This is a genomic window from Pseudomonas sp. NPDC087346, assembly GCF_044744235.1.
Lineage (GTDB): Bacteria > Pseudomonadota > Gammaproteobacteria > Pseudomonadales > Pseudomonadaceae > Aquipseudomonas.
Window position 1 is genome coordinate 60465 of sequence record NZ_JBIUXX010000001.1, and the last position, 57671, is coordinate 118135.

The following is a 57671-nucleotide window of genomic DNA, read 5'->3' on the forward strand; positions in this document are numbered from 1 at the left end:
AAAGATAACGACAACAACAAAATCAACGCATAAAGATACAATCATAACAAAAACCACCATCATCATAACTCTATAATGCAGGAATTTGTTGGTCGGTGCGATCTTGCCGCGGGCGATGCCGGTCAGGTCGCTGACCACACATTCGACTTCGGTAATCTTGTGATCTTTCAGCCAAGTGAACAGCTGATCGAAAGGGGCATTCATAAAGACCTCATTATTGGTTTTATAGACGCCGGGGAGGGCGGGTTTCATCTTCCGCCCCTTCCCCTGTGGCGCGTTGACGACTATCTTGGGCGAGCCTTGCAGTTCCATCTATCCACTTTAAGCAGCACCAAAGCGCACCAAAAGAGTGCGCAAGGTCACCCCATGACAACGTGCAATCCGCTACATGTTCAAGCGTTCAACACCGCCGATGTCGGCGAGCAAGTCCGCGCCACACCGGGCTGGGTCCAGCATTACCAGCAGATGTCGCCGGGGCATTTCGCCGGGCAGATCCGCTATCTGGACCTGCAGGGTGTCGAGGTCTATGAAGAGCAGATGAACACCCGCGTCGAGCAGAATTTCAGCGCGCCATCGGGTGCCTTGGCGTTCTGTTTTGATCGCAGCGACAACGCGCTGTATCTGCTCAACGAGGACAGCCGCAACATCTGGATCACCCCGGAGAACTACCAGGAAATCGCCGTGGTGTTCGGTCCGGAATTCGTCCGCCAACATGGTCTAGACGTGGCGAAACTCGAAGGGCTGTTCATGGCGCCGCTCAATTGCGGGCAGAACGCATTGTTCAGCCGCTGGCTGAGTACGACGCTGACGCAGTTGGCGCAAACCTTCGATCCGCCCAGTCGCGAAGCACTGACTCAGCAGTTGCTTGAAGATTGTCTGTTTCTTCTCGACAACGCGCGTGCAGGTCTTGACCGTGGCGGTTTGCAGCGTCGCACCGAAGAACGCACGATCATGAAACGCGTGGGCGAATGGGCGGCGGATTCTCCGGAAGACACCATCAATCTGCTCGAGCTTTCGCACGTTGCCGGCGTTTCGCTGCGCCAGTTGCAAGAGGCGTTCAAGGATTACACCGGTATGACGCCCAGCCATTGGTTGCGTTTGCGCCGGTTGAACAGCGCCCATCGTGAACTGCTCAAACGCGGGCCGATGGAAACCACGGTCGCCGAAGTGGCGATGCATTGGTCGTTCTGGCATTTGGGGCGGTTTTCCAGCAGCTATCGAGCGCTGTTCAATGAATTGCCGAGTGAAACGCTCAAGCGTGCGAGTAAATAAAACGCACTATGCAACCTGCGTTTTATTGCGATAAGCGTTGTTTGTTGATTGTTTATTTTCTTGTTTGTAGGCCCTGTGTGTAGGACGTGTCTTGCATATGTGGCGCGATGTTTCCTGATGACTGTCATTTTATAAAATATGATTTTGAATCAACTGGTTATGTCGGCTGCTTAGTATTTGTCCATTCTTTGAATTGCGTAAAAACGTCATCTAGCTTTCTGCGGGCCGGTACAGCGGGTGTATCGGCCTTCATGAAAAGAGGCAATCAAGATGGCTGTTCCATTGAAAGAAACAGAAAGCAGTAACAACCTTCCACAAGCAGTCGTTCATCTTATCTCCGGGCAATACCCAGGCGCTGCACGCGATGCCGGGTTATTGACCAAAGAAGATGTGATCAAGATAAAGCAGTACGTGAAAAAGGGCTTGTCACTGCCGGGTGAACTGCCTGAAGTCGAGTCCTATCTCAAGTACAAAACCATCGACGTGGCCGGTCTGGAACCAGCGGATATTCAGGTCCTGTTCAAAAAAATCCGGATTCATGCCGCCAGTTGGGATGCGGTCGAGAGCAAGATCCTCCAGCAAAGTATCGATCTGGCATCTGCCGCCAAGAACATTGTCAGCAGCGGCGGCGAGATTATTTCGGTAATCAAGGAAATGCCGATCATGGATCGGGTCAGAACCACCCTCGGGCAAATGAGCGGTAATGATCTGGCCGGCATCACCTATACATCCGATGACGGTGAAGTTGCCTCGGCGGTGGCTGAAATCATCAAGTTGATGAAAGTCGATATTCAGCGGCAACAAGGCGCGACCAAAGAGCTCAAGGATCGCATTTCCAACTTCAAGATCGAACTGGCTGGCGGTGATCTATCGAACGGCAAACGGGTATTCGGTTTGCAGTCTGAAGTGAAGGGCAAGTACGACTTGATGGAACGCAATAATCTGATCGAGTCGATTGCCACCAGCAAACAGGCGATCAAGGACAAGAAAGCCCAGATCATCCAACTGGACAAGGACTACGACTATTACGTCGGTATGTCTTTCTCTGGCGGGCTGCCGATTTTCTGGATCATTTCAGGCTCGATTTTCGGCCCCAAAGCCGAGAATGCGCGCAAGGAGCGCAATGCTCTGAAGGAAGAGGTCGACGCGTTGGAAATCGCCGTCAGCGGCAAGGAAGGTTTGCAGAGCGCCATCGAAAGTTCGATGTCGAACTTCGGCGATATCGGTATCCGCATGGCTGGCGCCGAGGCTGCGCTGAACATTCTCAATACGATGTGGCAAACGATGCTCAGCAAGATCGACTCTTCCTCGCAGCAGTTCGAACGGATCAACGACGCTTTGCGCTTGACCACTTTTGTCGCCGAGTTTGCCTTGGTGATCGACCCTTGGCGCGACGTGAAAAACACCGCAGGCGAGTTGGTCGCGACGTTCAACGATGCATTGGAAGAATACAAAAAGACCTTCAACTGATTGCCCATTTGATTCGAGGATTATTGCCATGAACGGCGTAACACCTATCGTCACCGTGCACATTCAAGCCATTGATGCGAAGAAAATCGTGCAGACCATCCGCGATATTTCAAAACTCGCGCGCTTCAGAAACGATCGCTCTGATGTTTTGCAAGAGCGGGCGCAACGCATCGCTGCTTACTTGAATAACACCGATCAAGCCCTGCGTGAATCTTTCCCGGTACTGCTGACCGCATTGAGCAATGCGAAAGGAGAAAGCTACTTCGCCGCGCTCGACGAACTGCACGAAGCATTGGGCAGGGGAGACCTGAGCCAGGAAGATCGCACGTTGATCGGCGGCGAAATTCGCAACATCAAAGGCAACATCGAAGCGATGCTCGAACGGGTCGAAACCCGGTTTCGCGAGTGCGCGCAGCGTCTGGAATATGACGTGACCAGCGTCTACAAAGTTGAAATCGAAGAACGAGCCGACGAACCGTTGCGGGTCGCCAAAGAGCGCAAGGCGCGGATACTCGCGCAGCTCAATGAACACAGTTCCAACAAGGCAACGTGCGTTGAGCAACGAGACATTCTGGTCAAGGCACAGGATGTGATTCGCGAGTTCAACCTGGCGGACATGTACAAAAATTACATTCCATCGGGTGATGCGCTGGACAAGATCGATATGGAAAACCCGAAAAAGGAAGCGGTGAAGCAGGGCATCGAACTGGTTCGCAAGGTGCTGGGGGTGATCTCGGATGGCATCAAGTACAGCGAGCTGGCGACATCCCGCAACAATCTGGACAAGGAAATTCAGACCATCAGCCAGTTGATGGATGGACTCAACAGCAATCTGGATGTGGCTGAAGATGTGTTGTCGGATGCCAATGCGGTCGCCGACATCAGCCGTCAACGGCGGGTGGCCGGCGAGGAAGTCATGGCGGTGGCCAATGTCTGGAAGGGCTTTGCTGTCGCGGTGGCACGGCTGAAGGACACTGAATATGCGCCGAGCGATTTGTCTTCACTGCTCGGTCGATATCGGGTTCACCTTGAAACCCTGAGTGCCGACTACAACACGTTGATGATTAATTGAGGGGAGGGCGCGGTTGATCAAGCGATTGACCGCGCCTGTGTCAGATTGAGCAGAAAGACCTTTGTATCGCGATTCAAGTTAATTAGAATCAGTCTCATTTGAATTCTTACTTCGCGCAGGGTCTCTTGACATGATTGAAGCAGCGACGCCATCGCAGCACAGCCTGGACGAGCTGTATCGTGATCATCGGGGCTGGCTGGAAAGTTGGCTGCGGCGGCGACTGGGCAATGCCTGGGATGCGGCCGATCTGAGTCAGGACACTTTCCTGCGTGTGCTGTGCAGCTCGCAGTCGATTATCGAAATGCGCGAGCCGCGCGCGTATTTACTGACCGTGGGTAAACGCCTGCTGAGCAATTTCTACACCCGACGCAGTCTGGAACAAGCCTATCTGAGCGCCTTGGCGAACTTGCCTGAAGAGAGTGTGCCATCGCCGGAGCTGCGCTGGGCGTTGCTGGAAACCCTGCAAGCGCTGGATGAGTTGCTCGACGGTTTACCGCGCCCGGTACGTCGAGCGTTTTTGTTGAGTCAGCTTGATGGGCTTGGTTATCGCGAGATAGCCGAGCGGTTGAATGTGTCCGAGCGCACGATCAAGCGTTACATGGCACAAGCCTACGAGCACTGCCTGCTGGTGGACTTGTAATGCGTGCTGCACCAACCAGCGAAGCACGCGAAGTCGCCCGTGCGGCGGCCGAGTGGTTGGCCTTGCTGGAGGCGGGCGAAGCCGATGCGGAAGATCACGCCCGTCTGCTGAGCTGGCGCAACAGTGACAGCCGTCACGAGAAAGCCTGGCAAAAGGCGCAATTCTTGCGCCAGCGTTTTTCCCAGCTGCCATCGGCATTGGCCATGGCTACGCTGGATCGTCCAGACCCGGCTCGTCGGGCTGCACTCAAACGTGCACTCGGTGTGGCAGCGCTGGTGCCAGCGGCGTGGTTGATCAGTCGGCAACTGCCGCTGGATGTCTGGCGTGCGGATTTGCATACCGGCACCGGCGAGCACAAACGAATGCCGCTGGCGGATGGCAGCACGTTACAACTCAACACCGCCAGCGCGGTGAATGTCGATCTCGCGACGCGTCAGTTAACGCTGGTGCGCGGTGAAATGGCGCTGAATGTCCCCGGCAGCAAGGCCCTGACTATTAATGCACCTTACGGACGGATCATCGTCAGCCGCAGCGAAGTTTGTGTGCGCCTTAACGAACGGGACTGCAATGTCTCGGTGGTCAGCGGTTCAGTAGAGTTGCAACCGCTGCACGGGCCGGTTCTGGTTCTGCGCGAAGGTCAACAGGTCAGTCTGCAAGCTTCTGGAGCTGGCTCGGTATCTGGCTTCGACGCGAATATGCCCGGTTGGCGCGACGGTGTGCTGACCGCACAAAACCAGCCGCTGGGGATTTTCCTTGCTGAGCTGAGCCGTTACCGCCCGGGGCTGTTGCGTTGGGAACCGGCACTCGATTCATTGCGTGTCACTGGCAGTTTTCGTCTCGACGACACCGACAAAGTGCTCGCGCTGCTGGCCGCCAGTCTGCCGCTGGAGGTGCATTCGCGCACTCGATTCTGGGTCACGCTGACTGCTCGAAAAAATATTGCGTGAAGCCTGTCCCTTTTTTTCGCGTCGCTGGTCATTCCAGATAAGTGAACAAAATCGAGAGCTTCTTCCAATGCCCGCAGTATTCCCAAGTCGTTTGCGTCCGTTGTTGCAGTTGAGTCTCCTGTTGAGCTTGAGCACCAGCCCGTTATTGATTGCGTCCAGTTGGGCAGATGACGCACCGCGTCGCAGTTATCAAGTGCCGGCCGGTAGTCTGAGCGCCGCGCTGACGCGTTTCGCCGGCCTGTCCGGGGTCAATTTGTCGGTAGACCCGGCGCTGGTCAGTGGCCGCAACAGCAATGGTTTGTCCGGTGAGTTTGGTGTGGAGGAGGGCTTTACCCGGTTGTTGATGGGCTCCGGTCTGCAACTGCAAGCGGTGGGCGATCAGGCTTATATCCTGACGCCTGCTCCCGAGGGCAGCAGCCTGCAACTGGCACCGACCTCGATCCTCGGTGCCAACGACTCGCAAAGCGCCGAGACCTACGCCGGCGGCCAGGTGGCACGGCGTGGTTCGCAAGGCCTGCTGGGATCGAAAGATTTCATGGACACACCGTTCAGCATGACCACCTACACCAGTGAGGCAATCGAAAACCTGCAGGCGCGAACCCTGGGAGATCTGGTCGCCAGCGATCCTTCTGTTCGAGCAACAAATCCGGCAGGCGGGCGTTATGAGCAATTCACCATCCGCGGTTTGAGTCTGTTCAATAGCGATGTTTCCTATAACGGTCTCTACGGCGTGCTGCCGACTTACACCATCGACATGGAAATGGCAGACCGCGTGGATATCCTCAAGGGCCCGAGCCAGTTGATCAATGGAATATCGCCGCGAGGCAGCGTTGGTGGCGGGATCAACGTGGTGCCCAAACGTGCCACTGACAAGCCGATCACTTCATTGACCGCCGATTATGCCTCCAACAATCAACTGGGCGGAGCGGTGGATGTCGGACGGCGTTTTGGAGAGGACAACAAGTTCGGTATTCGTTTCAACGGGGTCAAACAGTCCGGCGATACGGAATGGGATCATCAGAGTGTTGATCGTGACATGGCCGTGCTGGGACTGGATTTTCGTGGTGAGCGTCTGCGCCTTTCCACCGATGTCGGCCACACCGAACGTGATACTGACGCGCCGCAGGAGAGGGTGCAGGTCGGCGCCAATGCGCGGGTTCCGAGCGCCAACGATGTGCGTCACAACTATGCGCAAGCGTGGAGCCAGGCACGCACTAAAGACACTTTCGGCACGTTCAATGGTGAGTTCGATGTCAGCGATTCGGTGATGTTGTACGGCGGCGTGGGTGCCCGCAAAAGCAACCACGACTTCCTTCGCCATGCAGTTTCGGTGACCAACGATGCCGGTGACTTCAGTGTGCAACCGCGTGATTTTACCCGTGATGAAAACGTTCGCACCGCCACAGCGGGTGTACGTAACTGGTTTCATACCGGGCCGGTGAGCCATGAGGTCAATCTGGCCGCCAGCTACTTTTATATGGACTTCGAAAACGGCGGCGCACGTTACGCATCGGCGCCCAGCAACCTCTACAACCCGGTAGACACACCGACGCCGAATCGGCCGACGCGTCAGGACGCCAAGGTCTACACCGAGAATCGCTTCAGCGGCGTGGCACTCTCGGACACGTTGGGTTTCTTCGATGATCGATTGCTGTTGACCCTCGGCGCGCGCTGGCAGCGGGTGAAGATTGATGACTGGAGCGATGACGTCAAAGGCGACACGGCTTACGACGAGGAAAAGCTTTCGCCGTCCGGTGGCATTCTGTTCAAGGCCACCGACAAACTGTCGCTGTACGCCAACTATATGGAAGGCTTGAGTCAGGGCAAGATCGCGCCGTCGACGTCGGTGAACGAGGATGAAATCTTTCCGCCCTTCATCAGCCGTCAGGTTGAGGTTGGTGCCAAGTATGACGCCGGGGCCTACGCAGTGACTGCCGCCGTGTTCCGAATCAAACAGCCGGCTTACGAAACCAACGCCACGACACGGGTGTTCGGGCCGAATGGCAAGCGACAGAACGACGGGATTGAGTTGAGCGTGTTCGGCGAACCGCTCAAGGGTGTCCGGCTGCTGGGCGGTGTGATGTACATCGACAGCGAACTGACCAACACCACCAACGGCACGTTCGACGGCAACCGTGCACCGGCAACGCCCAAGTACAACGTCAACCTTGGCGCCGAATGGGACGTGCCGAGCGTGCAGGGCCTGACTCTGACCGGGCGCGGAATCTACTCCAGTTCGCAGTATCTGGATCAGTCCAACCAGAAGGAGATCGACTCGTGGGAACGCTTCGACGTCGGCAGCCGCTATGCCTTCAAGGTCGATGACAAGAACATCACCTTGCGTGCCAACATCGAGAACGTGTTCGACAAGCGTTACTGGAGTTCGGCCGGCGCCTCGGATGACAGCGAGCCGGGCCTGACCCTGGCGACCCCGAGAACCTATCTGCTTTCTGCCACTGTCGATTTCTGAAGTGTTGTCACCATCGTCAGGCGCAGTTTTTTTCGCGGCTGACGATGGGATCGACAGGCACATTCCCGTGTATTAACCGCGAGATTTGCAACAGTGCAGCAATGACAGATACCGCACCCGCGCTGACAGCTAATACCCAGCCAGGCATTTGCAGGAGCAGTATGAATCCTCCCGCAGCCGCACCCAGAGCGCTGCCCAGATAAAGTGCTGACTCATTCAGAGCTACAGCAAGGTTGCCATCACCCTTGTGACCGCGCGCAGCGATCAACTCGTTATTCTGCGGCACTTGCAGCGCCCAACCGACGGCCCCCCAAACGGCAATCGGGACCTTGGCAAGCCAAGGCGTGATTGCCGCGGCCGCCGGTAATGCAAACAACGAAACGCTGAGCGTCACCAGAATCAGGAACGTCAGCATAGGTCCCTTGATACGATCGACCAGCGGGCCGACGAGGAAACTGCCTGCAACACCACCCAGTCCCCAGACCCAAAGATAGGGCGTGATATTGGTGACTCCGCCATATTCCGCAGCTGCCATCAACGGCACCATAAAGGTGTACATGCCTAGACTGGCGACGGCCGCCAGCAATGAAACCATCAAAATGGTCAGCACCTTGTGATCGCCGAGCAAGGCGAGCTTGCGACTGAAGGGAATCGCTGGCCCCGCGGGAATTGCCGGTAACTTGACGACCAGACCCACCCAGGAGATGAAGCCAAGAAAGGCTACCAGCCACAGCGCCATCTGCCAGCCGAATCGTTCGGCAAGCAGCAGGCTGACTGGCACTCCAAGCACTGTTCCGCTGGCCATGCCGCCCATGATCAAGGCAATTGCCTTGCCTCTCAGTTCGGGTGCCGAAACAGCTGCCGACGCCGCGATCCCGGTCGCCAGATAGACGCCCGCACCGACGCCGGCAATGGCACGCCAGATCATCAGAGAAACAAAGTCATCGACCAAGGCACTCGCCACGTTGGCTATAACGAACAAGGCCAGCGCGACCAGCAACCCAAAGCGCTGCCGCTGTGCCGGCAGCATGGCGACGAAGACCGGGGAGCCGATGCCATACGCGAGCGTGAATGCAGTCACCAGTTGTGCCGCGACGGCCACTTGCACATCGAAGGCCTGCTGGATCATCGGGATCAGGCCAGCCGTTACGTAGGACGCCATTCCCAAAGCGAAGGCGCCGGTAGCGATCAAGTAAACCGCCGCAGTAGCCGAACGGCTTCCTTGTTGGCGATCGAGGTCTGCGTCAAGTTGGGGGTTCATACTGTGTACTCCTTGGTAGTATCGAATCTCGCGATAATCCTTCGCGGATGAACATCGACTCTGTGTTTGCGGGCCGAGCGGATTCTTTAGCAGCCTGACCGTTAGTACAATGGCCACTGTTTATGGTGTTACTGGGAGTAACTGGATAATGGAAAGGAATCTGCAGCGAACTCGACAGGACCTGGCTGAGTTTCTACGCAGTCGTCGGGAGCGAATAACGTTGGCAGAGGTTGGTCTGCCGAATACCGGCAGGCGCAGAACACCCGGGTTACGACGCGAAGAGGTCGCTGCGCTGGCGGGTGTCGGGCTGTCTTGGTACACCTGGTTTGAGCAGGGACGCGACATCAGCGTATCGCCCGCGTTTCTGGACAGTCTCTGCCAAGTCCTCAAGCTTGACGCCATGGAGCGCAAGCATCTTTATCTACTCTCTCTTCAGCGCCCACCGGTGGAGCAGGGCAGAACATGGTGCGCCGTCCCCCAGATAATTCATCGCCTGATGACGGATCTACAACTGCGACCGGCGTACGTTCTGAATCTTCGCTGGGATGTTCTGGCCTGGAATTGCGCGGCTGACAAGATCTTCAAGTTCTCTGATAAAGCACCAGAGCAGCGCAATATTTTGTGGATGCTGTTTAACGATGCACGCATGAAATCGCTGTTCAATCCTTGGGGCGATCAGGCGATTCAGATGCTTTCCAGTTTCCGCAGAGATTATGTTCACGCTTCTAAAGAAAGTGATGTGTCGTCGTTGGTGCGTGAACTGGAGGATTCGAGTCCGGAATTCAAAAACTGGTGGTCAAGGCACGACATTCATGGACCTTGCCAGGGTATTCGGCATTTATCGATTGAATCGTTCGGCGATGTCACGCTAGAACATACGACGTTGACAGTTGATGTCGAAAAGCATCTACGTCTTGTCTACTACGCGCCGGTGGAACAGGGAATTTTGCTGTTCGAATTTGAAAGATGGTTGGCAGATGAGAATGTAGAAGCGAAATTGGAAAGGAGCTGATTATCTGTGCGGAGCAGGGTAATCGGCTTCAGGTATATGCTTTATTGGTATAACTACACTAAATGATCGTTTAGTTTAGTTATATTAAATTCCTTGGAAATTAATCAGAAGGTTACGGATTCATGCATAAGCCCAACGCCCAGGCAGTGATCTCGGCGCTCGAGTTGGAGCCTCACGTTGAAGGCGGATATTTCCGCAGAACCTTTCAGGCCGATCAACGCCCGATGCTGGAAACAGAACGCGGCGAACGTTTCCTGATGACGTCGATTTATTACTTGTTGACCGAGCAATCGTCAATTGGGCGGTTTCATTTCAACGAGTCCGACATCCTGCATTTTTTCCACGCCGGCGACGCACTTGAGTACACGCTGATTTTTGCCGACGGATCATTGCAAACCTTGGTGATGGGCAGCGACATTCTGGCGGGACAGCTTTTACAAATGCATGTACCTGGCGGCATTTGGAAAGCTTCACGGTTACTGGATGGATCGAATGGGTTTGGTCTGATCAGCGAAGTGGTTTCGCCAGGGTTTGATTTCGCTGATATGCAAATGGGGGATCGTCAGAAACTGACAGCGCAATTTCCACAGCATCGAGCACTGATTGAAAAGCTGACGTTGGATGAAGATTGAGGACTGTGCAGGAGATTGAATTGCTGCGTACAACCGGGGCTATCTGGTAATACTTTGTTACGTGTAATGTATATTATGTTAAATCATGTATCTGGAAGGAGCTCCCAATGCTTAAGGTCCAACTCCCCACTTGCCGATTTTGCAGATAGACAGGAGATCTCTATAAAGGATAAAAGCTCGTCGCTATAGGTTACGCACTTCACCCTGATTCTCTCATGTCGCCATCGACCGCTAACTGGTAACAGGTCTTCCCCCAGCCTTGCCAAAAACCAACACAGAAGCCAACGCTGGCATCAGCACCAACGTCCCTATCATGTTCCAGATAAACAGCAGCATCAGCAGCATGCCCATGTCCGCCTGAAACTTGAGCGCCGAGAACATCCACGTCGCGACGCCCGCCGCCAGGGTCAACGCCGTAAATACAATCGAAGTCCCCGTGGTTTTCAGCGATTCAAGGAAAGCCTCCTGCGGCGCCAACCCCTGACGCAGAAAGCCTTCGAGCTTGCTGTACAGATAAATCCCGTAATCCACGCCAATCCCCACGCCCAGCGCGATCACCGGCAGCGTCGCAATCTTTACCCCCAACCCCATTTTCGCCATCACGGCTTCGCACAGCACCGTCGACAGATACAGCGGCGCCATCAGCGCAAACGCTACTTTCAGCGAGCGGAACTCCCACCACACGACCGCCGTAATGATGATGAAGACCAGAATCAGCATCAGCGTTTCCGCACGTTCGATGACGATATTGGTGGCTGCCTCGATGCCTGCGCTGCCGGCGGCTTGCAACAGTTGCAGTTCACCCGTGTTGTTCTCGGCGGCGAAGGCGTTGACGGCGTTGACCACGCCGGTCAGGGTTTTTGCCTTGTGATCGGCGAGGTACAGGCTGATCGGTGCGGCGCTGCAATCACTGTTGATGAACTCGCTGGCGGCACCGGAGCGCGCGGTGTTCATCACGTAGGGATCGCGCGACAATTCGGCCCATTTCGGGTTGCCTTCGTTGGTCGCCATGATCTTGAAACGCATGGCGTCGTATAGCGATTGCACCGATTCCACACCCGGCACCTGACGCATGTTGCGCGCAAAGCGGTTGGCCAGATCGGCGGCAGCGAATCGTGCGCATTGCTCTTGCGGGGTTCTGAAAATCACCACGTAAACGTCGGTGCTGGTGGTGTAGTGATCGAGCAGATACGCGTTGTCGAGGTTGTAGCGCGCTTGCGGGCGAAACTCCGGTGCGCCCTTGTCGAGGTCGCCGATTTGCAAGGTCTGGCGCGCATGGTAGCCGTAGCCGAGCAACACCAGGCAAGCGAGAATCAATGGCCAGGCAAAGCGTGGCTCACAGACGCGCGACAGCCGGGTGAACAGCGGCCAAGTGTGGTTCATCCGCCGTTGTTGTTTGCGCAACCCGGCCGGGCTGACACCGACATACGACATCAACACCGGCAGCAGGAACATCTTGGTAAACAGCGCGACAAACACGCCGATGCTCGCGGTGATCGCCAATTGCTGGATCACGCCGATGTCGACCACCATCAAGGTGATGAAGCCAACAACGTCCGCCAACAATGCCGTCGAACCCGGCAGAAATAAAGCTCTGAATGTGCGGCGCGACGCCTGCAACGACGTCGCGCCATTGCCCACTTCCACCATCATCAGATTGATATTCTGCACGGCGTGGCTGATGCCGATGGCAAACACCAGAAACGGAACCAGAATCGAATACGGGTCGAGGCCGAGCCCAAACAGGCTGAGCAGGCCGAGTTGGCAAAGCACCGTCAGCAAACAGGTCAGTACGGTGACGGCGGTGCTTCGCCAGCAGCGGCAATAGGCGTACAGCAACAGCGTGATGAGCCCGACGGTGATGGCAAAGAACAGCGCAATATCGCCGAAAGCGGCCAACAGATCGCCAATGATCTGCGCGAAACCGATGACCCGGATATGCACGCCTTGGGCGTCGAAGCGCTCGCGCACCTGCTGTTCTAGATTCTGTGCGAGTACGCCGTAGTCCAGTGGCTTGCCGGTTTGCGGGTCGTTCTCCAACAACGGCACGCGGATTACCACTGACTTGAAGTCGTTGCCGACAAAACTGCCGAGCATGTTGGCTCTTACAATATTTTGCCTGACTTGCGCGAGTGCCTGCGGCCCGCCATCGTAATCATCCGGAATCACACGCCCGGCGCGGATGCCCTCGTTGGTGACTTCGGCCCACAACGCATTGGGCGTCCACAGTGACTTGAGGTTACCGCGATCGACGCCGGGCACGTAGAAGATCGCATCATTGATTTCGCGCAGGGTTTCAAGGAACGCCTTGTTGACGATATCGCCCTGCGGATTTTCCACTACGACGCGCAACACGTTACTTTGCGGGCGCAGTACATCTTCGAATTTCAGGTAGTTGGCTACAAAAGGATGATGCATCGGAATCATCCGGCTGAAACTGGCATCCGGGCGCAACGACAGCGCGGCGAATCCGAGCAACAACGACACCAGAGCAAACACAACGAGTACCGTTTTGCGGTAGCCGAACAATGCATGTTCAAGATGCCCGACCAAACGCGCAGCGAGGCCTGCGTGATGCACATCGACATTCAGATTGGCGTTCATTGCAGGTGCTCCTTGAGCTCTGCCAAGGATTGGACTTTGAGACCTGCGCTGCCGATCAGCGCGACTTGCGAGGCGGACATCTGCCCCACGCCAAGTAACGGCAAGCGGCTGGACGAACGCCAGACTTTGAAGTGTTCGCCGTCGTCGCTGTACAACACCATGCCACCCTGCCCGGCCAGCAAAACACTGCCGTCCACAAGTTGCTGCCCGCCATACAGCGCGGCTTTGACTGGGTTGACCAGTGCTTGCCAAGTGGCGCCGGTGTCGTGGCTGGTAAACAGCACGCCGCCAAACCCCATGGCCAATACGTTGCCGTTTTTCAACGCCAACAGTTTGTAGATAGATGCAGGCCCAAGCGTGATCGGTGTTTGCCAGTGCGCACCGTTGTCCGCCGAGCGATACACGCGCCCGCCCTCACCCGCGATCAACAAGGTGCCATCGGCCAGACCGAGAATCGCATTCAGGTGCAAGCGATCCGGGTTGTCCACGCGAGACTGATATTGCCAACGACGGCCAGCATCGACCGTCGACAACAACACTCCGTAAGAACCCACCGCCCAACCTTGATTGGCATCGCGAAACCACACGTCGAGCAAGGGCCGCGACGCGCCGCCGGCAGTCGCCGCCTTGGCGTCGTCGACCGCGAATTGCGCATTTTCCAGCGCGAGGCCTAGCGCGCTGTCATCCGGATGCGCGGCTTTTTCTTCAAGCAGTCGCTTCACTTCACCTTCGGCAGACTCATTGAGCAGAGCGTTGATCTCGTTGCCGTCGAGCTGCTTTTGCCAGGTCTCGCCGCCGTCAGCGCTGTGCAGAATCACCCCGTCATGCCCCACCGCCCAGCCGTTTTGGCCGTCGGCGAAATGCACGGCCGTCAGCAACAAATCCACGGGCACTTGGGCTTGTTCGACCCGACCATCCGCGCCAAGCAACAGAATATGGCCGCTGTCACCGACCATCACCTGGCGGTCGGGCAATGTCTGAATCGACGTCAGCGCCGAGCGACTGGCCGCATCCGACATCGGCGACGGGCGTTGCAGACGATCCGGGGCCGCAACGGCCAGACTGGCGCTCAACAAGAACGCCAAGCCCAGTGCCGGCGGCGAAATCAAACTTTTCATCGCGAAGTTGTCTCTGGAATAAAGGGCGCAACACTCGACGTGGCCGTTTGCACGACCACGCTTATTCACTCGTCAGCTATCAGTTACCGGCACGGCGCAGGGCCGCCGGGCTGAAGTCCTGCAAGGTCGTGTGTACGCCGAAACGCTCGGCACGTTCCTGGTTGGCCAGGCCGTTGACCACGTAGCTGCGCGATTGCAGGTCGTAAGCCACGTCGCTGATGGCGATGCTCGACAGAACATCGAAACGCTGCAACGAATGCGCTTCCTGCATGCGCCACAATTCACCGCGACCATCGAACAAGTCAGTGGCCAGAATCGCCCAGCTGTCTTCGTCGATGTACAGCGTGCGCTTGCCATAGATGTGGCGCGCACCTGGCTTCAACGTCCCTTCCACCACCCACACGCGGTGGGTTTCATAGCGGATCAGATCCTGATTGAGATGCTCTGGCTTGACGATGTCGCTGTACTGCAACGCGCGGTCGGCGAGCTTGTAGGTGTTGTAGGCAACGAGCATTTCTTTCTTGCCTGCCAGCTTCCAGTCGTAGCGATCGGAAGCGCCGCTGTACATGTCGTACATGTCATAGGTGCGCAGCCCGTCGGACAAACCGTCAAAACTGTCGTAACCCAACTCGGGCGCGCGCATGACGCGGCGTTGCCCCGGGTTGTACTGCCAGGCCAGACGCGGTTCCTTGACCTGATCCATCGGCTCGTGCAGCAGCGTTTGTTGGCCGGCAACGCTGTCCGGCCCGGTCACTTTTAGCAGGTAGTAATACAGCCGATTCGGTTCCGGATTGCCCAGCGCCGAGGCCATGGCGAGTGTTGCGTCGCGATGGATCACGGTGTAGTTACCGCCCGGTTTGACCACCATTTCCGTCGGAAAATATTGGTAGCCTCCTTGGCGATAGCGCGCCAAGTGGTTGTACAGCAACTCCTGCGGCTTGGTCGGAATCGGGAAAGGCACGCTGGTTTTCTCGTAGTTGGCCATGCCCGAGCCGCTGTCATTGAGGACGACCTTGCCGGCCTCCTGCTTGATTTGCGCATACTCACTGGCCGGCAACGCGACTGATCGATGGGTCGGGTAAACGTTCATCTTGTAGTCGGGAAACTTCTGCAGCATGGCCTTATAGCCAGCGCTCAACTGATCGGCGTATTGGCCCATGTTGGCGGCAGTGATCGTGTACAGCGGCTTGTCATTGGCGTACGGGTCACCATAACTTTTACCGGCGACATAACCTGGTGGCGCCTGGGTCAGACCACCGGTCCAGGCCGGAATTGTTCCGCTGGCATTACCGGACATCTGCGCACCGAACGGTGTCAGATCCTGGCCCAGGCGTGCCACATCGGCGGCACTTGCTTGAGCCAGCGCCATGGCGCTGAGGACGGAGAGCATGCTGCCCATAGCCGTCAGGCAAATCATTTTTGTTGTTGTCATTGGATGCCTCGTTGTCCGAATGCTGGTTAGAAACCCATGCTCACGCTGAGCGCGACGAAGTCTTTGTCGGTTGACGCCCACGGCGAGCTTCCACTGCCCGACCACGAAAGGTCAGCGGAGTATTTCTGCAGGTAATCAGCCTTGACGCCCACCGATCCGGCGATGCGCCCTTCAATGAAGTTGCTGTCGTACGAATAACCCTGCAAATCCTGACCAAAGGCCACATAAGGCGAGACGTTGACGCCGGCCAGCAGCGAGTTGTAGGTCAGCTGTGCACGCAGGCGATACCCCGAAGAAAACTTTGTGGTGTAGCCGTCTTTCGAGCAGCCGAGCTTGGCGTATTGAGGATTGGATCGTGTTCCCAGTGCGCAACCCAGAGCGCTGCCGTTGGACAGGTCGGAGCCATACTGGTCGGTGCGGTTGAAACGCGCGTCGTCCAGGCTCGGCAGGTTGTTCATGTACTTCATGCCGAACTCGCCGACCAGGTTCAATGCGTTGGCGCCCAACACGTTCTGGAACGACTTGACCGCACCAATCGACATCTGGGTGACTTTCAGGCGTTCATAACCGTTGACCACCGTGCCCGGCGCGTAGTTTTGATAGGCCTGGTCCGCGAGGGTGATACCCAGTGCCCGGCCCAGATCCGGCGGCAATGCGGCGAACCCGGCGATCAGGTCAGCACTAGCCAACTGCACCGGTTGGTTGGGGCGATAGCTCACTTCGCCGAACACCGACGTACTCAACAACGTGGTGGAAAAGCTCAGGCCGAAAATACGCACATCTTCTGGATAGCTGACGTCGTAAGCACCGTTGCCTGCCGCCAGCTCAGGGCTGCTGGTCGGGCTGACCCAACCCGGATAAGGCCCGGTGGCAATCGAACGCGTGCCGATCACCGAGTTGGAATACGGCGTGCGCGAGTGAATGTTCATCGCGTACACACCGAATTCAGTATCAAGCGTGTCTGAGAAATAGCGTAAGGCCGCACCGAACTGGCCCATGTCTCGCGGCTCTTTATCTGGACCGCGCTGGATGATCTGGCCATTGGCGAAGGATTCGCGATCGTTGGCGCCGGCGCGTGGCACGCCGTAGCAACCGTCAGGAATGTAGTCATTGGTCGAAAAGAATGTGCCGCAGCCTTCGAGCACGGTTTTGCGCCACTCCAACTGATAGAAGGACTCCACGCTCAGGCTGTCGGTCAAACCGAAGTTGCCGTACAGCATCGGCACCGGAAGCAAGCCTTCCTTCAGTTGCGAACCCGGACGGCGCAGGGCCGCGACGTCGATCGGGTTGACGGCATTGATACCGTTCTGGAAGAACAGGCCTTCACCCCAGTTCACCACTTGATTACCGAGACGGACATTGAGCGGACGGCCGTCAATGTCGTAGTTGCCGTACACATAGGCATCCAGCAACTCGACGCCCTGGAACTTGGCAAGCTTATCGTAGTGATCGTCGTTGAGCGTGTGATTGGGCTGGTAACCGTTGGCGGAGCTGCCGTAGTCGACTTCCTTGTGATTAAGGGTGTAGTCGTACCAAGCCTTGCCGCGCAGGAATAATCCGTAGTTCTGCCATTTGAGCTCGGTTTCCGCCAGCAAGGTCACCGGCGAAGAAACCACTTCGCCAGGTTTGTGGAAGTTCAGGCGACTGTCGTCCGACGTGCGCCCGCCGCCGTTGCTGAACTGACCGGCATGGCCATAACCGATGCTGTTGGCGCTGCCCTGGTTGATCGCTGAGGTCGTCGGGCTTTGTGTACTCCAGATCGCGCCGGCGGTGATGTTGCCGTTGTAGCGACCGGTGATGTCACCGAATTCGAAATCGTCGGCGTGGACGCTGAACGAAATGGCGCAGGCTAACGGGGTCAAGGCCAGCAACGTGGTGCCGAACCAAGGGGAGTCAGTAAATGACAGACGCGTGCGTGGTGACATGCAGCAGCTCCTATTATTTTTGTTTTGAGTTGTGGTGCGGCATTTCGTGATCGTCACTCAGGCTTAAACATTGACGAATACAAAATACATTGATTTCAACTTGACGACGGCGAGCCTAATCAATCAAGTAATCAGTGTAAATCTGTACGAATTTTGTCAATGCTCAGGGCTGTGCGAAGCGGCGATGGCGACCGTGACTCAATAGGAGTGCAAAGCCCGCACGTGGCGGGCTGGGTAGGATCAGTCCGGCAGGATGCCGGTGTATTTAGCGCGGGGGCGGATCAGCGTTTGGTGGTGATATTGCTCGCTGGCATGGGCCAGCCAGCCGATTACCCGACCGATTCCCGGCAACGCCAACTCGCGCCCTTCGAGCTTGAGTTTGCGCCCGACGAAGCTGAGTAGCAGGATGAAATCCGGTGGTTGCTGAAGCAATTCCTGGGCGATCTGCGCGGCTTTCAGCAAGCGTTGAAACTCAATATCGCCGGCGAACAAATCTTGCAGCGTCCGCCACAGGCTTTGCGCCCTGGGGTCGGCGACACCGTGCATGTTCGAGCCAAAACCGGGGATCGCCTCCCCTTCGCGGTAGCGCTGCAACACCGGATACTGAGGATTGTGCGCTGTACAGATTTCTTCCAGCAGACGACCAACGGTTTCACCGCGACTGTAGGCAAGTCGCCGCCCACGCGAAGCGGCCAGCCCGATGATCGCCGCGTAGTACGGTGTAACGCCAGTATTGGCGGCTGCGCGCACGGTGTAGGTCGACGGGTCGAGTTCGTGATCCATCGACAGAATGACCACCTGGCGTACCAGGTCTTCGAACGCGCTATCTACCCCCAAGGCGTTCACGATAAACGTCGGCAACGGTTGCGTACTGGGCCCGTCGGCGCCGACCATCAGCGCCGCCAGCCAACGCACAACGTCGACACCGGTGCGGGCATAGCCTTCGGGCGACAGGTCGTAAGCCTTGGGGTTTTCCCGCTCGATCAATGGGAACAAGGCAATGGCTTTTTCGACCGGGTGCATCTCCGCGTACGCCTTCAGCAACGGGGTTGCAGCCTTCGGGCGCTTGGGCAACGTGTCACCGAACGCTCCGGGCGATTGCCACATCAGTTCGGCCACTTCTTCAACGCTGGCGGTCGCCGCCAATTGCGCGACATCTTGGCCCCGGTAGTACAAACCTTTGTCGGTCAACAGCGTGATCGCACTTGAAGCAGCGACGCGCGGAGGCTCGGTCACCGTGGTGATCACATCGTTTTTCGGCTTGGCCAAACGCTGAATATCCGCTGCCCAATATCGGCGACTGCGTGAACCATCAACCTTCAATGAACGAATGTTTTTGCGACTGACGTAGGCGTACAGCGTCGCCAGGCTGATGCCAAGAATCGCCGCAGCCTCGTCGGCGGACAGGTATAAACCGTCTTCAGGAGTTTCCATTTCAGGCTCTCGGGTTGATGAATTTTGTACAGATTTACAGCGTGCAGACTGCACTATATCTTCGCCCCAACAAAAATAAAGTACATATATTGATCTATATATGTAGGCGTAAAGGGGAGCATTGTGGAAATACGCGTTCTGGCACCTACCGGCGTAATCGGCGCCGGCTTCAAGGCAACTTCTCTGGAACGGGGCCTCGCCCTCGCCCCTCATGTCATCGCCTGCGATGCCGGCTCCACGGATTCCGGCCCTTCAGCCCTGGGCAGTGGCCGCGCCAAACTCTCACGCGATGCCTGTAAACGTGATTTGCGTCTGCTGTTACTGGGCCGAGACAAACTGCAAGTCCCTTTGATCATCGGTTCCTGCGGCACCAGCGGACGCGACAGCGGCGTCGACTGGATGGCTGACATCGCCCTGGAAATTGCTGACGAAGAAGGCCTGCATTTCAAACTCGGCCTGATCTACGCCGACCAGCCCGCTGCCTATTTGCACCAGCGCCTTGAACAAGGCCGGATCAAACCGCTCAACCCTGCGCCAATACTGGACGCCGCCGTTATCGATAGCAGCCACATCGTCGGCATGATGGGCACCGAACCGTTGAGCGCAGCACTCGATCAAGGCGCGCAAGTCATTCTCGCCGGTCGCGCCAGTGATTCGGCGTTGTACGCCGTGGTGCCCGAGCGCATGGGCGCCGACCGTGGGCTGACCTGGCACGCCGCCAAGACCATCGAGTGCGGCGCGGCGTGCTGCGTCAACCCGGCAGCCGATGGCTTGATCGCCTATATCCGCGACGATCATTTCGAAATCGAGCCGCTGGATCTTGAAGCTAAAGTCACTCCACTATCGGTCGCGGCGCACACCCTTTATGAGAACGCCAACCCATACCTGCTGACTGAGCCGTCCGGCGTCGTCGACACCGAAGCCGCCGTCTATACGGCGCTCAGCGATCGCACGGTGAAAGTCAGTGGTTCGGCATTTCACCCGGCGGATGTCTATACGATCAAACTGGAAGGCGCGCAGCCCAACGGTTTTCAGACCGTGGTGGTCGGCGGGATTCGCGATCCCAACGTGTTTATGGCGCTGGATAAACTGCTGCCCAAAGCCCAGCAATACTTCAACGCGCGCATCGCCGATCTGTTCGGCGGCCGCTTGCAGCCGGGCGACTACGACATCAATTTCCGCCTGTATGGCATGGGCGTGGTGATGGGCCCGCTGGAAGTCGAGAAGGCGCCCTCGCCCAACGAAATCGGTGTACTGATCACCGTGACTGCGCCGACCCAGGAATACGCCAGCAAGATCGCCAGTTTCGTCGCCCACGTCAGCGCACACCTGCCGGTGCCGGGCTACGAAGGCTTGATCAGCACCATCGCTTACCCGTTCTCGCCACCGGAAATGGAGCGCGGCCAAGTCTATCGCTTCAGCGTCAACCACGTGCTGCTCCCCGACAATCCGCTGGAAATGTTCCGCACCAAGCTCTTGGAGGTTTGACCCATGACCACTGTTTCGCAACTCTGCAGCCTGGTGCGTTCGAAGAACGCCGGTCCGTTTGTATTGACCTTCGACCTGATGTTCACCAACGAAGACAACTACGCCCGGGTACGGCGCACGCAGCCCATCACTCGCGCCCTGCTGGCGGAGCTTTATCAGCAGAAAGAAGAAGACATCGTGCTGGTCTATCACGATGCTGCGCGCGCGATCAAAGCGTCGTTCCCGCGCCCGGTGTATCAAGGCGAACTCGCCGACAGCGACTGCTACGGCGGCCAACAGTACGTGCCGCTGTTGTCCATCGCCGTTCCGGAGTAAGTCGGTTTAGCCAGACTCACACGATAATAAGGATAAAAAAATGAGCGCTGCTTTAGGTTCTGTCGCGACCGCCACGCCCAGTGCGCTGAGTGGTGAAATGATCGCTGCGCGCCTTGACCGGTTGCCGGCCAGCAAAAGCCTCTGGCGTTTCGTCACGCTGTTGGCGCTCGGTGGTTTCTTTGAAACCTTCGAGATGTTTTCCACCTCGTTCGTCATCCCCGGGATGGTACGCAGTGGCGTGCTGTTGAGCACCACCGACAGCTTCTTTGCCCTCAACGGCGCGGCGGCTTACATTGCCGCAACCTTTATCGGGCTGTTCATCGGCACGCTGGGGTTCGGCATGATCGCCGACAAGTTTGGCCGTCGTGCGGTGTTCACTTACGCCCTGATCGGCTATGCCTTGTGTTCGCTGATCATGGCTTGCCAGACCGGCCCGCTGGGCTTGAACTTCTGGCGCCTGATGACCGCGATTGGCCTCGGAGTCGAGGTGATTGCCATCGACGCTTACCTGAGTGAACTGGTGCCGCCGACCTTGCGCGGACGCGCATTTGCCATCAACCGGATCATGTCCTATCTGGCAGTTCCAGCCTGCGGCATCACCGCCTACCTGTTTGTGCCGCATGAACCGCTGGGCATTGATGGCTGGCGTTGGGTGATCGCCATTGGCGCAGTCGGTTCGTTGCTGGTGTGGGTGCTGCGGCGCAAGCTGCCAGAAAGCGCGCGCTGGCTGGCAGACAAAGGTCGTTTGCAAGAAGCCGATGCCGAAGTCAGCCGCATGGAGCGTGCGGTTGAGCAGGAAACCGGCCGGCCGCTGCCTGCGGCGATCCCGACGACCAAGGTGCAGGTGGTACACAAAAGCAGTTTTCTCGAGCTATGGAGCCCGCGTTACCGCACGCGCACGATCATGCTGGTGCTCTTTCACGTATTCCAGGCCATGGGCATTTATGGCTTCCTGAATTGGGCACCAACATTTCTCATCGAACAGGGTGTGACGGTTAGCAAAAGCCTGGCGTATACGGTGGTGATGGGATGCAGCGCACCGCTCGGGCCGATTCTGGCGCTGTTCTTTGCGGATCGCATCGAGCGCAAATGGCAGATCGTTTTTGGTGCCATGCTGATCGCCGTCGCGGGCCTGTCGTTTGCCGAGTTCCGTATGCCGCTGCTGATCATTGCCTGCGGCGGTCTGTTGACCATGGGCACAACGATTCTTTCGGTCGGCTATCACGCTTATCAGTCGGAACTGTATCCGACGCGGATTCGCGCGATGGCGGTAGGTTTTGTCTATTCCACCGGCCGCCTCGGTGGCAGTCTCAGCGGTTTCATGATTGCCTTCACCATGGGCCATTTCGGCGTGCAGTCCGCGCTGATTGCGGTGGCTGGGTGCATGGTCATCTGTGCCCTGTCGGTGGCATTGTTAGGGCCGCTCACCCGTGACCAGACGCTCGAACAGATCAACGACTGAAACCCGTGTGTTTTTTCACCCGTTGTTTGGATGTGAATGATGAATAACAACAAGACTGAAACCATTGCCCACGACTTTTTCTACATCGGCGGTGAATACATAGGCCCGCCCGGCAAAGAAGTCATGAGCGGGCAGATGTATGTCGAGGTGCTCAGGCCCGCCACGGTGACGCGCCGCTATCCATTGGTGTTCGTGCATGGCACCGCGCAAACCGCGACCAACTGGCTGAAAACCCCGGACGGTCGCCCGGGCTGGGCGCGGATCTTCGTCGAGCTCGGCTATGAGGTTTATCTGGTTGATCAGCCAGCGCGTGGCCGCTCGCCTTGGCACGCGCAACTGGACGGTGAGTTGAGTGTTGCCCCGGTGGTGGTTGTCGAGCGCTACTTCACCGCCACCACTCAAGGTGAATGGCCGCAAGCGAAGAAGCACACGCAGTGGCCCGGCACCGGTCGCAAAGGCGATCCAGTGTTCGATGCTTTTTACGCCACGCATGTTCCTTACATTGCCGACAGTGCAAAAAGTCAGCAATTGTTCCAGAACGCCGGGGCGGCGTTGCTGGATAAAATCGGTGAAGCGATTCTGATCACCCACTCGCAGTCGGGGCCTTATGGCTGGCTGCTGGCGGATGTCCGCCCGTCCTTGGTGAAAGCCGTGGTGTCCATCGAGCCACAAGGCCCGCCGGTGGTGAACATGTCGATGCAGCAGGCGCAGAAAGGCGAAAGCCAGACGCTGGACGACACACAGCGCCGTCGCTGGGGCATTGCCGACATTGAGTTGACCTACGCGCCGCCATTGCTCGCAGACCAGCAATTGGCGGTGGTTCGCAGCCCAGCCACTCGCGCCGATCGGCTGCCCGGCTGGTTGCAGCAGGAACCGGCGCGGCAACTGATCAATTTGCAAGCCATCCCGTTTCTGATCGTCACTGGCGAAGCGTCCTTCCATGCGCTTTACGACCACGCGACTGCCGCGTATCTGCAACAGGCCGGCGTGCCGGTGACTCACTGGCAGCTCGAAGAGTTTGGCATCACCGGCAACGGTCACATGCTGATGCTGGAGCATAACAGCGCAAAAATTGCCGAGCGCGTGAACCTCTGGATCGCTGATATTTGAGCCGTGTTGCCTCACAGGAACCCCGTGGATGTTAACCACAGAAGTAACACCGCAAACCAGCCGTTCGTTGTTGTGGCTGGTGGCGGGCGGCCTTTTCATGCTCACCCTCGATGCCACGATCGTCACTACCGCGCTGCCGGCGATGGCGCTAAACCTCGGTGAAAGTCCGCTGAGCATGCAGTCGGTCATCGTCGCCTACGTGATGACCATGGCCCTGCTGATCCCGGCCTCGGGTTGGCTGGCGGATCGTTTCGGCACACGGCGCACTTACATCACGGCGATTGCCTTGTTCACCGTGGGTTCGCTGTGCTGCGGGATAGCGCAATCGCTTGATCAATTGCTGATTGCTCGCGTCCTCCAGGGCATGGGCAGTGCGCTGATGTTGCCGGTCGGCCGGCTGGCGGTGATCCGTATGTTTACCGGCAGCCGCCTGTTGCCGGCGATCAGCTTTGTCACTATTCCCAGCCTCATCGGCCCTTTGATCGGCCCGGCACTGGGCGGCTGGATCGTACAGTTCGCCAGCTGGCAGTGGATTTTTCTGATCAACGTACCGGTGGGACTTCTTGGCGTACTCGGCGCCTGGAAATACATGCCGGGGCAACCGTTGGCGGGGCTCGGCCGTTTCGATTTCGTCGGCTACGGCTTGCTGGGCGCGGGTATGTTCTGCCTCACCCTTGCACTGGATGGCATTGCCAGTTTCGGTTTTGACTGGCGCGTGGCATCGACGTTGGCTATAGCCGGTCTGGCTGCCCTTGCGGGCTATTGGCAACATGCTCGTCGCCATCAAGCGCCGCTGTACCCGCTGAACTTATTAACCGTCGACAGTTTGCGCATTGGCTTGGTCGGCAATTTCGTCGCACGCCTAGGCTGCTCGTCGACGCCGTTTTTGCTGCCACTGTTCCTGCAAGTCGCGCAAGGCTACTCTCCGCTCAACGCCGGGTTACTGATGCTCCCCGTCGCATTGACCGGCATCGCCGTGAAGTCGTTGACCAACCGGCTGGTGACGCGCATGGGATACCGGTGCTTTCTGGTCGCCAACACTTTGCTCATCGGCTTGACCATCAGCAGCTTCGCGATCGGGCACGAGCCACGGGGTGTTGCGTTGCAAGTGTTGGCGCTATGCATTTTCGGCGCGCTGAATTCCCTGCAACTCACCGCCATGAGCACGCTGACGCTCAAGGATCTTGGCCCCCATCAGACCAGCAGCGGCAACAGCGCGCTGACCATGGTGCAAATGTTGTCCATGGGCATGGGGGTGTCATGTGCAGGGGGACTGCTAGTGTTTTTCAGCCACTGGTTTGCGGGGAATCCTGAAGTGATAGGCATGGCGTTTCACGCTACATTCGCTTTCATGGGCGCTCTAACACTGTTTTCAACAGGGATATTCTGGCGATTGAAGACCAACCCGGTAATGGGAAACAGCTAAACATTTGAATGATGATCTCCGCTAACTGTTTTACGCGTAATGACGAGCTGGTGTCGATTATGGAAGCGGCCACCTCCGATGCCTGGCAACTTGAACGGGAATAGTATTCACCTGCCAGGCATACATCGATGCCCTTCTCCCGATTTCGACCAATTTCAGACTTGCACGACTACGCCCGCCTCTGCCAACCCATCACAAATACCACCGATATTCCCGCGCACTGATCTCCTGCATAAACGCCAAATGATCCTGGCGTTTGTTCTCGCAATACACATCCACAAACTCGGCGCCCAAACCTTCCCGCAACTGCGGCTGATGCTGCATCGCCCTCACCGCTTCAAACATTTCCGTCGGAAAACCAACCCCGCTGCCGCGATCTTCATTCAACGGTGCGATCGGCTCCTTGGCCGATTCCAGCCCATGTTCCAACCCCACCAAAATCGCCGCCAACACCAGATACGGATTCGCATCCGCCCCTGCCAGTCGATATTCAATCCGCAGGTTCTTCTCATCCGACTCAGGAATGCGCAAACACGCATCACGATCTTCAAAACCCCAACTCGCTTTCGTCGCCGTGTTCACCGTTCCGCCCAAACGCCGCATGGCGTTCTGGTTCGGTGCGAAGATCGGCATGCTGTGGGGCAACAGTTCCAGGCACCCGGCGATTGCATGGCGCAGCGGTTGTTGCTGGTTGGCCGCGAGCAGATTATTGCCGGTCGCGTCATAGAGGCTGACATGCACATGCATGCCGCTGCCCGGATGCTGCAAGTACGGTTTGGCCATGAAACTGGCGCGGTAGCCGTGCTTGAGGGCAACGCCACGGGTGCTGCGGCAGAACAGAGCGGCCCAGTCGGCGGCGCGTAAACCGTCGTCGAGGTGGCCGAAGTTGATTTCGAATTGACCGGGGCCCAGTTCAGCGGTGATCACCGTGGCGTCGATGCCTTGAGCGCGAGTGGCTTCGACCATTTCGTCGAGCACCGGCGCGAAGCGAGACAAACGCTCGATGTGCATGTTCGGTTGATCGTCGGCGTCGTCGGTCAGGTCGTCTCGGGGGAACTGCGGTAAGCCGTCACGCAGTTTTTTGTCGAACAGATAGAACTCGAGTTCGAAGGCAACGACGGGGTGAATGCCTTTGCACGCCAGTCGATTGAGCACCTGCGCCAGCACTTCGCGGGGTTCGAATTCGATCGGTTTTTCGGTGCCGTCCGAGGTGATCAGCATCTGGCCCAGTGGCTGGGCTTCCCAGGTTACCGGTTTGAGTGTGCCCGGCACCAATCGGCGCACTGCGTCCGGATCGCCGTCGTTGAAGCAGTAGTCGCCAATCTTGAACAACCCGCCCTGCACGCCGAGCAATACGCAGTTTTGCGGCAGTTTGAGTGCGCTGCCGGTGGCGACTTTTTCGAGCATGTCCACGGGATAGCGCTTGCCGTAAAAGTGCCCCGCAATGTCCAGGGAAATCAGGTCGACATAACGCACCTCGGGGTAGCGTTGGCGAAAAGCACGCACTTCAGCCAGCAAGTCAGCGCAGACAGCGTCCATCGTGTTGATCCTTTTATTGTTATCAGGTGTAGACCCACAGCACGCGGGTGAGCTGGTCGGTGAGGTTGCCGTAGCGGCAACGGGTGTGACTGTCGAATTGAAAGCTGTCGCCGGCCACTAAGGTGGCAGGCTCCTCGTCATCGCCGAGCCACAGGGTCAATTCGCCTTCAAGCACGTAACCGCCCTGCTCCGAGCTGTCGCTCAAGTGCCGGTCGCCGCTACTCGCGCCGGCTTCCAGATGACTTTCAAGCATCGAGAACGAGGCGCGCATCTGCGGTGAAACCAGAATGTCGGTGATGCCGTTGGCGTAATACAGCGTGCGGCGTTCGTCCGGCCGGGTTACCCACGGCAGTTCCTTGGCTTTGGGCAAACTGTAAAAATAGGTGGTTGGCACGCCGAAGGTTTCGCTGATCGCCGTCAGGTCCGCCACCGTCGGCCGCGACAAGCCGCGCTCGACTTGAGACAGAAATCCCACCGAACGGCCGATCTTGTCGGCCAGTTCCTTCAGGGTGCATTTCTTGTGCTTGCGCAGGTCGTGGATCAGGATCGCCAGCGCGGCGATTTCTTCTTGCTTGTTCATGGCTGGAATTCCGGTAAATGACTCATCAGATGCTGTCCCGCAGTCGATACCAGGCCTTGCCGATGGCCTCCAGCGGCGCGGCGAGGTGTTTGCCGCCGGGAAAACTGCCATTGCTCAAGCCTTGATACAACGCCAATTCATCCGTGTGACCGAGAATCGCATCGGACACCGCGCGTGCCGCCGCCAATGTCGGCAGCACGCCATGCCCGGAATATCCCTGCAGCCAATAACGATTACCTGCGCCGCCGACATCCGGTGTGCGATTGATCGTCAGATCGATGTGGCCGCCCCAGGCAAATTCGACTTCGACACCTTTGAGCTGCGGAAACACTCGTTCGAGAAATGGCCGGGTCGCCGCCGCGATGTCCTTGGGCATACCGCCCAGATAGGTGCAGCCACCACCGAACAGCAAACGGTTGTCCGGCGTGCGACGGAAATAGTCGAGGACGAACTGGTTGTCGGTGACGCAAACATTGCTCGGCAGCAATGCAGTGGCTTGCTCCGCCGTGAGCGGCGCGGTGGCGATTTGGTAGGTGCCCACCGGCAAGATGCGACTGGCGAGCTTGGGATCGAGTTCATCGAGATAGGCATTGCAGGCGAGCACTAGCACATCCGCACGCACTGAGCCGCGCTCGGTGATTACCCGAAACCCCGCACCCTCCTCCTGATAACTCAGCGCCTTGCTTTGTTCATGGATACGGCCGCCGGCCCGTTCGATGGCAGCGGCCAGGCCCAGTGCGAGTTTCAGCGGATTGAGATGTGCGCCCTCCGGGTCATAAAGCCCTGCCTGATAACGCTCGCTGGCCACCCATTGCGGCAGCTCTGCTCGGCTGATGAACTGCAACCCATCGTGGCCCCATTTATGACTGGCCTCGTGTTGCCATTCGGTCAACAGCCTGACCCGACGCGGCATCACCGATGTCCACAGATGCCCGGTGCGATAGTCGCAGTCAAAGCCATGGCGGCCGGGCAACTCGCGCAGTTCCCGAGCGGCCCAGCGCATGCCGTCCCACAAACGCCGTGCCCGTTCATACCCGAGCGCAGCTTCCAGTGGCGGCATATCGCACGACCAGCCAGGAATCGCCTGTCCGCCGTTGCGCCCCGAGGCGGCCCACGCCACTCGACTGGCCTCCAGCAGCGTCACGCGTTTGCCGGCCAACGCCAGGCGCAACGCCGTGTGCAGACCGCTGAACCCAGCACCAATGATCACCACATCGGTGTCATGTTGCCCTTCCAGCACGGGCCGAGTGCTCAGAATATCGGCGCAACTGTGGGCGTAGTAACTGTCGACATGGCGCTGGGATTGCTGAAACATTCGGAGCCTCATGAAATTATGTTTTTATAATTTCATGAAAAACTACAGGACAATTTTCATGTCGGCAACCGGCAAAGCAGTGTTTCAGTCACCAACACAGGGTCAGCGCGTGGTCAGTCACGCAGCCAAGGAAGGTCTTGGCGCTGATAGCGATGCGCACGGAAGATTGCGTTGTTTTCCCCTGGCAAATAGCTGCGCGAAGGCGCATCGGGATAGCTGGCGAAGAACGGATTGACGTATTCCCAGACCACTTCACCTGCCTGGTTCACTTCGAACAAGCGGCCGAAGTTGGCCTCGGTCACCAGCGTGTTGCCGTTGTGCAAGCGTTGTGCGCCCCCCATGAACGGGGTGAAAAAGGCATAGCCCGGGGTGTCGGCGTATTGCCATTCGATACGTTGAGTCACTGGGTTGATTTCGACGATGCGCGAGTGCGGCATGCTGATGTGCGGACGGAAGATGCCGTTGTCGAATACCAGCACATTGCCGTTTTCCAGTTCGCTCGGGCAATGTTGCTGCGCGACCAGATCGTGGCCCAGACGCCACAACACTTCACCGCTGGCACGTTGCACGGCGATCACCGAGGAGACACTGCGCAGGCTGAGAATCACCTTGCCGTCGCGCCCCGGCGTCACTGCGTTGGTCATTGGCCAGTGATGACGTTCGAAGCACTCGTGCAGCGGGTAGTCTTCAGGTCGCAGGTGTTCCCAGCTGCGCCACTCCCAAAGCACATTGCCCTGGCGATCGACTTCCTTGACCACATCGGCATAAATCACTCCGCCCGGCGCCTCGCTACCGGGAATCCCGCCGACTACGCGACGCGCCAGCTCCGCGCTTAACGGCTCGGCGGTGGTGTACAGCAGGTTGCCGTTGTCCAGCCATTGCGCGTCGTGGTGATGAAGCAGATCGGTGTGTTCCCAGACCACTTCGCCTTCAGGAGTGACTTCGCTGAACGCACCGCCATGCCACACCGACCAGCCTGGAAACAGATCCGGCGAATCAGGGTGATTGCCGTTGTAGCCAAGGTTGCCATTGCGCAGGATCACTGCGTCGCGGCCGGGGCGTTGCGGCAGTTTCCAGCGATGGACGATCTCGCCGTCAAGGTCGATCAAGTACACATTGCCATCCGCAGTTTGCGGGGCGAACAAGGTGTAACCGCCGGCGCTGCGGGCATGATCGACAGCGATCAAACCGGTTTTCTGGCGTTTGAGGGTGGTGCGTTCCAGATTGGGCATAGCTTTTCTCCAGGCGTATAAATCCCGGCCGACAGCAAAGCGGCAAGGCGAGGTCGAAGGGGTTGTTAAGGCGTTGGTAGCAAGGTGTTGAAGCGGTCGTCGAATATCTTCTCGACCTGCAACGGGCGTGGGATCAGGCGCTCGGCGGCAAACATGTCCGCCAACCTCTGTTGCGACATGATGACCGAGGGCTGGATCGGCACGTAGCGAAGGTCTTCATGCGCGAGCATTTCTTGCACCAGTGCGACCGGTAGACGCGTGGTTTGCGCGAATACATCGGCCCAGTCTGCGGGGTGCGCGGTGGCCCAGTCTTGGGCGCGCGCCAGTCTGGCCAGCAGATCCCCGACCTGCCCCGCTCGCTCGGGGTCTTTCAGTGCGCGCTTGCTGGCGACCGTGAAGTTCAGACCGGTTTCCGGCCAGGCGCTGCCGTCCAGCAGAATCCGCGCTCCTCGGGAAGTGGCCTGTCCAACAAACGGATACCACACCGACCAGGCTTCGAGTTTGCCGCTGGCAAAGGCATTCTGCGCATCCACCGGGCTGACGTAGGCAATGTTCACGTCGCGCGGCGTGAGACCCGTCTGATGCAACGCCGCCAACAACAAATAATGGCCGCTGCTGCCTTTGGCCACGGCGATTCGTTGCCCTTTGAGATCCGCCACCGTCCGGGCACTGGAACCGTCAGGCACCAGCAACGCGTTATTGTTTTGCGCGCCACTCGCGACGCCGATGATGCGAATGTCGAAACCGCCAGCCTGAGCGAACACTGGCGGCGCATTGCCTACCACGCCGGCATCGATCGCCCCGGCGCTGAGCGCTTCGAGCATGGTTGTGCCGGCCAGGAACGGGTGCCACGAAAGCGAGTAAGCCAGATCCTTGTCCTCTCCCGCTGCATGCAGCAAGGCCTGAGTCAGGCCGCTTTGATCGCCCATCTTCAACGGCTCGCTCGCGGCGGAAGCAGGATGGGCGAGCAACAATGCCGCGCAGCACAACAGGGCTTTAAGCCTTGCAGTCAGCGGGTGCTTGGCAGCAGGAGGTTTTAGCGGCATTGTCGTGCTCTCATTTATGCATTGATTTCAGTATGTCGAGGCCCGCCGTGCCGCTCCATGCCAAACACCCCTCCTTTGCTGCCATGACGGACATTTCGCCGCCGCTTCCGCGGACGGTTGTAGTGCTGGCGTTCGATGATCTGTTGCTGCTCAATGCGGCCGGACCGCTTGAGGTGTTTGCCGCGATACCACGGGTTTTGGCGGGTTCCTTCAGCGCGAATCCGCCTTATCGCTTGCTGGTCGCCTCGCCGCAAGGTGGTCAGGTCATGTCGATCTCGGGCATCACCGTGACCACCTGTTCGCTTGAGCAGATCGACCAGATGGCATCCGTAATCGATACGCTGATTGTCGCGGGCGGGCCGGGGATGGCAGCCCTCGAAGCCGATGAGCACGCCTGTGACTGGTTGCGCGGACGCGCCGCGCAGATCCGCCGGCTTTGCTCGATTGGCACGGGCACGTTTGCGCTTGCCGCCGCCGGCCTGCTCGATGGTCGAAAAGTCGTGACTCACTGGAAGTTTGCCGAGGAATTACAGGCGCGCTACCCGGCGGTGTTATGCCAAACCGATACGCTCTATCTGCATGACGACAACCTCTGGACTTGCGGCGGTGCCACGGCAGGAATTGATCTGGCGCTTGGCCTGGTCGAGCAGGACCTCGGCGCCCACGCGGCGTTGGCACTGGCGCGTTACTTCACCGTGTTTCTGTGGCGCAGCGCAGAACAACCGCAACTCAGTGCTTCGCTTAACGCCCAGTCCAAGTCCTTGCGCACCGATCCGGACGTGCGCATTGCGCGCCTGCATGCGTGGATTGCCGGGAATCTCAACGGTGATTTGCGAGTCGAACGGCTGGCCGAGCAATTCGGTATGAGCCCACGTCACTTTGCTCGTGCGTATCTTGCCGCTACCGGCGAAACACCCGCGCAAGCCGTGGAGAACTTGCGCCTTGAAGCCGCCAGCCAACTACTGAAAACCACCCGAGAACCGATCAAGCGAATTGCCGAAACCGTCGGTTTTGGTCGTGAGGAACGCATGCGGCGGGTCTTTCAAAAGCAGCTGGGTACCAGTCCGCAGAGTTATCGCAGCCAGACTCAGCCGGTTTCGTCTGCGCGCCAGACCGTCCGCAGTCCCTCTTCGACGATGGGCATTGCGCTGGAAGGATTGGCCCAGTAGCGCCACGCGATACGCTCAAACTCCGCTCCAGCCTTTTTCGACTAACGTGAAGGGGTGCTTTTGCCTGATTCACTTCCCCTGAATGCTGGAGTCTGAACATGAAAACCATCGTTTCCTGGCTGTCGATTACGCTGTTGGGTCTGGCGCTTGGCGCCTGTGTTGCAGTCGGTGCCTCAAGCGGCGGCGGCGGTGAAATGGAAATTCGCTCGGGGAAAATCGAGCAGATCACCCAGACCCAGATGCAGACCAACCACGACAGCGGTGTCGGCGCGATATTGGGAGGTATCGGCGGGCTCGGGCTCGGCAGTCTGATCGGGCATGGCACCGGCCGCGATGTGGCAATGCTCGCTGGCGCACTCGCCGGTGCAGCAGGCGGCAATTACGCGGAAAAACGCAAATACGATCAGCCCCTCGATGCCCAACAGATCATCGTCAGAACCAACAGCGGTGTATTGGTCTCGGTGACTCAACCGATCAATCCATCGTTGGCAAAAGGCATGAGCGTGTATGTCGAAGGCGCCGGCAGCGAGGCACGGGTAGTCGCGCAGCACTAGATCGGGGGATGGACGAAAGGGATATTGAACGGCAAATCGTTACTGCGCAGGCAGATGCATCGACTTGATTGATCAGTAATGGCCACAGGGACCGGCCACGTTGTTTTTTCGTCGGTTTCCAACCCCAGCGAGGGAAAAAGCCATGAGCGAACCAAAAACCCCTGTCGGTTTAAATGAAGACATCTGCGTTCATATCTTTACCGCGTCAGCCGCCATGGTGGGCGTATGCATTACGGTTATCGGGATTTTTCAAGTCGTCACGACGTTACGAAAAGAGGGCACGATTGGCGATGACTTGCTCGCAATCAACGCCATCTTTTACTTGATTACTACCCTGCTTTCCTACTGGGCCTTGCGCACCCGACAGTTGAACCGCAATCACTTGTTGGAAAAGGTTATCGACGGTCTTTTCCTGTTCGCCCTGACCTGCACGACATTTATCGCCGGCTTTATCACGTGGGCCATCACCTTTACGACATGACGGGAAAACGTTTCGAGAGTGTCTCGGCCAAATGCGAGATGACAATCCCGTTCCGAGGCGATTATCAAATGACCAACCTCGCTCATGCTACCGCGGCCCAATTCCTGGCACACGCGTTCCACCGTCGGGCGTTCGCACCCGGCCAGCACTGCGCCGGCCGCCCCTCTTCCACGATGGGCATTGCCCTGGAAGGATTGGCCCAGTAGCGCCATGGGATATGCTCAAACTCCGCTCCAGCCTGAGGGCTATTTCAGCTAAACCAAAACGCAGCTTTGCTCAAAGCTCAAACGCGGTCCTTTAGGACGAACTTTCTCTCTGTCGCCATAGCCAAGACTGCAGAGAAAATTGCTTTTCCAGCGACCGTCCGGGAAGAATTCATGATCAAGCCTGGCGCTATCGAAACCGGACATGGGGCCGCAATCCAATCCTAGCGCCCGCGCGGCCAATATCAGGTAAGCGCCCTGCAAGCTGCCGTTACGAAAAGCTATCGTAGCGGCTGCTGCAGGATCATCGCGCAGCATGGCTGCCAGGTCGTACGCAGAGAACAACTGGGGAAGAAACTCAATAAATTGCGTATCGATGGCGATAATCACCGTCACTGGCGCCGCCAGAACTTTCTCGCCATTAGCACCCTTGAGTGCCGGAAGCATACGTTGCTTGCCCTCCTCCGACTGCACAAAGAGAAACCGCGCAGGGTTGCAGTTGTTGGCGGTCGGGCCTTGCCTGAGCACTTCGTAAAGACGCTTGAGCAACCCATCATCAACGGGCTTTTCCAGCCAGCCGTTGTGTGACCGAGCGGTTAAAAAAAGTTGATCAATGGCTTGATCGCTAAGCGTTTCGTTCAAGATTTCATCCCTCTTAATGTTCGGCGTCTGTGAATACAGGCTTGAACATTAAGGTCGGGCTGATTTCTTCGAAAGACGGCAAAATCTGCAGGGTGTTACCTAAAAGGTATACGTGCGCCTGCTGCCGCAGAATCTACAGTTTTTCGTTGTTATCCAGTGCTGCCTGCTCGGCCATGTCGTGGAGAAACTGCGCGGCCGGGGTCAAGGGCAATTCTGTGTGGTAAACCGAGCAAATGGGCGGTGCATCGGGGATGCCCGTTACCATGATTCGGCTCAGCAAATTGGTCGAATTGATAAACCCGAGCCATTGTTCCGGCAACGGCGCAAGCAGATCGGATGAGGAAACAATGCTGGTCACGCTCATGCTCGAGGTGGCCTGCATGACGATATTGGGCGATGGCAGCCCGGCGAGTTTGAAAACGCTGAGCACTTCATCGTCGATGTTTTCCGCAACCGGGGTGGTCAGCCATTCGGCGTCAATCAGCTCTTCCAGCGTGGTTGCATGCTGCAAGGGATGACCGCGCCGGCCGACGATGATTCGGCGGTTAATCATCAACGGTTTGATGCTCATGTTGGTGTGCTGCTGCGGTTTGGTCACGGGGCCGAAATAAAGATCGATCAAGCCATCGCGGATATCGGCCTCCAGCATGGGATAGGTGCCTTCAATCACCTTTACGCGGACACCGGGAAAGCGCCGGCGAAAACGATCCAGGGTCAGGGGCAACAGTCCCATCAACGCTGCGCCTGAGCAGGCGACAACGATAGAACCTTTATCAACGCCACGATGTTGATCCAGCTCATCAAGAGTGCGCTGGTACTCGGCCTGTATCGCTTTGGCACGCCGCACGAACAATTCGCCCGCCTTGGTCGGCACCATTCCTAACCTGCCTCGCTCGAACAGGGTTACGCCCAACTCCTCTTCCAGTTCCTTAAGGCTTCGCGACACGACCGGCTGAGCGAGGCCCAGACTCCGTGCGGCGGCGCGCAGGCTGCCGCGTTCAACGACCGCTACGACGTTGCGAAAGTGGTGCATTTTCATCGCGTGACAGCCTCCCGAGGCAAAAGAGAAAGGCTGCTGGGGTATATACCTTTCAGGTAACACCCTAAGTGTTTTGCCATCTTTCGACAAGATCAGCCGCGCTCTACAGTTTCCACCGTAGTGCCGGTTCTCGCGACTTTGCTCACCGGGCAGAAGACCGTGGATATGTCCACGCAGAACCGGCGCAACCTCAAGACAGAGGTGCTTCTTACAACAACAGTCTGACCCAGATGAGAATGTCGAAAAATGGCCTGTATTTCGAAAGCGCTAATTGTAGGTGGTGGAGTTGCGGGACTGTCGGCGGCGATCGCCTTGTCCCGCCTCGGTGTGCATTGCGAAGTGGTCGAACTCCACGGCAAGCCTGACGGCGCCTCGATGGCCTTGTCCGGTCGTGCGGCCGAAGCCCTGTTTGAACTTGGGGTGTACCAAGAGTGCTGCGACACCGGCAGAACTTTCGCTGCTGATTCGACTGCTGCCTCGCTCTACGCCGCTGACGGGCAACTGCTCCGCGCGGCACCTCGCAGACCAGAATGGCCAGGTTCGAAGGATGGCGTTGCCGTATTCCGTCCTGCGTTTGCGCAGATTCTGGAAAACACCGCAAACTCGCTGTGCAGCATTCGCAAAGGCCTGACGATCACTGCCATCGACGACAGTGGCGATTCAGCGCTGGTGACTTTTTCCGATGGTGAAACTCGCGCATTCGATCTGGTGATCGGAGCTGACGGTATCCACTCTCACACCCGCAAAATGGTTTTCCCCGAGATTGGCGAGCCTGAGTACTCGGGCCAGATCAGCATTCGCTGGATGGTTCCTGGCCCGGCCATCGAGGGCGAAGGCTGGTACACAAGCGATGTCGGCAAAGTAGGCTTCTACCATCTGCCGCATCAAAACCTGACGTATGTCCCGGCCGTGCTGACGATTCCCGAGCGCACATGGCTGAGCGACGCCGATGTGCTCGGGCTCTTTACACGCTTGCTGGATTCGATTTCAGCGGCACCGATCAAGCACCTTCAAGAGCGTCTCAAGTCAGACTCCGCACTGATCGGGCGCCCGTTCGACTGGATTCTCGTCCCGGATCAATGGCATCGCGGTCGCACCCTGTTGATCGGTGACGCCGCCCACGCAACCACCGCGCATTTGGGTATGGGCGCCGGCATGGCGCTCGAAGACGCAGTAGTGCTGGGCCAGTGCATTGCAACCGCCACCTCATTGCCAGAAGCACTCGATGCGTTCATGCAACGCCGTTTCGAGCGGGTAAAAACCGTCGTCGACAGCAGCGTCAAGCTCTCGCAACTGGAACAAAGGAAAGCGCCTCCCACCGAAAACGGCGCGGTGATGATGGCTGCCTTGACGGCTATTTCGCAACCTTACTGAGTAACCCCGCACAACCTGAGAAAACGTTTTTCTCAACTCATTTTCCACCCGACCGGAAGCGTTTTTTCCATGACCAACAAGAACAAGGCAAACGCGCAGGACATCACCGAGATCAGCCAGTTGCTGTTGAACTGGGGGTTCTTTCGCGACCATAAAATGTGGGACGAATTGCGCTCGACGTTCGTCGATGACGGGACCATCCATCTAACCTGGTACATCGGTTCGATTCAGGGCTTTGTCGAAGGCTCGAAAGGCATGTCGAAGAGCCCGGTGAAAACCATGCACGTGATGAAACCTTCGATCATCGACGTCAGCGCTGACCGTGCCATCGCGATCACGCCGGCATCGATCATGGCCCGCTCGGAAGTCGCCAGCCCCGGTCTGGATCTGACGTCAGAGGCGCTGTTCTACGACTTCATCGTCAAGGACAACGGCAACTGGAAGATCTCCCGCCGCTACTGCATCTATCAGAAAGACCGCCTCGACAGCATCGAGCCATCGCTGGTGTTCTGGTTCAAAAGCCTGTGGATGGACACCAGCCAGTTCGACCCGGCATACAAATACCTGGGCTTCATGCTGAACAAAACCGGTTTCGCCGTTCAGCCCGGGCAATACGTCGACAACACCGAAGCGACCCATCAACTGTATGCCGAAGGCAAAGCCTGGCTTGCTGAGGCAAGGGCATTGCAACCCGCTTGATGCTGCACCCGCTAGCCGGCAATGACGCTGTTCGACACCAACAACAATAAACAGCCAGCCTTTCAGGCGTCCGGCATCGCCGAATCTGAAAGGCCCAGGCTCAACAGGAAGCGTGCGATGACAATCATAACCAAGGGGGCCGGTCTGCTGCCCTCGATTGACGAAATGCCCATGAGCCGCGCCCAGATTCTGGTGCTGTGCCTATCCGTATTGCTGGCTGCACTCGACGGTTACGACGTATTGGCGACCGCGTTCACCGCGCCGGCGTTGAGCGTGGCCTGGAACATCGATAAAGCTGCGCTGGGGATGCTGCTTTCCAGCGGCCTGGTTGGCATGGCAATCGGTGCTTTGGCGCTGTCGCCGCTCGCAGATGTATGGGGGCGTCGACCATTGGTGTTTGGTGGTCTCGCGCTGATGATCGGCGGCTCGCTGCTCTCGGCTTTTTGCGAAAATATCCAGACCCTGGCGGCGTGCCGGGTAATCACCGGAATGGGCATCGGCGTGATGGTGCCCCTGACGATGTCGATTTCCGCAGAGTTCTGTAACAGCCGTCGTCGGGCCTTCGCTGTCGCGATCACAACCGTTGGTTTTACTTTCGGCTCGATTCTGGGCGGCTTGATCGCGGCACCGCTGCTGACGCACTTTGGCTGGCACGCGGTGTACATCTCCGGCGCTGTCGCCGGCGCAATTGTGGTGCCGATTGTCATTTGGGTTTTGCCTGAATCCCCAGCGTATCTGCTCACCCGTCGTCCAGCCAACGCGCTGGCTCGCGTCAACCGTGTGCTTGCGCATCTAAAGCACCCTCCGCTGAGCGAACTGCCTGAGAAACGAGAATCGCAACGACCTTCCTACAAAGCGTTGTTTGGCCCGGAAATCATTGGTGTCACCGTGCGTCTGACGCTGATTTTCATGCTCGCGTCGACGACGATGTATTTCTTGCTCAACTGGATGCCTCAGTTCATCGCTGATGCCGGTTTTCCTCCGGCCACAGGCAGCCGTGTTTCGGCTGTCAGTCATGCCCTTGGGATGATCGGTGCGGTCGTACTCGGCGCGCTGGCAACTCGCGTAGGCGCCGGTCGGGTGGCTTCTTTCGGGATGATTGGCTTCGGTATCTTCGTCGGCGTGTTTGGCTTCACCCCGCCGGTGCTGACGACGTTGATTCTGGTGGCCGCCCTCGCCGGCTTCTGCATCTCCGGCGCTACCGGAGTGTTTTACGCGACCATGGCTTCGGCCTTCCCTCCCCATACCCGTGTGACTGGCATCGGCTTCATTCTTGGCGTCGGCCGCGTGTCCAGCGTTGTCGGTCCTGCACTGGCTGGCTGGATGTTCGCTTCTGGGTTTTCTCGTGGCCAGGTGTCGCTGTTCTTTGCGGCTGCGCCGATTCTTGCCGGTTTGATCCTGCTGTCCATGCCCAAGTCAAAGGACAACGCAGCGCAGCCCGTCGTGGCACATCCGCGCCCGTGACGATGAGCCCATTACCGAACAATTCAACACATCAAAATTCAATGCGTAGGAATCAACATGAAACTTGCTTCGTATCTCGTAGAAGGTCGTGAACGTTTTGGTCTGGTACGTGCCGATGGCATCATCGATCTCAGCTCGCGCCTTCCGGAAGTGGCTAGCCTGAAAGCTCTGTTAGAACATGGCCTGGCCTGCCTCGACAACCTTACCCTGCCGAGTCAGGTCGACTACACGTTGAGTCAGGTCAGTCTGCTGCCGGTGATCACCAACCCGGGCGCAATTTTCTGCATGGGCATGAACACTCACTCGCATTGTGCGGAAGTAGCGCAGTTCAGTGGGCATGAACATGTGCCGCCAAAGCCGTACATTTTCACTCGAACCGCCCGTTCGCACGTCGGCCATGCCACACCGATGGAAAAGCCTAACAACAGCCCGCTATACGACTTCGAAGGCGAAATCGCAATTATCATCGGCAAACTTGGCCGGCACATCAGTGAGGCCGACGCCCTCAGTCATGTCGCCGGTTACGCCTGCTACAACGACGGTTCGTTGCGTGATTATCAATGCCACTCGCCAATGTTCACCGCAGGTAAAAACTTTCCTAAATCCGGCGCGTTCGGCCCGTGGATGGTCACTGCCGATGAAATCACCGACCCGACGACGTTGACGCTTACTACGCGCTTGAACGGCAACGTGGTGCAGGAAATGCCCTACGCGGACCTGATCTACAATTTCCCGCAGATCATCAGCTACATTTCCGAATTTACCGAGCTGCAACCGGGTGATGTCATCGTTACCGGCTCTGCCGCAGGCGTGGGTTTGTTCCGTAAACCGCAACTGTGGATGCAGGAAGGCGACATCTGTGAAGTGGAAATAGCCGGTGTCGGCGTACTGCGTAACTCGATCATTGGCAGCCAGGGCATCAACCGTGCGCCGGTGAGCAAAACCGATCCGGTGGCAGCCTTCAAAGAAGCGCTGGAAATCTACAAGAGCCATTAAGCCAACAGGTCTGCACGAGGACAGTGGCGGTAATTTTATGTGGCGGAGTGAGTACGATGTTTCGTAAAACAGCAGTAGGCGTAGTTGTTGTAGTAGCCGTCCTGGCTGGTGTGGCCTTTTTCATGCCGAGGCCCTCTCCGCCCGTTCTTGCCAAGTTACTGACCATGTATGCGACGGTAGCGCCCATCACGGTTCATCCCGTCAGTGAGGGCATTTATTACGTCAGCGGTGGCATGGCCAATAGCGGGATTATCGTGGCGAACTCGAGTGTCATCCTCGTCGACGCGCAGATGTTCGCTCCAGCAGCGAAGAAAGTCCTGAAGGCCATTGCGCAAATCACGCCCAAACCCGTGAGCACCATCATCCTCACCCACAGCGATCCAGACCACGTCAACGGCTTGCCGGCTTATCCGCGTGGCCTGGAGATCATCGCGCAGGAAAACACCGGGCCGGAAATGCAGGAAGCCCTGCAAAACCCGTTGATGAATACCACGACCACGCCGGCAGAGTTAAAGGACTACTTGCCCACAAAAACCGTTAAAGACAGCGAGACCATTGTCGTCGACGGCGTGACGCTGCAACTGATGCACTTGGCTCCCGCGCATACTGACAGTGATTTGATCATCTACCTGCCGGCGCAAGATGTTGTATTCACCGGCGATATCCTCGCCCCGGACTTCAGCCAATACCCTGGCATCCACCTCAACAAGCACGGTTCATCCCTCGGCTGGATCAAAACCATGCAAGCGCTGATTGCACTGAATGCGCAGGTTTATGTGTCAGGCCATGGTCAGCCGCTCAAGCGCGCGGATCTGCAAGAGCGCCTGCAAATCGCGATGTCGCGTCGAGCCGAGATCGAACAACTGGTGGCGCAACATAAAACCCTCGATGAAGTGAAAGCGGCGCTCAACGATCCGCCGCCAAGAGGACTGGCGAAAATGTTCCCGACGTTCACTGAAACGACGTACCAGGAATTGACGCAGCAATAAATCCCTACCTCGTCGCAGCCCCCCTCCGAAAACCCGAAACGCTCGCTATCGATTGGTTCGGGCCGCCTCACGGCTCAGCAACATCCAATAAAAATAATCGAACTCTGTAATGGCGGAACTTCACATGCAATTTCAACATTTCGATTTGAATCTCCTGCGCTCCCTCGATGCTTTTCTTACCGAACGCAACGTCACCCGGGCGGCCGAAAGGCTCTTCGTCACGCAGCAAGCGATGAGTGCTTCACTGCGCCGCTTGCGCGAACATTTCGATGATGAACTTTTGGTGCGTGTCGGTCGCAATTTCGAACTGACACCTCTGGCAACAGCGTTGATGGAACCGGTGAAAACCTCGTTATCGAGCATTCAAACGGCACTGCAAGTTCGACCGAAGTTCGACCCGAAAACCGAGCAACGACACTTCAAAGTGGCAATGACGGATTACGCGGCAATGGTGCTGATGCCGAGCGTGCTGCGTCTGCTGCTGCAATCCGCACCGCATACAGTGATCCATGTTGAGCGTCTGGATGCCGACAGTTACAACCGTCTGGAGCGTGGCGATCTGGACTTTTGCGTGGGTCTGATCGACTGGGACAACCACAAGGTCTACAAACCCAGCGAACACTTTCGGATCGAAGGCTTGTTCCGTGATGACTTTGTCTGTGTAGTCGACCCTGCGCATTTCGACGCGACCAATGACATCACGCTGGAACAGTACATTGGTGCGCCGCATGGCCAGGTGTCGTTTGGCAGCGATTGGCGCACTTTGATTGATCGCGGCTGGCTGCGTGCCGGCATCGAACCGCGCATCGTCACCAAGGCGCCAAGCTTTTCCAGCCTGATCATGATGCTGCCTGGCACACCGCTGGTTGCGACTATTCATCGCCGAATGGCACAAGCCATGGCCCACGCGCTGAATCTGAAAATCATGGAGTGCCCGATTGAAATCAGACCGCTGGAAGAGTCGCTGGTGTGGCTGGACCGCAATGACTCTGATCCCGGACATAGTTTTATCCGGGACCTGTTCAAGGATGCGGGTCGGAAAATCTGATATTCCAGCCAATGAAAAAGCCGTCTTTCGACGGCTTTTTTTGCGACTGTAATACGGCTTAGAAGTTGAACAACAATCCCAACTTGAACGTCAGCGCGTGGTTGATATCGGCAGTAAACGAAGGATCTTTGGTGTACCCCACGGCTGAAGACAGATAGACGCCGCGGGTAACGTGCATCGCATATGCCGCCGTAGCACTCAATTGCGTAGAGGCAGTGTCGATTCTGCGGGCGGCCAACGTATCCTGGGCTTCCTGACTGAACACGTTTTTGCCTACGACAAAGGAAACCTTGTCCAAAGGACGCGACTTGAACGGGCCATAGTAGTACATGCGCGCCTCATAGTTCTGGGTGTACAGGTTGACATCGGAAGGCGCGTACATCGCCGATGCACCTACATAGAGACCATGAACCGGAATGCTCTTGTCGGGCTGAGTGACTTGGTAGTCCGCCAATGCCCAGTAGGCTTTGTTGGATTCTTCGCCACCTTCAAAGGCTTTATATTTGGTCGGGTTCGAGACACCGCCCGCACGAACCCACAGCCGGTTACCGCCGGGTGTAGGTTTGCGATCTATACCCACTTCACTGACGTAAAGAACTTTGGCGTCTTCCATCGAAGCATCCAGACCGATGCCGTTGTTCTCGACTTCATACACCCGCCCATTCGGCGAAACGCTGCGCTGCACGCCACCGCGCGCATAGAAACCATCCTCGCCCTTATAGGCCAGGTTGACCATCGGCGGCGTGGTTACCGGATCACTCAAACCGGCCTCTACCGGGATCACCGAACCGAGGGTATTGGTCAGCGTCGCGTCACCACCGGTGAATAAACCGACATAGGTATACAAGTTCGGCTCGAAACCTGCCTTCAACTCAACTTTCTTGTCGAGAAAAGTTTGAAAGTAACTCAGGCAGGCGACCGCCGTGTTGTTCGGTGGGTTGCCTGCAACAGAAGAGTTGGTCGAGTTTACGCACGCCATGATCTTGGAGTTCGGCAGCCCCAAGTCGTCCAGACCATAAACAAAGTCAATAAAGTAGGTGCCGGCCATTAAATCGCCGCCCTGCCCGACATAACTGTCTTTGGGTTTATTGTTGTTCTGATTAAAGTCTGTGATGCCGTTAATCACAATACGTGGCTCGATGCCGATATTGTGTTTAGCCAATTCACTGCGCCAACTGCCGCTGTCCGCCAGAATAGAGTCCTGTAACGGCGGGAACCGGGTCGTCAAGCCTTGGGCTTGCCATGTCAGTGAGTTGATTTTCGCCCACTCGGCGTCACTGGTTTGTCCATCTGCTGCCAAGCCCAGACTCGCATAGCACGTCAAGGCTGCACCGGCCGCGCAGCAATACGCCAAATTCTTCATACAACTCCCCTATTATTTTTGTGATAAGGATGTCTTCAAAGACAAACATTTATTTTTTTGGATTTATTAATCAGAACTTGAAGCCATCCATGGGCCTCTGTCACTAAAACGGGAACTTCGCGCTCATATAACGAGCGCTTATCGAATAGTCTCGTTTCAGCCGGGACTTGGGAAATCACATGTGCTTGTTGATGGCATCAGCTTTACTTGTGACTGACCGGTACTGTCATGGATAGATGAGTAAAGATCGGCAATTGGAAAATAAAATGTGGCGAGGGAGCTTGCTCCCGCTGGGGCGCGTAGCGGCCCTTTCCTTATAAGAAAGGCCTGCTGCGCAGTCCAAAGTGAGCGAGCTCCCTCGCCACAGATGCAGGATCGAAAATGATTTAGAGAACGTTGCTCAGATCGAGCTGAACGATGCGCGCAGCTTCTTCGTGGCTCACACCCAGGCCTCGAAGCACGTATTGCACTGCGCTTTCAACGGCAGACACAGGACGAGTCCCGGTCAAAACCTGACGTAGTAGAAACAGCATGCCGCCAATAATGCAGTCCACTGTGGCATCGACATCCACAACGTCAAAGTCGTTGGACTCGTTGCCGATCCTGATGTCACGCGCCAAGGGTTTACCCATGATCGCCAGCATGTCGTTGATGCTGTAAATCGAGTACACCAGAAACCAGCCCCAGATCGGGTCGCAAATTCCACGGTGTACGCAGAGACGGAAATTGGTGCCGACGATCTCGGCGATGCCGGTGGTCGGAGTGACAGCAGCTTCAAACGCTTCGACCAGCAACTGCGCGTCGTCGATAAACACCGCGCGGGCGATTTCTTCCTTGCTGGAGAAGTAGTTGTAGAACGAACCGAAGGACAGCTCGGCCTCTTCGGTGATGTCGTTGATCGTCGTTGCTTCGATGCCCTTGCCGGCCATGACGGTGCGCGCCGCACGCAAGAGTTTGTTGCGCGTGCGCAGTCGGGCTTTCTCATTGATGCGCGGCTTTTTGACTTCCGTCGTCGGCACAGCATCATCAGCGACTTTTTCTGGCGAGGGGGCAGCGGTTTTTGAGCGCTTTGGCGATCGCGGTGAAGGCGCTGCTATTTCATTCATTGGGGTGACCGAGAGGTGACTTTTTCAATGGGGCCAAGCATACCCGATTCAACTGTCACCAGACAGAAACCGGGCTTTAGAACCCCGCCGCTGCGGCTGACGGGGTTTGTGACAGGCAATGACCCAGCGTTAAAACGCGACGTTGTCACGCCCTTTCAAGCCCATGATCTCACGCGCCTCATCCGGGGTAGCCACGCTGAAGCCCAGCGATTCGATCACCGATTTTATCGCTGCAACCTGCTCGGCATTGCTTTGCGCCAGTCGGCCTTTAGCGGCCCAGAGGTTGTCTTCGAGGCCCACACGTACGTGCCCGCCCATCAACAGAGACTGCGTGACAATGCGCGTTTGATGAGCGCCCGCGCCCAACACCGACCAGTTGTAAGTGTCACCAAACAGGCGGTCAGCGGTGCGCTTCATGTGCATGACATCTTCCGGGTGCGCACCGATGCCGCCACGGATACCGAACACCGACTGAATGAACAGCGGGTCTTTGACCAATTGGCGGTCACGAAAATGCGCTGCCGTGTAGAGGTGGCCGATGTCGTAGCATTCGATTTCGAAGCGCGTGTCGTTCTGCGCGCAGGTGCCGAGAATGTGCGCAATGTCCTTGAAGGTGTTGCGGAAGATGCGCTCGTCGCTGGCCTCCAGGAACGGCTGTTCCCAGTCATGTTTGAACTCTTTGAAGCGCTGCAGCAGTTCATAGGTGCCGAAGTTCATCGAGCCCATGTTCAACGAAGCGACTTCGGGCTTGAAACGCATGACCGGTTGCAGCCGTTCTTCGATGGTCATGGCCGGCGAGCCACCGGTCGTGAGGTTGATTACGACGTCCGACTCTTGTTTGATCTGTGGCAGAAACTGCTCGAACAGATTCGGATCCTGGCTCGGAATTCCGGTCTCTGGGTCACGGGCATGCAGGTGGACAACCGATGCGCCCGCCTCTGCCGCTTCAATCGAGGCGCGGGCAATTTGATCGGGCGTAATCGGCAGGAACGGCGACATCGACGGCGTGTGAACAGAGCCAGTGATGGCGCAGGTGATGATAATTTTCGACGCTTTGGCAGCCATGGGGATTTCCTTGTAGGTTTTTTTGGAGAGGTCAGCGGGTCAGGCGAGGAATTCAGGCGACAGCGGCGGTGCCCATTGCGAGAGACCGTCGAGGCTCAGCGGCTCATGGGTGACCGGGGTCGTGTCGTTGACCAGATCACCGTCCGTCCAGTGCTCAATCTTGTTGCCGGCCGGGTCCAGCCAGTAATCGAAGATCTGGCTGCCCTGCACATGCCGGCCAATGCCCCAAGAGTGGTTGTATTGTTTTTGCGTGAGGAACTGGCTTCCGCAAGCCACATCGTCCCAATCCAGCACTTCGAATGCGCAGTGGTCGAACGCCGGTTCTTCGGCGCCCATGTTGATCAACGCAACGGTGTGGTGGTCGGTGAACTCGTCCCCCAGCCCGCAGTGCATAAAGGTTGCGACGGTGTTTTCCGGGGCTTCGGCGAAGTAGCTGTCGGACACACGGAAGCCCAACAGGTCCTGATAGAAACTGAACATCGCCGCGAAATTGACCGTCTTCAACACCACATGGCCAAGGCGCATGACGTGCGAAGGCTGGATGTCGATGCGATTTGTTTTGCCGAGGCGCGGGCGTTGTTCAGCGTTGTTCAGCAACAGCGGCGGCCGTGCAGTCTGTGGCGCAATCACGTCGCCGGCGTGAAGCAAATCCACGCGCAGGCCATCTGGGTCTTGTAGCGTCAGCACCCAGCCAGTGCCGAGTTCGGTGTTTTCACAGATGTCGCTGTTGAAGTGAGTGGCAACGCGTTTCAAATCATCAAAACTGGCGATTTGAAAACCTATGCCCAGCGCTTTTTTCGGGCCGCGTTGTGCGATGTAGGCCGGGTAACCACCCTTATAAGTTGCCATCTGCAAAGTGTCGGCAGTTCGAACGTGCGGCAGCAGTCCGAAATCGCGCAAAAACTGTTCTTGAGCGTCAAGATCTTCGACCTGGTAACGAACATAGGCGATATCACGTACAGCAATCATGGCGTGCTCCTTTTGTAATTGTTGAGATGGAGTTGTCAGCTAGCCCAGATCGAACCAGCAGGTCGCAGGGTCGAGAGCATGGAGTTGCTTGTAAGAGCCGGAATAGAACAGCAACGGACGACCGTCCGACTCTTCCACGGCTTGTACATCGGCGGTATAGATCAGGTGATCGCCACCCTCGTGAACCGCGTTGGCGCGCACCGCGAGTTGCACCAAAGCACCGGCCAATACCGGGGCGTCGCCCAGTTGGCGATAGTCCACCGGCAGATCCGCCACAGGCCTACCGCCGAAGTGACTGCTCAGCGCTTCGTGTTCTTCCCGCAGAAAACAGATGCCGAACGCATCGCCGGGTTTGATCGCGCCAGCGAATCGCGCCTGATTGCGCACAGCGATCAAAACCATCGGCGGATCGACCGACAGAGACATAAAGGCGTTGGCCGTCATGCCGCTGAATTGCCCTTCGTGGATGAAGGTGATCACGGTCACGCCGGTGGCGAATTTGCCCATCACGCGGCGAAAAACCCGCGCGTCTATTGCTTTGGCTTGCATGGTCGTCTCCCGGTGAATACGCAGCGTTGCGCGCTTAGATAAACGGCGTGCCGGCGGTATTGCCGCAGAGAAGCCGGCCGTAGGTTTCGAAATTCAGAGAGGGGTTGACGATGCCGTGCAAAGAGGCCACCCGCGCGTCTTGCCAGATTTTGGTCATCGGGTTATTGGCCGAGGCCAACGAGCCACCCGAGGCCGACGCGAGCATGTCGACGGCTTGCCAGATCAAGGTTTCGGCGTAGCCGACATCGCGGCGTACCTTGGCGCGTTCGAGGTAATCCATGTAGACGCCCGATGCGGCGCTGGCATCAATGGTGTCGGCGTGGCGCTCAAGAATGACCCGCGCCGCGTCGATTTTCGCCGAGGCTTCGCCGACCACCAGATGGGTGACGGGCGCGTCGGCCTGCTTGCTGTACCAGGAATACTGGATGCCGCGACGTGGCAGCGTTTCGAGGAATGTTTCCAGTGCCGCGACGCCGAGGCCCAATGCAGGGAAGGCCAGAATGATCGCCAGCATCGGCATGCACGCCGCGCGATACGCCGACTCGCCTTCCAGATGCGTCGACTGGTAATTGCCTTCGATGGCCTGGCTGACCGACGCAATGCGCGAGTCCGGCACAAACACATTGCTGACTGACACGCTGGAACTGCCGCTGCCACTGAACCAATGACGTTCCAGTCATTGAGGATCTGCACCTGCTCGATCGGAATCAGCGCCGCGCCTTGGTCCAGCACTTTACCGTGCTCATCGACCAAGGGAATACCGAGCATGTCCCACGTCGCGTGGTAGACGCCGGAATTGAAGCCCCACACGCCCTCTTCGATCAGATAACCGCCCTCGACTTTGCGTACGACGGCTTTACGTGGCGATAGAACACCGACAACCCGAGCCGGTTTGGCGCCGCAGAACACCTCTTTTGCGGCCTCCTCGCCAAAGAACGACGCGGCACACCAGTTGGTAATGTTGGTCAGCGCCGTGACCCACGCCACCGATGCGTCACCACGACCGATTTCGGCGACCACATCAAGAAACGTCCGCACCGAAACCTGACTGCCGCCGTAACGACGCGGAATGGTCATGCCCAGCAATCCACCTGCATCCAAGTCAGCGAGCGTTAGTTCCGGCAGGCGTCCGAGACCGGCAGTTTCTTTGCTGCGTTCTTTCAGTGCAGGCACCAGCGAACGCGCATGAGCCAACAGGCTAGCGCTATTTCCAAAGGTGTCGGAGGCATTACCGGGTAGGTCGCTGCGTTGGAGCGAAGTCATGTTCTCACCTGTTTTTATCTTGTTTTGGGGTTCCCACGTCCAGCGAAGAAGCGCCGTCAACGTGTTATTGATATCCTCTACAAAAATGAGACAGTATTCAATTGTTTTCTTTTGCAGCATTTTCAACGCCCGAATCACTACATTTCAAAACGCTGTAAAGCACGTTATCCAACCGTTCATGGCCGCCTTCAGCCATGACCAATAACAAAAGAGGTTGTGCAATGCCCCAATTCAACGCCCCGCTCACCGATATGCGTTTTTTGCTTCACGAGGTTTTCTTGGCGCCTGCGATATGGGCTCGCTTGCCTGCACTGGCGCAGCAGATCGACGCCGCTACCGCTGATGCAATTCTCGAAGAGGCCGAAAAAGTGACCGGCGGCCTGATCGCCCCGCTCAATCGCAGCGGCGATGAAGAAGGCGCGCAATGGCGCGAAGGCAAGGTGCAAACACCTGCTGGATTCAAAGAGGCCTACGCAACTTATGCCGAAGGTGGCTGGGTCGGGCTTGGCGGTAATCCAGCGTTTGGCGGCATGGGTATGCCAAAAATGCTCGCGGTGTGTTTCGAGGAGATGCTTTACGGCGCCAATTGCAGTTTCGCGCTCTATTCAGCGTTGAGCTCCGGCGCCTGCCTGGCGATCGATGCGCATGCCAGCGAAGAACTGAAAAACCAATATCTGCCGCCGATGTACGAGGGGCGCTGGGCCGGTTCGATGTGCCTGACCGAAGCGCACGCCGGTACAGACTTAGGGCTGATCCGCACGACTGCGCAGGTGCAAGCGGACGGCAGTTATCGCATCAGCGGCAGCAAGATTTTCATCACCGGTGGTGAGCAGGACCTGACTGAAAACATCGTTCATCTGGTATTGGCCAAAGTGCCGGGCGCGCCGTCAGGGGCAAAAGGGATCTCTCTGTTTTTGGTGCCCAAGCGGCTGGTCAACGATGACGGATCGCTAGGGGACCACAATGCCGTCAGCTGTGGCTCCATCGAGCACAAGATGGGAATCAAGGCGTCTGCAACGTGCGTGATGAACTTTGACGGTGCCGGTGGCTGGTTGATCGGCGAGGAAAACAAAGGTCTCGCCGCCATGTTCACCATGATGAATTACGAGCGATTATCCATTGGCATTCAGGGCCTCGGTTGCGCAGAAGCCTCGTACCAGAATGCCCGCGCCTATGCGCTTGATCGGCTGCAAAGTCGCGCACCCAGCGGACCAGTCGCGGCGGACAAGGCTGCCGATCCGATCATCGTTCACCCGGACGTGCGTCGAATGTTGCTCAGCATGAAAGCCATGACCGAGGGTGGACGCGCGTTTGCCTGCTACGTCGGCCAGCAACTTGATCTAGCGAAATTTGCCGAGGAAACCGAAGAACAACAACGCGCCGCTGCGCTGGTAGCCCTGCTGACACCCGTGGCCAAAGCGTTTTTTACCGACAGCGGATTAGAGAGCTGCGTGACCGGTCAGCAGGTATTTGGCGGCCACGGCTACATTCGCGAATGGGGGCAGGAGCAGCTGGTTCGAGACGTGCGCATCGCGCAGATTTACGAGGGTACCAATGGCATCCAGGCGCTGGATCTGTTGGGGCGCAAAGTCGTTGGCAACGGTGGCGTCAGCCTGCGACTGTTCACTGATGAGATTGCACAGTTCACCCAGCAAAAAGACGCCCCATACCGCATCGAACTGGCCGCCGCCGCCGAACGGCTGAATGACCTCAGCCTCTGGTTGCTGGACAAAGCCAGCCTTGATGCCAATCTGGTTGGCAGTGCTTGCGTGGAATACCTGCAAGTCTTTGGTTATGTGGCATACGCCTACATATGGTCGCGTATGGCCCACACGGCGCAGAACAATCCCGACAGCGGCGCGGCGTTCTATCAAGCCAAACTGGCGACGGCGGAGTTCTTCTTCACGCGTCTGCTGCCACGGATTGATAGCCTGGAACAGTGCATCCGAGCGGGCAGTGGCGCGTTGTTCAGGATGCCGGCGGAGCAGTTTTAAGCGTTTGAGCCAAGGCGTTACCTCGGTAGCGGATCACGTTGCGTTGGTGATCACGCTACTGCGGAACGTCTGAGAGCATTTTTCCCAACAGACTCTCGAGGCACTTCAGCTCCTCAGTCGAGAGGCACTCCGTGAATTCATTCATGGCGGCGGCCTCCATCGGCGGGAACATTGATCTCAATGTTTCGCCTTTATCGGTCAACTTCAGACGCACCTGACGTCGATCGTGCCCGTCCTGACTACGCGCGATGAGTCCTTTACGTTCTAGACGATCGAGCATTCGCGTCATCGAAGCACTGTGGATGGATAGGTGCCGGCATAACGCGACCGCCGTGTCATCGCCGCGCCCCACAATCCTCAGCACTTTGAGTTGCGCGGCGGTGATGCCCAGCGGCATCAGGTGTCGATCCAGCAACCGATCTTTCAGCGTGGCCGTCAGCCCAAGCAATATTCCGAGGTGGACGGTTTTGAAGCTGGCGGCAGAAAATTTGGCCATATGTTCCCTCCTCTTCCAATGCATGGGCCGATCGTTGTGGCGCTTCCCGCCGCACTTAATCGATCAGATTTCGGGTACCAAAATCTTCTGAATGGCTGGACCGATAATCCTCACCAGTTCTTCATGTTCTACGGCCACCATCATCGGCACACCGATGATGCGTCGGCTGACCACCATGCCGACCAGCAACGACGCCGCGAGACCGGATCGCAGCTTTGCTTCAGGCTCCAGATGCTCGTGAGTACCACCGAGCAATCGCGATTGAATGAAAGCGCGTAGCTGATCGCGTGCCTGATCATTGACGAAGGCACCACGCAGCGTGGCCATCAACGGTTCCGACTCTTCCGGGATGCCCTCCCACGCGGTGAGAAACGCGCGCACTACCCGCTCGCCCAAGTGTTCGTCCGGGCCTTCATAGAGCGCGTCGAACCGCTCCAGAGCAGAAGCCGGGATTGCCATAACCGCCGCGAAGAGTTCGTCCTTGGAGCGGAAAAACTGCATCACTTGAGCCACATCGACCCCTGCGTCAGCCGCGATCAGACGGATAGTCGTGGCGGCAAAACCGTCGCTGGCGAAACGCGCACGTGCCGCTTCGAGCACCAGATGCCGCGTGCTGTTGGGGCCTGGTCGACGCCCACGACGCGGCGCAGGAGTGGTTTCTTTCTTCATAGTCATATCCAAATTATTACGAAACATCGTCCATATCAACGAGTGTTGAATTATTTTCTCGTCCGCCGTACCTTACTGGAATCGATCCCATAATCAAGAACAATAAGGAATCCAGCATGAGTCTGTCTCCTGCACCTGCGTTGAGCCCCGTGTTGACAGGTATTTTTGCCGGCCCTATCGTCGGACTCAAATACCAGACACCCACGCTATCCGGCGTGACCTCGGAGAATGGCGAATTTCACTACCGCGTCGGCGAGGCCATCAGCTTCCGGGTCGGCGGGATCGTGTTGGGCGCCATACCGGCCGCACCACGCCTGAATCTCGCGCAACTGGCCAATCGAGTCGACGGCAAGATCGACAAATTGCTCGATCCTTCGGTCACCAACCTCGCTCGTTTCGTGCATACCCTGGATCAGCAAGGCAGCATCGAGTCAGGCGTAAAAATTGCGCCGGTTGTGCACGAGCTGATTGGCGTCACACCGATCAATTTCAGTCCACCGGTGATGCCGATGGGCCAAGGCGGCGTGGTCGATTTTGCCAACGATCCGACGCTGCTGCAGATTCTCGAAACACTCAACGCCACGCCCGGTGTGTTCACCGACAAAACACCGCGCACACTGTGCGATGCAGCCACCAGCCGTAACGCATTACGCCGCAATATCCGCGGCATCATCAAGATGACCGATGTGCGCATTCCGTTGCGCGACGGCTCGTACGTTTGCGCCGACGTCTTCCGTCCTGCCGAGCCAGGCGAATACCCGATCGTCATGAGCAAGGGCTTTTACGGCAAGAGCTTTTACCACGACTGTATATGTAACGAGGCCGACGTCCTGCGCAAGGAGCAAATGGAGGATCGTTATTTCTCCGGCAACCCGGACGGCGCCCAATACGAAAACCATGAGACCGTCGACACCTCGGTGTGGGTGCCGGAAGGCTATGTGTGTATCCGCGTTGACGCGCGTGGTGTGTGCAAAAGCCCAGGACTGCAAGCGCCCTTCAGCGTTCAGGAAGCCGAAGATTATTACGACGCCATCGAATGGGCAGGCACTCAGCATTGGTCCAACGGCAACGTCGGGTTGTGGGGAATGTCGTACTTGGCGATGTCCCAGCACAGTGTCGCCAGCCTTCAACCTTCGCACCTCAAGGCGATGATCGCGCAAGGCACCGACGCGGATATCTATAACGAAGCCCTGTACGGCGGCGGCATCTTCGGCTCAGGCTTTTGGAACTGGTGGTGGAAGATCTGGTCAGGCAACAACCACTGTGGCGAGCGTCCGGAAACCGACTGGATGGCCCGCGTGCTGGCGACGCCGTTCAATGACATCAACGCCTACGGCCCGCGCGGCAGCATCTTCATGCGGCCGGACATGAGCAAAGCCACCGCCCCGGTGTGGATCGTCGGCCCACAAGTCGGTGCGATCATTCACCAACTCGGCAGCAGCGAAACCTACATCCGTTCCACCGCTGCTAAAGCGCGCAAATTCGATTTTGCCGATGCCTGGTTCCCGGACTCCTACAGCAACAAATCAATCGCCGAACACATGCGCTATTTCGATTACTGGCTCAAGGGCATCGACAACGGCGTGATGGACGAAGCGCCAGTGCGGGTGCAGGTGCGAACCGGCGGTGGTGCCCATTTTGTCTTGCATGAAAACGAGTGGCCGATTGCGCGTACCGAATACCGTCGCTGGTACCTCGATGCTCGCCCTTCAGACTGGCAAAACGACGGTCGTCGTCTCAACGTGCTGCGCATTACCGAATCGCTGCCAACCGCTCAAAGCCGCGCCGAATATGACGCGCACCTTGATCTGGGCACGCCAACTCTCGCGCCGGCGGGCTCCAGTGACGGCACGCCACGCTGGTCGACAGGTGTCTCGTTTGTCAGCGAGCCGATGAGCGAAGACATGACTCTCGCCGGCTACATGAAGGTCGGTCTGTGGGTGGAGTCCACCAGCGAGGATATGGACGTGTTTGTCTCGCTTCGGGTTCTCGATGAGCAGGATCGCGAAATTCGCTACGAATCCGTGGTGCTGCCGGTGGATCCGGTGCACATCCACCCGGTTGGGCATGGCTTACTGAAAGTGTCCCGCCGAACGCTGGACACCGAACGCACTACCGAGTATTGGCCGGTGCACACTCACTTGGAGAAAGACTGCGCACCACTTCAGCAAGGATACATTGTGCCGGTCGAAATCGGTCTCAACCCGAGCACCGCGATGATCCGCAAAGGCTGCCGTCTGCTGGTGGATATCCAGCCCTATGCGCCGGCCGGCGTACCGGTTCGTGCCTATGACAAAAGCTATCACGTCGATGCCGTGAACCGCATTTACACTGGGCCGGAGTACCCGAGCTTCCTGCAACTGCCGATCGTTCCCTGACCGGTCAAGCGTTGTAGCCTTGAATGTGGGCATAGTCCATCTGCCGTAATGAGGTGAAAACCATGCCCCCCATCAGTCAGTGGCGCTTGCGCACTTTCGGGGTGGCAGCAGCGTGTGCTGAATCGCCGGGGCGACCAACCCCACCAAGGTCTCCCGATCGGTAGCGGCAAGAATCGGCACGCCGATGATTTGTCGTCCGGTCACTATTCCCACCAGCATGGACAACGCCAGGCCTGCGCGCAGGCGCGCGTCTTGCCCAAGCGATTCGCCTGCGCCTGCGATCAACCGCGACTCAATGTAGTCGCGCAGTTGATGACGCGCCTGCTCGTTGACCATCGCATTTCTGAGCATCGCCATCAGCGGCTCCGACTCCTCTGGTGAGCCCTCCCACGCCTGTAGAAACGCGCGAACCACGCGCTCTCCAAGTTGCTTGTCGGTGCCGGCAAAAACAGCGCTGAGCTTCTCCAGAGCTGATTCCGGAATATTCATCACCGCTGCAAACAGCTCGTCCTTAGAGCGGAAAAACTGCATGACCATAGACACGTCAACGCTGGCATCGGCGGCCACGCGGCGCATCGTGGTCGCACCGAAACCGTCGCTGGCGAAACGCGCACGTGCCGCTTCAAGCACCGCTTGGCGGCTATTTCCCGAGCCAGGACGCCGCCCGGTTTTGATTTCACGGGCATCAGCTGTGGTGGGTTCTTCAGTGGTTTTCATGGCGCCGATATTTCCCTGTGCGTGGTCATTTTTCTGTGTTCGTTATGTCGAGATACATGCTATACATAAAAACTCAACACGTGTTGAGTTAATCGAAAATCAGACTTACACTCGCGCCGCTGCACTGCGCAAAACCAAGATCTGCACTACAAGAGGACCTCTTCATGAGCGATACCCTGCAGACTTTTACTCACGCCACGGCGCTGCCTGCTGGCGATAGCGGACACAATGTCCGCAAGTTGCAAACCGGTGTGTTTTCCGGTCCGGTTGCCGGCCTCAGATATCAGACTTCTACCTTCAGCGGGCTGACGAACGAACACGGTGAATTCCACTACCGCAAGGGCGAGCGGGTTGCCTTTCTGGTGGGTAACACACCGATCGGTTCCGCACTCGGCGCACCCCGCCTCAATCTGGCAGACATCGTCAGCCGCGTGGACGGCAACATCAACAAGTTGCTCGATGCCGGGCTGACAAACATTGCCCGCTTCCTCTGCTCGCTCGACCGCGAAGGAAATCTGGATAGCGGCATCTGCATCGACCCGGCAGCACACGAAATTATCGGCCAGTATCGCCTCAATTTCCGCCACGATATTTCCTTTGCCGGCCTCGCGTTGAACCCGGTGCTTGAGTTTGAACAGGACCCTTTGATCGCATCGGTGTTCGCCGAGCTTTCGGCCGCCGGCGTCTTTACCAATCGCACACCGCGCCAGCTCTGCCATGCGGCGACGGCACGCAATGAAGTCCGGCGAAACATTCTCGGCATTCTGCGTTTCAAGGACGTCAGGATTCCCCTGAAAAACGGCCTGCACGTGTACGCGGACGTGTTCCGTCCGGCCAAGCCTGGCCGCTTCCCGGTCATCATGAACTGCGGCCCTTATGGCCGGGCGTTCTACCATCACTCGATTACCGACGACGCCGACTTTGTCGCCCACGAGGACATGGAGGAGCGCTATTTCCACGGCAATCCCGAAGGGCAAGTGTTTGAGAATCACGAAACAGCCAACTCGGTGGATTGGGTGCCGCATGACTATGTACTGGTGCGTGTGGATGGCCCTGGCTCAGGCAAAAACCCGGGGACACTTGCGCCATTTGGCATAGAAACGGCCGAAGCCTTTCGCGATGCGATTGACTGGGCGGGAGTACAGCCCTGGTCAAACGGTAATGTCGGGCTGTGGGGTATGTCGTACTACGCGATGAGCCAGCACGCAGCGGCAAGCCTTGAGCCGCAGCATCTGAAAGCAATGATCGCCATCGGCACCGATGTTGATCTGTACGAGGAGGTTGCCTATACCGGCGGTATCCTCAACGAGGAGTTCTTCAGCCACTGGTACAAGGCCGGCGTACTGGCTGCGGTGTGTGGTGAGCCAAATGCAGTCGACTTTATCGGCATGCTCAAGGAGGCCACGTTCAAGGATTCGGATACCGCCAAGGCGTTCGGCCCACACTCGACGATTCTGATGAACCCGGACATGAGCAAAGTGAACGTGCCGCTGTGGTCCATTGCCTGCACAACGCACATGGCGCATTTCCATCAGCTCGGCAGCAGCGAGGCTTATCTGGCCACGAACACGGCGTCGAAGAAGATCGACTTCTGGGAAGACTGGTTCACCAAAGCTTATTCGCGAACCGCCATCGGCGATCATCGGGCGTTTTTTGACCATTGGTTGAAAGGCATCGACAACGGCATCATGGACACCCCTCCGGTGCGTCTTGAGATTCGAAGTGGCAATGGCGCCTCCTACATTCAGGAAGAGCACGAATGGCCCATCGCAAGAACGAACTATCCGCAGTGGTTCTTCGATGCCACGCCATCAGACTGGCAAGGCGACGAGCACCGCGACGACTTTCTGCGTCTGGCGTTGACCCCTCCGGTCGTCAGCGGGCAGGCCGATTACTCCGCGCAAATTCCCTTGGCGCTGCGCACGGGCATCCCGCCGTGCTTTCTTCCCGTCAAACCCCCTTCAGTACTGGAAATATGGAAAACCGGCATTTCGTTCATCAGTGATCCCGTGACGCAAGACATGGTGTTCGCGGGGTATGGCAAAGCGCGGCTGTGGGTGTCTTCCACCAGCGAGGACATGGATATCTTCGTGAGCCTGCGCGTACTCGATGAAAACGGCCTGGAAGTCGACTACGCCGGCCCGACCACAATGGGCATGAACGTACCCAACTATCCCTTGGCCAAGGGCTGGTTGAAGGCGTCGCATCGCCAAGTGGATGCATCGCGTACCACCGAGTACACGGTCAAGCACACGCACCTTAAAGCCGACCATGCACCGCTCGAAAGCGATGAAGTGGTAATGGTTGAAATCGAGATCATTCCCAACACAGCGTTGATCCGCAAGGGTTACCGCCTGCGCGTGGATATCCAGCCTTTCGACGGTGTCGATCACGGCCCTCGGCACGGATATGACAGCGCCTGCCACGACGGCGCGCGAAATACGGTCTACAGCGGACCGGATCGCCAGGGTTTTATTCAGCTTCCGATTGTTCCAGCGAAAGCACCGTTGCACCTCTAACAAAAATGAGTACAGGAGATAGCTATGACGCTCGAAGAACTTGCCGCGCGCACCGAAATTCACGATGTCCTGCTGCGCTATTGCCGTGGCCTTGACCGGATTGACATGTCACTGGTGCGTGGCGCTTTCCATAAAGACGCCTACATCCACTTTCCAGAAAGCCTTCATGTCGGCGGCGCCGAGGGGTTTTTTCAGTTCCTGACTGACGAAATGCCACGGTTTAACCGTACTCAGCATTTCCTGGGAAATAGCCTGGTCGAATTCGATGGCCCCGAGATTGCGTTCGTTGAAACCTATCTGCAGGCTGACCACGCCGCTTCAGAGCGTCATCACTGGAAAGGCGATACGGTTAAATTATGGGCGCGCTATTTTGATCGATTTGAACGTCGTGACGGTGTTTGGCTGATTGCCGAGCGGCGTCTCATGGTCGATTTGATGTACCGCTATCCAAGGGGAAACTGGTTCGACGATCATCCAGACGCTTCCGGCAGTCCGCGTGACGGCACTGATCGGGTATTGCGCAAGGTGGCCGGTTATTCGGGCACCCCGATCGGGCAAAAATCACTCGCAGACGCTTGATCGACGAACACCAGAGGGGCAATGCCCCTCTGCACCCTCCCCCGCAAAACGCCGCGATTATTGCAACCTGCGAACGGCCGGCTGGTTACCAAACCGGAAACGGCTGAGCAGTTGAATGTGCTCCTGGGTCACCTGTTGGATTGCACTGATCGCCGCCATCATCAGCGCTGAAGGCTTTGGCCCGGTCGGCTGCACTAACAGCAGCTCCAGCGTCAGGCCGGCACCGGCAAAGGGGTTGATCCTGAAGTCCCGCTCTGCAGGTTCAACACTGAAATCGTGAACGAATAGCAGGCCGGGAAGAATCGCCATCCACTCGCTCTGCCTGATCAGGTCGAGCGTGGCCAGCACCGCATCGAGCTGGTAACAGGGGCCCGGCCCCGAAAGAGCTTCCAGTTGTGATCCGATCCACTGAGCATATTCGCGACTGTCAGGGGCCAGCAGCTTAAACCCCGTCAGTTCGTCGAGCTCAATCAGTTCGCCATGCTCGAAGCCACTGTCATGGGTGATTGACGAGACCAGAAACGCAGGTGTGGCGGCAAATACT

The 57671-nt window shown here is 57.5% G+C and carries 49 protein-coding genes and 2 pseudogenes (1 of these 51 only partly in view); 26 read left to right on the forward strand and 25 right to left on the reverse strand.

Annotation, left to right across the window (positions count from 1 at the left end; all coding sequences use genetic code 11):
* Positions 1 to 252 (reverse strand): annotated as a pseudogene (locus ACIOZM_RS00265) (glutamine synthetase); the annotation flags it as partial.
* 114 nt (positions 253 to 366) lie between these two features.
* Here ACIOZM_RS00265 and ACIOZM_RS00270 point away from each other — a divergent pair.
* The 6 genes from ACIOZM_RS00270 to ACIOZM_RS00295 all read left to right on the forward strand — a co-directional run bounded on the left by ACIOZM_RS00270 (position 367) and on the right by ACIOZM_RS00295 (position 7871).
* Positions 367 to 1272 (forward strand): helix-turn-helix domain-containing protein, encoded by a 906-nt coding sequence (locus tag ACIOZM_RS00270; protein WP_401208034.1) that lies wholly within the window; start codon positions 367 to 369, stop codon positions 1270 to 1272.
* 270 nt (positions 1273 to 1542) lie between these two features.
* Positions 1543 to 2742 carry an alpha-xenorhabdolysin family binary toxin subunit A gene (locus ACIOZM_RS00275; protein ID WP_401208037.1) on the forward strand — a complete coding sequence of 400 codons (1200 nt, stop codon included), beginning with the start codon at positions 1543 to 1545 and terminating at the stop codon, positions 2740 to 2742.
* Between the two features lie 28 nt (positions 2743 to 2770).
* Positions 2771 to 3814, forward strand: a complete 1044-nt coding sequence (locus ACIOZM_RS00280) for an alpha-xenorhabdolysin family binary toxin subunit B (protein WP_401208040.1) — start codon at positions 2771 to 2773, stop codon at positions 3812 to 3814.
* 130 nt (positions 3815 to 3944) lie between these two features.
* Complete coding sequence (locus ACIOZM_RS00285) at positions 3945 to 4454, forward strand: sigma-70 family RNA polymerase sigma factor (protein WP_401208043.1); 510 nt, start codon at positions 3945 to 3947, stop codon at positions 4452 to 4454.
* Positions 4454 to 5401, forward strand: coding sequence for a FecR domain-containing protein (locus ACIOZM_RS00290; RefSeq protein ID WP_401208045.1), 948 nt, complete (start codon positions 4454 to 4456; stop codon positions 5399 to 5401). Before ACIOZM_RS00285 ends, ACIOZM_RS00290 begins: the two co-directional genes overlap by 1 nt.
* Before the next feature lie 67 nt (positions 5402 to 5468).
* Entirely contained in the window at positions 5469 to 7871 is a 2403-nt protein-coding gene (locus ACIOZM_RS00295) for a TonB-dependent siderophore receptor (RefSeq protein WP_401208048.1), read from the forward strand.
* 16 nt (positions 7872 to 7887) lie between these two features.
* Here ACIOZM_RS00295 and ACIOZM_RS00300 read toward each other — a convergent pair whose 3' ends face one another.
* A complete protein-coding gene (locus ACIOZM_RS00300) occupies positions 7888 to 9132 on the reverse strand; it encodes an MFS transporter (RefSeq protein WP_401208051.1) in 1245 nt (414 codons plus the stop codon).
* A gap of 148 nt (positions 9133 to 9280) precedes the next feature.
* On the opposite strand from ACIOZM_RS00300, the gene ACIOZM_RS00305 reads away from it, so the two are divergent.
* A complete protein-coding gene (locus ACIOZM_RS00305) occupies positions 9281 to 10144 on the forward strand; it encodes a helix-turn-helix transcriptional regulator (protein WP_401208054.1) in 864 nt (287 codons plus the stop codon).
* 122 nt (positions 10145 to 10266) lie between these two features.
* Positions 10267 to 10776, forward strand: a complete 510-nt coding sequence (locus tag ACIOZM_RS00310; RefSeq protein ID WP_401208057.1) for a cupin domain-containing protein — start codon at positions 10267 to 10269, stop codon at positions 10774 to 10776.
* A gap of 231 nt (positions 10777 to 11007) precedes the next feature.
* Here ACIOZM_RS00310 and ACIOZM_RS00315 read toward each other — a convergent pair whose 3' ends face one another.
* From ACIOZM_RS00315 to ACIOZM_RS00335, 5 genes are all read right to left on the reverse strand, one after another.
* Positions 11008 to 13380 carry an RND family transporter gene (locus tag ACIOZM_RS00315; protein ID WP_401208060.1) on the reverse strand — a complete coding sequence of 791 codons (2373 nt, stop codon included), beginning with the start codon at positions 13378 to 13380 and terminating at the stop codon, positions 11008 to 11010.
* Positions 13377 to 14498 carry a WD40/YVTN/BNR-like repeat-containing protein gene (locus ACIOZM_RS00320; protein WP_401208062.1) on the reverse strand — a complete coding sequence of 374 codons (1122 nt, stop codon included), beginning with the start codon at positions 14496 to 14498 and terminating at the stop codon, positions 13377 to 13379. The genes ACIOZM_RS00315 and ACIOZM_RS00320 overlap by 4 nt, the downstream gene beginning before the upstream one ends.
* Positions 14499 to 14577: 79 nt before the next feature.
* On the reverse strand, positions 14578 to 15930 hold the full coding sequence (locus ACIOZM_RS00325) for a DUF1329 domain-containing protein (RefSeq protein ID WP_401208064.1): 1353 nt from the start codon (positions 15928 to 15930) through the stop codon (positions 14578 to 14580).
* A 26-nt stretch (positions 15931 to 15956) separates the two neighbouring features.
* Positions 15957 to 17855, reverse strand: coding sequence for a DUF1302 domain-containing protein (locus ACIOZM_RS00330; protein ID WP_401208066.1), 1899 nt, complete (start codon positions 17853 to 17855; stop codon positions 15957 to 15959).
* Between the two features lie 240 nt (positions 17856 to 18095).
* Complete coding sequence (locus ACIOZM_RS00335) at positions 18096 to 19289, reverse strand: citrate/2-methylcitrate synthase (protein WP_401208069.1); 1194 nt, start codon at positions 19287 to 19289, stop codon at positions 18096 to 18098.
* A gap of 123 nt (positions 19290 to 19412) precedes the next feature.
* Between ACIOZM_RS00335 and ACIOZM_RS00340 the strand changes: the two genes are divergently transcribed.
* Genes ACIOZM_RS00340 through mdtD form a run of 5 tightly spaced genes read left to right on the forward strand, consistent with a single transcriptional unit; the run spans position 19413 to position 25090 of the window.
* Positions 19413 to 20777 carry an acyclic terpene utilization AtuA family protein gene (locus tag ACIOZM_RS00340; RefSeq protein ID WP_401208072.1) on the forward strand — a complete coding sequence of 455 codons (1365 nt, stop codon included), beginning with the start codon at positions 19413 to 19415 and terminating at the stop codon, positions 20775 to 20777.
* A gap of 3 nt (positions 20778 to 20780) precedes the next feature.
* Entirely contained in the window at positions 20781 to 21092 is a 312-nt protein-coding gene (locus ACIOZM_RS00345) for a DUF4387 domain-containing protein (RefSeq protein ID WP_249674067.1), read from the forward strand.
* A 40-nt stretch (positions 21093 to 21132) separates the two neighbouring features.
* Positions 21133 to 22554, forward strand: a complete 1422-nt coding sequence (locus tag ACIOZM_RS00350) for an MFS transporter (protein ID WP_401208075.1) — start codon at positions 21133 to 21135, stop codon at positions 22552 to 22554.
* A 39-nt stretch (positions 22555 to 22593) separates the two neighbouring features.
* Positions 22594 to 23664 (forward strand): alpha/beta hydrolase, encoded by a 1071-nt coding sequence (locus tag ACIOZM_RS00355; RefSeq protein WP_401208076.1) that lies wholly within the window; start codon positions 22594 to 22596, stop codon positions 23662 to 23664.
* A gap of 28 nt (positions 23665 to 23692) precedes the next feature.
* Positions 23693 to 25090, forward strand: a complete 1398-nt coding sequence (gene mdtD / locus ACIOZM_RS00360) for a multidrug transporter subunit MdtD (protein ID WP_401208079.1) — start codon at positions 23693 to 23695, stop codon at positions 25088 to 25090.
* Between the two features lie 192 nt (positions 25091 to 25282).
* Here mdtD and ACIOZM_RS00365 read toward each other — a convergent pair whose 3' ends face one another.
* From ACIOZM_RS00365 to ACIOZM_RS00385, 5 genes are all read right to left on the reverse strand, one after another.
* Positions 25283 to 26629: a glutamine synthetase family protein gene (locus tag ACIOZM_RS00365; RefSeq protein WP_401208082.1), complete on the reverse strand. Its 1347-nt coding sequence runs from the start codon at positions 26627 to 26629 to the stop codon at positions 25283 to 25285.
* Positions 26630 to 26651: 22 nt separating this feature from the next.
* Positions 26652 to 27209, reverse strand: a complete 558-nt coding sequence (locus ACIOZM_RS00370; RefSeq protein ID WP_401208085.1) for a helix-turn-helix domain-containing protein — start codon at positions 27207 to 27209, stop codon at positions 26652 to 26654.
* A gap of 25 nt (positions 27210 to 27234) precedes the next feature.
* Complete coding sequence (locus ACIOZM_RS00375) at positions 27235 to 28524, reverse strand: NAD(P)/FAD-dependent oxidoreductase (protein ID WP_401208088.1); 1290 nt, start codon at positions 28522 to 28524, stop codon at positions 27235 to 27237.
* 113 nt (positions 28525 to 28637) lie between these two features.
* Positions 28638 to 29756, reverse strand: coding sequence for an aryl-sulfate sulfotransferase (locus ACIOZM_RS00380; RefSeq protein ID WP_401208090.1), 1119 nt, complete (start codon positions 29754 to 29756; stop codon positions 28638 to 28640).
* 65 nt (positions 29757 to 29821) lie between these two features.
* On the reverse strand, positions 29822 to 30802 hold the full coding sequence (locus ACIOZM_RS00385) for an ABC transporter substrate-binding protein (protein WP_401208093.1): 981 nt from the start codon (positions 30800 to 30802) through the stop codon (positions 29822 to 29824).
* A gap of 122 nt (positions 30803 to 30924) precedes the next feature.
* On the opposite strand from ACIOZM_RS00385, the gene ACIOZM_RS00390 reads away from it, so the two are divergent.
* The 3 genes from ACIOZM_RS00390 (at position 30925) to ACIOZM_RS00400 (ending at position 33006) form a co-directional block, all read left to right on the forward strand.
* Positions 30925 to 31971 carry a GlxA family transcriptional regulator gene (locus ACIOZM_RS00390; RefSeq protein ID WP_401208096.1) on the forward strand — a complete coding sequence of 349 codons (1047 nt, stop codon included), beginning with the start codon at positions 30925 to 30927 and terminating at the stop codon, positions 31969 to 31971.
* A 98-nt stretch (positions 31972 to 32069) separates the two neighbouring features.
* The gene (locus ACIOZM_RS00395) at positions 32070 to 32525 is read left to right on the forward strand and encodes a glycine zipper 2TM domain-containing protein (RefSeq protein ID WP_401208099.1); all 456 of its coding nucleotides are present in this window, start codon (positions 32070 to 32072) and stop codon (positions 32523 to 32525) included.
* 142 nt (positions 32526 to 32667) lie between these two features.
* Positions 32668 to 33006 carry a hypothetical protein gene (locus ACIOZM_RS00400; RefSeq protein ID WP_401208106.1) on the forward strand — a complete coding sequence of 113 codons (339 nt, stop codon included), beginning with the start codon at positions 32668 to 32670 and terminating at the stop codon, positions 33004 to 33006.
* 254 nt (positions 33007 to 33260) lie between these two features.
* Here ACIOZM_RS00400 and ACIOZM_RS00405 read toward each other — a convergent pair whose 3' ends face one another.
* Both ACIOZM_RS00405 and ACIOZM_RS00410 read right to left on the reverse strand, forming a co-directional pair.
* A complete protein-coding gene (locus ACIOZM_RS00405; RefSeq protein ID WP_401208109.1) occupies positions 33261 to 33851 on the reverse strand; it encodes a malonic semialdehyde reductase in 591 nt (196 codons plus the stop codon).
* A gap of 133 nt (positions 33852 to 33984) precedes the next feature.
* Positions 33985 to 34980 (reverse strand): LysR family transcriptional regulator, encoded by a 996-nt coding sequence (locus tag ACIOZM_RS00410; RefSeq protein ID WP_401208112.1) that lies wholly within the window; start codon positions 34978 to 34980, stop codon positions 33985 to 33987.
* A 156-nt stretch (positions 34981 to 35136) separates the two neighbouring features.
* On the opposite strand from ACIOZM_RS00410, the gene ACIOZM_RS00415 reads away from it, so the two are divergent.
* The 6 genes from ACIOZM_RS00415 to ACIOZM_RS00440 all read left to right on the forward strand — a co-directional run bounded on the left by ACIOZM_RS00415 (position 35137) and on the right by ACIOZM_RS00440 (position 41460).
* Positions 35137 to 36264 carry an FAD-dependent monooxygenase gene (locus ACIOZM_RS00415; protein ID WP_401208115.1) on the forward strand — a complete coding sequence of 376 codons (1128 nt, stop codon included), beginning with the start codon at positions 35137 to 35139 and terminating at the stop codon, positions 36262 to 36264.
* 69 nt (positions 36265 to 36333) lie between these two features.
* Positions 36334 to 36963, forward strand: a complete 630-nt coding sequence (locus ACIOZM_RS00420) for a nuclear transport factor 2 family protein (protein ID WP_401208118.1) — start codon at positions 36334 to 36336, stop codon at positions 36961 to 36963.
* Between the two features lie 117 nt (positions 36964 to 37080).
* A complete protein-coding gene (locus ACIOZM_RS00425) occupies positions 37081 to 38427 on the forward strand; it encodes an MFS transporter (RefSeq protein ID WP_401208121.1) in 1347 nt (448 codons plus the stop codon).
* Between the two features lie 57 nt (positions 38428 to 38484).
* A complete protein-coding gene (locus tag ACIOZM_RS00430; protein ID WP_401208124.1) occupies positions 38485 to 39423 on the forward strand; it encodes a fumarylacetoacetate hydrolase family protein in 939 nt (312 codons plus the stop codon).
* Positions 39424 to 39446: 23 nt separating this feature from the next.
* The gene (locus ACIOZM_RS00435) at positions 39447 to 40412 is read left to right on the forward strand and encodes an MBL fold metallo-hydrolase (protein WP_401208127.1); all 966 of its coding nucleotides are present in this window, start codon (positions 39447 to 39449) and stop codon (positions 40410 to 40412) included.
* A gap of 124 nt (positions 40413 to 40536) precedes the next feature.
* Complete coding sequence (locus ACIOZM_RS00440) at positions 40537 to 41460, forward strand: LysR family transcriptional regulator (protein WP_401208129.1); 924 nt, start codon at positions 40537 to 40539, stop codon at positions 41458 to 41460.
* A gap of 58 nt (positions 41461 to 41518) precedes the next feature.
* Here the strand turns inward: ACIOZM_RS00440 and ACIOZM_RS00445 are convergent, their stop codons facing one another.
* The 7 genes and pseudogenes from ACIOZM_RS00445 to ACIOZM_RS00475 form a co-directional block, all read right to left on the reverse strand.
* A complete protein-coding gene (locus ACIOZM_RS00445) occupies positions 41519 to 42823 on the reverse strand; it encodes a carbohydrate porin (RefSeq protein WP_401208132.1) in 1305 nt (434 codons plus the stop codon).
* A 386-nt stretch (positions 42824 to 43209) separates the two neighbouring features.
* Positions 43210 to 43842, reverse strand: coding sequence for a TetR/AcrR family transcriptional regulator (locus ACIOZM_RS00450; RefSeq protein WP_401208134.1), 633 nt, complete (start codon positions 43840 to 43842; stop codon positions 43210 to 43212).
* Between the two features lie 216 nt (positions 43843 to 44058).
* Positions 44059 to 44994, reverse strand: a complete 936-nt coding sequence (locus ACIOZM_RS00455) for a 3-keto-5-aminohexanoate cleavage protein (RefSeq protein WP_401208137.1) — start codon at positions 44992 to 44994, stop codon at positions 44059 to 44061.
* A gap of 39 nt (positions 44995 to 45033) precedes the next feature.
* Positions 45034 to 45963 (reverse strand): VOC family protein, encoded by a 930-nt coding sequence (locus ACIOZM_RS00460; protein ID WP_401208140.1) that lies wholly within the window; start codon positions 45961 to 45963, stop codon positions 45034 to 45036.
* A gap of 39 nt (positions 45964 to 46002) precedes the next feature.
* The gene (locus ACIOZM_RS00465) at positions 46003 to 46512 is read right to left on the reverse strand and encodes a flavin reductase family protein (protein ID WP_401208143.1); all 510 of its coding nucleotides are present in this window, start codon (positions 46510 to 46512) and stop codon (positions 46003 to 46005) included.
* 34 nt (positions 46513 to 46546) lie between these two features.
* A complete protein-coding gene (locus ACIOZM_RS00470) occupies positions 46547 to 47149 on the reverse strand; it encodes a hypothetical protein (RefSeq protein ID WP_401208146.1) in 603 nt (200 codons plus the stop codon).
* A gap of 329 nt (positions 47150 to 47478) precedes the next feature.
* Positions 47479 to 47895, reverse strand: a pseudogene (locus ACIOZM_RS00475) (acyl-CoA dehydrogenase family protein); the annotation flags it as partial.
* Positions 47896 to 47996: 101 nt separating this feature from the next.
* Here ACIOZM_RS00475 and ACIOZM_RS00480 point away from each other — a divergent pair.
* Positions 47997 to 49769: an acyl-CoA dehydrogenase C-terminal domain-containing protein gene (locus ACIOZM_RS00480; protein ID WP_401208148.1), complete on the forward strand. Its 1773-nt coding sequence runs from the start codon at positions 47997 to 47999 to the stop codon at positions 49767 to 49769.
* 55 nt (positions 49770 to 49824) lie between these two features.
* Here the strand turns inward: ACIOZM_RS00480 and ACIOZM_RS00485 are convergent, their stop codons facing one another.
* A complete protein-coding gene (locus ACIOZM_RS00485; RefSeq protein ID WP_401208151.1) occupies positions 49825 to 50265 on the reverse strand; it encodes a MarR family winged helix-turn-helix transcriptional regulator in 441 nt (146 codons plus the stop codon).
* A gap of 63 nt (positions 50266 to 50328) precedes the next feature.
* Positions 50329 to 50934: a TetR family transcriptional regulator gene (locus tag ACIOZM_RS00490; protein ID WP_401208154.1), complete on the reverse strand. Its 606-nt coding sequence runs from the start codon at positions 50932 to 50934 to the stop codon at positions 50329 to 50331.
* A gap of 116 nt (positions 50935 to 51050) precedes the next feature.
* Between ACIOZM_RS00490 and ACIOZM_RS00495 the strand changes: the two genes are divergently transcribed.
* Positions 51051 to 53312, forward strand: a complete 2262-nt coding sequence (locus tag ACIOZM_RS00495; RefSeq protein ID WP_401208156.1) for a CocE/NonD family hydrolase — start codon at positions 51051 to 51053, stop codon at positions 53310 to 53312.
* 72 nt (positions 53313 to 53384) lie between these two features.
* Here the strand turns inward: ACIOZM_RS00495 and ACIOZM_RS00500 are convergent, their stop codons facing one another.
* A complete protein-coding gene (locus ACIOZM_RS00500; RefSeq protein ID WP_401208158.1) occupies positions 53385 to 54029 on the reverse strand; it encodes a TetR family transcriptional regulator in 645 nt (214 codons plus the stop codon).
* Between the two features lie 164 nt (positions 54030 to 54193).
* Between ACIOZM_RS00500 and ACIOZM_RS00505 the strand changes: the two genes are divergently transcribed.
* Entirely contained in the window at positions 54194 to 56548 is a 2355-nt protein-coding gene (locus ACIOZM_RS00505) for a CocE/NonD family hydrolase (protein WP_401208161.1), read from the forward strand.
* Between the two features lie 24 nt (positions 56549 to 56572).
* Complete coding sequence (locus ACIOZM_RS00510; RefSeq protein ID WP_401208164.1) at positions 56573 to 57127, forward strand: nuclear transport factor 2 family protein; 555 nt, start codon at positions 56573 to 56575, stop codon at positions 57125 to 57127.
* Positions 57128 to 57184: 57 nt separating this feature from the next.
* Here the strand turns inward: ACIOZM_RS00510 and ACIOZM_RS00515 are convergent, their stop codons facing one another.
* Positions 57185 to 57671 carry the end of a LysR substrate-binding domain-containing protein gene (locus tag ACIOZM_RS00515; protein ID WP_401208166.1) on the reverse strand. 488 nt of this gene lie beyond the right edge of the window, so 487 of the gene's 975 nt are visible here — the last part of the coding sequence; the start codon falls outside the window, past its right edge; its stop codon occupies positions 57185 to 57187.

Coding starts and splice junctions, on each gene's coding strand:
- ACIOZM_RS00415 (WP_401208115.1), top strand. CDS start 35,137: ATGGCCTGTATTTCGAAAGCGCTAATTGTAGGTGGTGGAGTTGCGGGA.
- ACIOZM_RS00500 (WP_401208158.1), bottom strand. CDS start 54,029: ATGAAAACCACTGAAGAACCCACCACAGCTGATGCCCGTGAAATCAAA.
- ACIOZM_RS00355 (WP_401208076.1), top strand. CDS start 22,594: ATGAATAACAACAAGACTGAAACCATTGCCCACGACTTTTTCTACATC.
- ACIOZM_RS00505 (WP_401208161.1), top strand. CDS start 54,194: ATGAGCGATACCCTGCAGACTTTTACTCACGCCACGGCGCTGCCTGCT.
- ACIOZM_RS00485 (WP_401208151.1), bottom strand. CDS start 50,265: ATGGCCAAATTTTCTGCCGCCAGCTTCAAAACCGTCCACCTCGGAATA.
- ACIOZM_RS00320 (WP_401208062.1), bottom strand. CDS start 14,498: ATGAAAAGTTTGATTTCGCCGCCGGCACTGGGCTTGGCGTTCTTGTTG.
- ACIOZM_RS00385 (WP_401208093.1), bottom strand. CDS start 30,802: ATGCCGCTAAAACCTCCTGCTGCCAAGCACCCGCTGACTGCAAGGCTT.
- ACIOZM_RS00370 (WP_401208085.1), bottom strand. CDS start 27,209: ATGAACAAGCAAGAAGAAATCGCCGCGCTGGCGATCCTGATCCACGAC.
- ACIOZM_RS00305 (WP_401208054.1), top strand. CDS start 9,281: ATGGAAAGGAATCTGCAGCGAACTCGACAGGACCTGGCTGAGTTTCTA.
- ACIOZM_RS00510 (WP_401208164.1), top strand. CDS start 56,573: ATGACGCTCGAAGAACTTGCCGCGCGCACCGAAATTCACGATGTCCTG.
- ACIOZM_RS00290 (WP_401208045.1), top strand. CDS start 4,454: ATGCGTGCTGCACCAACCAGCGAAGCACGCGAAGTCGCCCGTGCGGCG.
- ACIOZM_RS00325 (WP_401208064.1), bottom strand. CDS start 15,930: ATGACAACAACAAAAATGATTTGCCTGACGGCTATGGGCAGCATGCTC.
- ACIOZM_RS00275 (WP_401208037.1), top strand. CDS start 1,543: ATGGCTGTTCCATTGAAAGAAACAGAAAGCAGTAACAACCTTCCACAA.
- ACIOZM_RS00400 (WP_401208106.1), top strand. CDS start 32,668: ATGAGCGAACCAAAAACCCCTGTCGGTTTAAATGAAGACATCTGCGTT.
- ACIOZM_RS00430 (WP_401208124.1), top strand. CDS start 38,485: ATGAAACTTGCTTCGTATCTCGTAGAAGGTCGTGAACGTTTTGGTCTG.
- ACIOZM_RS00365 (WP_401208082.1), bottom strand. CDS start 26,629: ATGGACGCTGTCTGCGCTGACTTGCTGGCTGAAGTGCGTGCTTTTCGC.
- ACIOZM_RS00280 (WP_401208040.1), top strand. CDS start 2,771: ATGAACGGCGTAACACCTATCGTCACCGTGCACATTCAAGCCATTGAT.
- mdtD (WP_401208079.1), top strand. CDS start 23,693: ATGTTAACCACAGAAGTAACACCGCAAACCAGCCGTTCGTTGTTGTGG.
- ACIOZM_RS00345 (WP_249674067.1), top strand. CDS start 20,781: ATGACCACTGTTTCGCAACTCTGCAGCCTGGTGCGTTCGAAGAACGCC.
- ACIOZM_RS00380 (WP_401208090.1), bottom strand. CDS start 29,756: ATGCCCAATCTGGAACGCACCACCCTCAAACGCCAGAAAACCGGTTTG.
- ACIOZM_RS00455 (WP_401208137.1), bottom strand. CDS start 44,994: ATGGCTGCCAAAGCGTCGAAAATTATCATCACCTGCGCCATCACTGGC.
- ACIOZM_RS00315 (WP_401208060.1), bottom strand. CDS start 13,380: ATGAACGCCAATCTGAATGTCGATGTGCATCACGCAGGCCTCGCTGCG.
- ACIOZM_RS00270 (WP_401208034.1), top strand. CDS start 367: ATGACAACGTGCAATCCGCTACATGTTCAAGCGTTCAACACCGCCGAT.
- ACIOZM_RS00440 (WP_401208129.1), top strand. CDS start 40,537: ATGCAATTTCAACATTTCGATTTGAATCTCCTGCGCTCCCTCGATGCT.
- ACIOZM_RS00295 (WP_401208048.1), top strand. CDS start 5,469: ATGCCCGCAGTATTCCCAAGTCGTTTGCGTCCGTTGTTGCAGTTGAGT.
- ACIOZM_RS00310 (WP_401208057.1), top strand. CDS start 10,267: ATGCATAAGCCCAACGCCCAGGCAGTGATCTCGGCGCTCGAGTTGGAG.
- ACIOZM_RS00460 (WP_401208140.1), bottom strand. CDS start 45,963: ATGATTGCTGTACGTGATATCGCCTATGTTCGTTACCAGGTCGAAGAT.
- ACIOZM_RS00375 (WP_401208088.1), bottom strand. CDS start 28,524: ATGTTTCAGCAATCCCAGCGCCATGTCGACAGTTACTACGCCCACAGT.
- ACIOZM_RS00480 (WP_401208148.1), top strand. CDS start 47,997: ATGCCCCAATTCAACGCCCCGCTCACCGATATGCGTTTTTTGCTTCAC.
- ACIOZM_RS00425 (WP_401208121.1), top strand. CDS start 37,081: ATGACAATCATAACCAAGGGGGCCGGTCTGCTGCCCTCGATTGACGAA.
- ACIOZM_RS00300 (WP_401208051.1), bottom strand. CDS start 9,132: ATGAACCCCCAACTTGACGCAGACCTCGATCGCCAACAAGGAAGCCGT.
- ACIOZM_RS00350 (WP_401208075.1), top strand. CDS start 21,133: ATGAGCGCTGCTTTAGGTTCTGTCGCGACCGCCACGCCCAGTGCGCTG.
- ACIOZM_RS00465 (WP_401208143.1), bottom strand. CDS start 46,512: ATGCAAGCCAAAGCAATAGACGCGCGGGTTTTTCGCCGCGTGATGGGC.
- ACIOZM_RS00395 (WP_401208099.1), top strand. CDS start 32,070: ATGAAAACCATCGTTTCCTGGCTGTCGATTACGCTGTTGGGTCTGGCG.
- ACIOZM_RS00445 (WP_401208132.1), bottom strand. CDS start 42,823: ATGAAGAATTTGGCGTATTGCTGCGCGGCCGGTGCAGCCTTGACGTGC.
- ACIOZM_RS00420 (WP_401208118.1), top strand. CDS start 36,334: ATGACCAACAAGAACAAGGCAAACGCGCAGGACATCACCGAGATCAGC.
- ACIOZM_RS00490 (WP_401208154.1), bottom strand. CDS start 50,934: ATGAAGAAAGAAACCACTCCTGCGCCGCGTCGTGGGCGTCGACCAGGC.
- ACIOZM_RS00285 (WP_401208043.1), top strand. CDS start 3,945: ATGATTGAAGCAGCGACGCCATCGCAGCACAGCCTGGACGAGCTGTAT.
- ACIOZM_RS00335 (WP_401208069.1), bottom strand. CDS start 19,289: ATGGAAACTCCTGAAGACGGTTTATACCTGTCCGCCGACGAGGCTGCG.
- ACIOZM_RS00330 (WP_401208066.1), bottom strand. CDS start 17,855: ATGTCACCACGCACGCGTCTGTCATTTACTGACTCCCCTTGGTTCGGC.
- ACIOZM_RS00495 (WP_401208156.1), top strand. CDS start 51,051: ATGAGTCTGTCTCCTGCACCTGCGTTGAGCCCCGTGTTGACAGGTATT.